At 62.2% G+C, this 57671-nt stretch carries 31 protein-coding genes and 1 rRNA gene (1 of these 32 running past the window's edge); 8 read left to right on the forward strand and 24 right to left on the reverse strand.

Translation table 11 applies throughout. The annotated features are described in order from the left end of the window. The 4 genes from AC1AX7_RS06930 to glmM form a co-directional block, all read right to left on the reverse strand. Positions 1-126, reverse strand: a 16S ribosomal RNA gene (locus AC1AX7_RS06930); the annotation flags it as partial. Between the two features lie 395 nt (positions 127-521). Beyond that, positions 522-2039: a PolC-type DNA polymerase III domain-containing protein gene (locus AC1AX7_RS06935; protein ID WP_476509358.1), complete on the reverse strand. Its 1518-nt coding sequence runs from the start codon at positions 2037-2039 to the stop codon at positions 522-524. 241 nt (positions 2040-2280) lie between these two features. After that, the gene (locus AC1AX7_RS06940; protein ID WP_476509359.1) at positions 2281-2934 is read right to left on the reverse strand and encodes a peptide deformylase; all 654 of its coding nucleotides are present in this window, start codon (positions 2932-2934) and stop codon (positions 2281-2283) included. A gap of 45 nt (positions 2935-2979) precedes the next feature. Then, positions 2980-4365 carry a phosphoglucosamine mutase gene (gene glmM / locus AC1AX7_RS06945; protein ID WP_476509360.1) on the reverse strand — a complete coding sequence of 462 codons (1386 nt, stop codon included), beginning with the start codon at positions 4363-4365 and terminating at the stop codon, positions 2980-2982. 268 nt (positions 4366-4633) lie between these two features. Here glmM and AC1AX7_RS06950 point away from each other — a divergent pair, with 268 nt between their 5' ends. The 5 genes from AC1AX7_RS06950 to AC1AX7_RS06970 are packed head-to-tail and all read left to right on the forward strand — an operon-like array spanning position 4634 to position 17218. Beyond that, positions 4634-6025: a serine/threonine-protein kinase gene (locus AC1AX7_RS06950; RefSeq protein WP_476509361.1), complete on the forward strand. Its 1392-nt coding sequence runs from the start codon at positions 4634-4636 to the stop codon at positions 6023-6025. Between the two features lie 13 nt (positions 6026-6038). Beyond that, on the forward strand, positions 6039-12125 hold the full coding sequence (locus tag AC1AX7_RS06955; protein ID WP_476509362.1) for an Ig-like domain-containing protein: 6087 nt from the start codon (positions 6039-6041) through the stop codon (positions 12123-12125). Further along, positions 12118-13389, forward strand: coding sequence for an AAA family ATPase (locus tag AC1AX7_RS06960; RefSeq protein ID WP_476509363.1), 1272 nt, complete (start codon positions 12118-12120; stop codon positions 13387-13389). Before AC1AX7_RS06955 ends, AC1AX7_RS06960 begins: the two co-directional genes overlap by 8 nt. 11 nt (positions 13390-13400) lie before the next feature. Further along, on the forward strand, positions 13401-14624 hold the full coding sequence (locus tag AC1AX7_RS06965) for a DUF58 domain-containing protein (protein ID WP_476509432.1): 1224 nt from the start codon (positions 13401-13403) through the stop codon (positions 14622-14624). Beyond that, positions 14621-17218 carry a transglutaminase TgpA family protein gene (locus tag AC1AX7_RS06970; RefSeq protein WP_476509364.1) on the forward strand — a complete coding sequence of 866 codons (2598 nt, stop codon included), beginning with the start codon at positions 14621-14623 and terminating at the stop codon, positions 17216-17218. Before AC1AX7_RS06965 ends, AC1AX7_RS06970 begins: the two co-directional genes overlap by 4 nt. Before the next feature lie 143 nt (positions 17219-17361). On the opposite strand, the gene pepN is transcribed toward AC1AX7_RS06970, so the two are convergent. From pepN to AC1AX7_RS07035, 13 genes are all read right to left on the reverse strand, one after another. After that, a complete protein-coding gene (pepN, locus tag AC1AX7_RS06975) occupies positions 17362-19971 on the reverse strand; it encodes an aminopeptidase N (RefSeq protein WP_476509365.1) in 2610 nt (869 codons plus the stop codon). Between the two features lie 131 nt (positions 19972-20102). After that, positions 20103-21950, reverse strand: a complete 1848-nt coding sequence (locus AC1AX7_RS06980) for a ribonuclease J (RefSeq protein WP_476509366.1) — start codon at positions 21948-21950, stop codon at positions 20103-20105. 115 nt (positions 21951-22065) lie between these two features. Further along, the gene (dapA, locus tag AC1AX7_RS06985; RefSeq protein ID WP_476509367.1) at positions 22066-22974 is read right to left on the reverse strand and encodes a 4-hydroxy-tetrahydrodipicolinate synthase; all 909 of its coding nucleotides are present in this window, start codon (positions 22972-22974) and stop codon (positions 22066-22068) included. A 128-nt stretch (positions 22975-23102) separates the two neighbouring features. After that, positions 23103-23855 (reverse strand): 4-hydroxy-tetrahydrodipicolinate reductase, encoded by a 753-nt coding sequence (gene dapB, locus AC1AX7_RS06990; protein ID WP_476509368.1) that lies wholly within the window; start codon positions 23853-23855, stop codon positions 23103-23105. 111 nt (positions 23856-23966) lie between these two features. Further along, the gene (locus AC1AX7_RS06995) at positions 23967-25322 is read right to left on the reverse strand and encodes an MFS transporter (RefSeq protein ID WP_476509369.1); all 1356 of its coding nucleotides are present in this window, start codon (positions 25320-25322) and stop codon (positions 23967-23969) included. Next, the gene (locus AC1AX7_RS07000; protein WP_476509370.1) at positions 25319-25999 is read right to left on the reverse strand and encodes a GNAT family N-acetyltransferase; all 681 of its coding nucleotides are present in this window, start codon (positions 25997-25999) and stop codon (positions 25319-25321) included. Before AC1AX7_RS07000 ends, AC1AX7_RS06995 begins: the two co-directional genes overlap by 4 nt. 162 nt (positions 26000-26161) lie before the next feature. Next, positions 26162-30172, reverse strand: a complete 4011-nt coding sequence (locus AC1AX7_RS07005; protein ID WP_476509371.1) for an ATP-dependent DNA helicase — start codon at positions 30170-30172, stop codon at positions 26162-26164. Beyond that, on the reverse strand, positions 30169-34638 hold the full coding sequence (locus AC1AX7_RS07010; protein WP_476509372.1) for a PD-(D/E)XK nuclease family protein: 4470 nt from the start codon (positions 34636-34638) through the stop codon (positions 30169-30171). Before AC1AX7_RS07010 ends, AC1AX7_RS07005 begins: the two co-directional genes overlap by 4 nt. A 126-nt stretch (positions 34639-34764) precedes the next feature. Further along, entirely contained in the window at positions 34765-38775 is a 4011-nt protein-coding gene (locus tag AC1AX7_RS07015) for a DNA-directed RNA polymerase subunit beta' (RefSeq protein WP_476509373.1), read from the reverse strand. A 113-nt stretch (positions 38776-38888) separates the two neighbouring features. Continuing rightward, a complete protein-coding gene (rpoB, locus tag AC1AX7_RS07020) occupies positions 38889-42446 on the reverse strand; it encodes a DNA-directed RNA polymerase subunit beta (protein WP_476509374.1) in 3558 nt (1185 codons plus the stop codon). Between the two features lie 297 nt (positions 42447-42743). After that, positions 42744-43727, reverse strand: coding sequence for a hypothetical protein (locus AC1AX7_RS07025; RefSeq protein ID WP_476509375.1), 984 nt, complete (start codon positions 43725-43727; stop codon positions 42744-42746). A 455-nt stretch (positions 43728-44182) separates the two neighbouring features. After that, positions 44183-44842, reverse strand: a complete 660-nt coding sequence (locus tag AC1AX7_RS07030) for a hypothetical protein (protein WP_476509376.1) — start codon at positions 44840-44842, stop codon at positions 44183-44185. Between the two features lie 148 nt (positions 44843-44990). Then, a complete protein-coding gene (locus AC1AX7_RS07035) occupies positions 44991-45938 on the reverse strand; it encodes an HhH-GPD family protein (protein ID WP_476509433.1) in 948 nt (315 codons plus the stop codon). 95 nt (positions 45939-46033) lie between these two features. Here AC1AX7_RS07035 and AC1AX7_RS07040 point away from each other — a divergent pair, with 95 nt between their 5' ends. Further along, a complete protein-coding gene (locus AC1AX7_RS07040) occupies positions 46034-46708 on the forward strand; it encodes a tRNA (cytidine(34)-2'-O)-methyltransferase (protein ID WP_476509377.1) in 675 nt (224 codons plus the stop codon). Positions 46709-47056: 348 nt separating this feature from the next. Further along, on the forward strand, positions 47057-48427 hold the full coding sequence (locus tag AC1AX7_RS07045) for an MFS transporter (RefSeq protein WP_476509434.1): 1371 nt from the start codon (positions 47057-47059) through the stop codon (positions 48425-48427). Between the two features lie 179 nt (positions 48428-48606). Here AC1AX7_RS07045 and AC1AX7_RS07050 read toward each other — a convergent pair whose 3' ends face one another. From AC1AX7_RS07050 to AC1AX7_RS07070, 5 genes are all read right to left on the reverse strand, one after another. Beyond that, positions 48607-49971, reverse strand: a complete 1365-nt coding sequence (locus AC1AX7_RS07050) for a DUF711 family protein (RefSeq protein ID WP_476509378.1) — start codon at positions 49969-49971, stop codon at positions 48607-48609. 175 nt (positions 49972-50146) lie between these two features. Beyond that, positions 50147-50419 carry an ACT domain-containing protein gene (locus tag AC1AX7_RS07055; protein ID WP_476509379.1) on the reverse strand — a complete coding sequence of 91 codons (273 nt, stop codon included), beginning with the start codon at positions 50417-50419 and terminating at the stop codon, positions 50147-50149. A gap of 509 nt (positions 50420-50928) precedes the next feature. Beyond that, on the reverse strand, positions 50929-52179 hold the full coding sequence (gene galK, locus AC1AX7_RS07060; RefSeq protein WP_476509380.1) for a galactokinase: 1251 nt from the start codon (positions 52177-52179) through the stop codon (positions 50929-50931). Positions 52180-52295: 116 nt separating this feature from the next. Beyond that, a complete protein-coding gene (gene galT / locus AC1AX7_RS07065) occupies positions 52296-53549 on the reverse strand; it encodes a galactose-1-phosphate uridylyltransferase (protein WP_476509435.1) in 1254 nt (417 codons plus the stop codon). An 8-nt stretch (positions 53550-53557) separates the two neighbouring features. Further along, positions 53558-54361 (reverse strand): DeoR/GlpR family DNA-binding transcription regulator, encoded by an 804-nt coding sequence (locus tag AC1AX7_RS07070; RefSeq protein WP_476509381.1) that lies wholly within the window; start codon positions 54359-54361, stop codon positions 53558-53560. Positions 54362-54915: 554 nt separating this feature from the next. On the opposite strand from AC1AX7_RS07070, the gene AC1AX7_RS07075 reads away from it, so the two are divergent. Continuing rightward, positions 54916-56064 carry a quinone-dependent dihydroorotate dehydrogenase gene (locus AC1AX7_RS07075; protein WP_476509436.1) on the forward strand — a complete coding sequence of 383 codons (1149 nt, stop codon included), beginning with the start codon at positions 54916-54918 and terminating at the stop codon, positions 56062-56064. Positions 56065-56235: 171 nt separating this feature from the next. On the opposite strand, the gene AC1AX7_RS07080 is transcribed toward AC1AX7_RS07075, so the two are convergent. After that, positions 56236-57348: an NADH:flavin oxidoreductase/NADH oxidase gene (locus AC1AX7_RS07080; protein WP_476509382.1), complete on the reverse strand. Its 1113-nt coding sequence runs from the start codon at positions 57346-57348 to the stop codon at positions 56236-56238. 261 nt (positions 57349-57609) lie between these two features. Next, positions 57610-57671: the final stretch of a transglycosylase domain-containing protein gene (locus AC1AX7_RS07085; RefSeq protein ID WP_476509383.1), read on the reverse strand. 2254 nt of this gene lie beyond the right edge of the window; 62 of the gene's 2316 nt are visible here — the last part of the coding sequence; its start codon lies off the right edge, out of view; the stop codon is at positions 57610-57612.

The following is a 57671-nucleotide window of genomic DNA, read 5'->3' on the forward strand; positions in this document are numbered from 1 at the left end:
GTCACGCATTACTCACCCGTTCGCCACTCTCACCGATCCAGCAAGCTGCATCGGATCCCGTTCGACTTGCATGTGTTAAGCACGCCGCCAGCGTTCATCCTGAGCCAGAATCGAACCCTCCACAAAAAAACTTCATGAAGAGGCACCGATGAAGTGACTCCAATCAAAAATAAGAAAAAGACGAGCACGTCCTATAAGGAAGGACGCCGCTCACAAAAACCCCGACCCCCATCAACGCCCCTCGGCGACTCCCCGAACACTCGGGAAGCGGGAATCGGACTGGCAATCATTGACTTGCATAAAGCATAAGTAGTACAGACACGCTCTTGAGTTCTCAAACCACCACCACACGCAACGAGACCGGCCGACCGGAACCATCCGGCGCCGTACCGTGCGGCAGCAAGGGATAAACTTACACGCCGCCCGACGAAAGCGCAAACCGGAAGGCGCACGGGACCACGGGACCCGTTGCAAACACACGCATCCCACGGCGTGTCGCAATACCGACAAAATTCACCGAATCAGCGACGCCCGCAACGCTTGCCGCCGACACCGGACTTGCCTTCAGCACCCCACGGGCCACGGCCTTCGTCCCTCAATGTCATCAAATGATGCTTCATCGCAAGCAACATGATGTGCGAATCCTCAAGACCCAAATGACGCTCCGACGCATCAGCCGGCAGCGCGCCTTGCCTTTTCGCATATGCTTCCAACGTATTGTCGCCATACGGATGAGCTTCATCAGGCTTCGATCCTTCATCCCAACGGCGACTCATCGGCAACGTGTCAAGAATCGTAATGCGGCCGGCGCGATAGCTTTCCGCATATCCTGCGATATTCAACATGAAAAAGCCATGCTCGAATGTCGCATTATGCGCAACATAAGGCTGCTGTTCCAAACGCTGCAACAATCCTTGCTGCGCTTCAGGCCACTCATCGAAAAGACGATATCCCGCACCGCGATCACGCACATCAATGCCCGTCAAACTGCGAATAAACGGATTGCCGAGCAACGCATTCGCCGGCGTGACGCCAAATGGCAAACGCGACTGGCCGTACGCGTCGCCATCATCATACGAATCCTGCTCGTAACGGTAGCCCGACCGTTCGCTTTCCGGGCGCGGCGACGCCATATTCATGTATTCGAAACCGACGTCAATGATGTATACGCGAGCAGGGTCGGTGCCGGTGGTTTCAATATCAATGCCCATAACCGTGTCCACATCGCGGCCAGGCAGATACACGTCACGCCAATCGGGGCGTCCATAATTCGAAGCATACTGCGATGATTGCGACGTTTTCGACGAAGACGACGAAGACATGGGCCGCGAACCGGCCTCGCCGAAATCACGATGCACGTCACCAAAAAGCGTCACACTGCCGCCAGGCGACGTCACACCGCTCAAATTCGCACGCGCCATCGCATAACGACCAGCCCGCTCCTGACGACGCGCCTCCTTACGGCGCGCAGCACGCGCATCAGCGATTTTCGCACTGCGATCCTGAACATCAGACACGTCAACGCCATCGACACCGCGCAAAACCGGCACCGTAACGCGGCCACGGCGATCTTGGAACATCGTCCACCAGCGGCGCTCAACACCAATATGCAGCAGCAACGCAATCTCATCGTTCAAACGACGATTCGCATATGCCAGCGCACGCGGCAAACGATATGACACAATCAAACGGTCAAAATCAGTCATGAATGCGGAATTGCATTGCGCAAGAATCGCTTCAATGCGATCACGCGTCGCATAATCATGACGCAAAGCAGCCTTCGCATCATCGATATTCTGCGGGACATCACCAACGGAAACGCCGTCGCAGGCATCTTCGGAAACGCCATCAGAAATGCCATCGCTCTGCAAATACGCGCCTGCAAAACCAATGCCACGCTCCAAATCAAGACCTTCAACCCATTGCCAATCAATCGAAACGCCATCGGCGTCAACAGGCATCGACGCAGCCCATTGGGCGATATCTTCCTTCGCCTGAGAAAGCCAAGCGCGGTCGACCGGAAACGATGTATTGCTCATACTCGTTCATCGTAGTCGACCGCGCCCTACCAACAACGCATTCGAGCGAATGCGCCAATATGCGGGATGCTGCGAATTGTCGCAGATTGCTTTTGATTGACGATGATCGCTGCGAGATGTTTGCGTTTGTATGAAAAACGCGGAAACGTGGAAACATTCGCGCATTACATTTTTCGTATTACAGCATTACCGCGTCGCAGCATCTCGCATCACAGCATCACAGCATCACAATGTCACAGCATCACAGCTCAAAACCAAGCTCGCGTGCGGCATCCGTCGGAACAGGATCTTCACACCAGAAATCCTCAAGATTCTCATATGTGGTCAGACTGCGGATCTCCGCCTTATCGATATACAATTCGCCGCTCAAATGATCGGTTTCATGCTGGAAAATACGCGCGGGCCAGCCATGCAGACGCTCCTCATGATGGTTTCCGTCTTCATCCTGCCAGTGGGCGACAATGTCAAGCCAACGCTTGCGCACAGCCTGATAGCCGTCGAAGCTCAAGCAACCCTCGTAAAAACTGCGGGTTTCCTCGCCGACCGGCTCATAGCTCGGATTGATGATCACGTGGAACGGCAGCTCGCCGATCTCACGAGGATCATCCTCATCATCACGAATATGATCTTCCAACACAGCCAGCGAAAGGCCAAGGCCGATCTGCGTCGCCGCCAAGCCCACACCCGGCGCTTCCAACATGGTCACACGCATTGTTTCGATCAGCTTATCCAGCGTCTTACGGCTCAACTGGCCGTCATAACGCACCGTCTGCTGGCGCAGCACCGGCTCACCGGCCTGCACGATCGGCAGCAGCTGCTCCTTGCCTGCGGACTTGATCAGCTTTTCGACGTCGCGATTCAGCGCGATATCAACTTTGGCGTTCTTCGAAAACATTGGTTTCTCCTTCGAACATCACGAATGCATCAATGCTACAACGTGCTACAGTGCCAGTTCCTCCGCAACCACCGCGGCAAGACGCTCGCACACGGCATCCGCCTGCTCCTGCGTTTCCGCCTCAGCCATCACACGCACCAGCGGCTCAGTGCCGGACGGGCGCAACAGCACACGGCCAGTATCGCCAAGCATCTTCTCTTCACGCTCAACAGCGGCCTGCACTTTCGCATTCGTGGAAGCAGCCAACTTGTCAACATTCGGCACATTCACCAACTGCTGCGGCAACTGCGGGAAGTCCGCAGCCAATTGCTTCAGACTGCGTCCCGACTTCATCACTTCATTGCACAGCGTCAACGCGGTCAACGTGCCGTCACCAGTCGTGGCGAATTCGCGATTGATCACATGACCGGACTGCTCGCCGCCCAACGAATAATCACCACGCAGCATCTCTTCCAGCACATAACGATCGCCGACAGCGGTCTGCACGGTTTTGATGCCCATCGAACGAAGCGCCAGCTTCAAGCCAAGATTGCTCATCACGGTGACGACCAGCGTGTCATGATTGAGCTTGCCTTCGTTCTTCTTGGCACGGGCCAGAATGCCCATGATCTGGTCGCCGTTGACCATGTTGCCGTCCTCGTCCACGGCAAGGCAACGGTCGGCGTCGCCGTCGAAGGCCACGCCCAGCATCGCGTCGGAGGCCTTGACCATGGCCTGCAGCTGCTCGGGATGGGTGGACCCGGCGTTCTTGTTGATGTTGTAGCCGTCCGGGGAGGCGTTGATGACGATGACGTCGGCGCCGGCGCGACGCAGCGCCTCCGGAGCGACCACCGACGTGGCGCCGTTCGCGCAGTCGGCCACGATCTTCAGGCCCTTCAGCGGGGTCGGCTGGGTCTTGTCAAGTCCCATCGGCGCGATCGTCGACACCAGATGGTCGATGTACAGATTCGTCGCCGTCACCGTGTCATGGCTGACGCGGCCGACGCCGGCGCCGGTCGGGCGATCCCAATCCTGCCCCAGCACGGCTTCGATTTCGTCTTCCTTGACGTCGGGCAGCTTATAGCCGCCGCGGGCGAAGAATTTGATGCCGTTATCGGGCATCGGATTATGCGAGGCGGAAATCACCGCGCCCATTTCGACGTTCAGGACGGATGTCAGATAGGCGACGCCGGGAGTCGGGATGATGCCGGCATCGATGACGTCGAAGCCGCCTGCGGACATGCCGGCGGACAGCGCGGACGCCAGAAAGTCGCCGGAAACGCGGGTGTCCCTGCCGATCAGCGCACGGCGACGGCCACCCGGCTGATTGTCTTTCGTACCGGAATCCCCCAAGACGCGCACCGCGGCATCGCCCAAATCCAATGCCAGCTGCGCGGTCAAATCCCTGTTGGCCAATCCACGAACACCGTCGGTTCCGAACATACGCGGCATAATTCTCGTAATCCTTGCTATTGTGATTTGCTGTTTTCCTTCGAACCATCCTAGTCATGAAGCATCGGTTACGCATCACATCATGCAAGTTATCCCCATTTCCACCGATTCTCCTTCCGTGCTTTCCCCTCGCCCGCATGCAATATATCGTCAGTGGAAAAGGCATTCCCGGCGATGACGCCGGCACGGAAAAGGGACGGGAACGATGACCGGCACAGACAGGATAACAACACGCACCGCATCGGCTGTCGGCGCAACGCGATCAGCCATGCCGAGCCCACCGACCATCGCCGAATACACCTATGTACGAACGTTGGGCGAAGGTTCCACAGCCTACCTGCACCTTTACCGCCAACATGACCCGGTTCGCCCCGTCGCCATCAAAGTCAGCAAAGCCACGCTTGACACGCAGCATGCCGCACGCTTTCTCAGCGAAGCGGATTTCATGGCGCAGCTCAGCTCGCATCCCTATATTCTGCCGATCTACGATGCAGGCGTCACGTCCAACGGATTGGGCTACATCGCCTTCGAATACGCCCCAGGCGGCTCTTATAAGGAACTGCTGTCCAGACATACCTTCAACGCCGACCAGATGCTTGATCTCGGCATCATCCTGGCGAGCGCGCTCCACACGGCGCATCGCAGGGGCATCATTCACCGTGACATCAAGCCCGCCAATATTCTCATCACGTCGCAGGGCCTGCCGGCATTGTCCGATTTCGGTATCGCAGCCAATATCTATGACAGGTCATCAACCGGATATTCCCTGCCTTGGGCGCCGCCGGAAGTGCTGAACAATGCCGACGGCGGCAGCGAGGCATCCGACATCTATTCGTTGGGCGCGACCTTGTATGCGATGCTGGTGGGGACTTCGCCTTTCCAATACGGGTATCATCCCCATACGCAAAGCGAATTGGCGTCGCTGATCGCATGCGCGCCGCTGCCCGCCATCAAACGCCCCGATGTGCCGCGGGAAGTGGAGCTGGTGCTGCGCAAGGCCCTTGATAGGGATCCGGATAACCGTTACTATTCCGCGCTGGAATTCGCCCGGGCCATGCAGCAGGTGCAGCGGTCGCTGTATGGGCATGCCACTGCGGTCGCCGTCGAAGGAGCGCCGCAGTATCCGGCGAATCCGGTCAAACGTGCCGGGATGTCGGCGCCTTCGGCTTCAAGGCCCGCGGCCTCGCATCATTGGGGTAAGGCCATCGCCGCCGTATGCGGCATCGTGGCGGCGCTGACGGCGCCGGTGCTTGTCTTCGTATTCGCCGTCATACCGAACATGGATGCCACGATTACCGACGATCCGCGGCAGGTCGCCGATCCCGGCACCGAAGACGACGGCGTTGCCGCGGCGCAGGGCGACGATGTCATGCCGGGCGGTGATGTTCCTTCCCCGACCGACCTGCAGGGCGTATATGACGGATCCACCGTCACCTTCACCTGGACCAATCCCGACCAGCAGGAAGGCGATACGTATGCGTGGTCGATCATCACCGCAGACGGCGCGCGGCAAAGCGCCGACACCTTCATCGTAAGCGACGCCACGGTCTCCATACAGGATGTCGGCGAACCGCAGACGTGCATCCAGGTGAGCATCGTACGGGCCGACCGGAGCATGTCCCGCAGCGCCGCGGTCGCATGCGCGGTGCGGGGGAACTGAAGGAGGCAACGATATGGCGAAGTCATCCCGGTCATATGAACGCACGCAACGCATCGGCGCGATGCCGCGCCGGGCGGGCTCCCCCGGCAGACGATTCTGGCTGACGCCCGTCATTACGCTGCTGGCCATCGCCGCGATCATCGCCGGCGCGATCATCATCACATCGATCACGCAACGGCATGTCCAGCTGGATGACGGCACCGTCTGGGTCACTTCGCAGAACAACCGCAAGGCGGCGCGATTCAACGTGCGCAACCAGGAGGCCGACGCCGGCGTGGCGTCCTCCGCCGCACGTTTCGACATCGTGCAGCATGATGGCGACACCGTGCTGACCGAAGGCACGCAGGCCTCCAACATCGACGCCTCCACGCTGTCGGTTTCCGAAGACACCGCCATCGGCGACGATACGGACACGCAGACCGGCGGCGGCAGCATCGCGTTCCTTGATACCGACAGCGGCAACGTGTGGGCGGGCGAATCCGATGATGTCGAGGCCGTCAGCACCGGAGGCGCCCCGCAGATGGAGCTTGGCGCCGGCGGAAGAATCGCCGTCGCCGACGACGGTTCCGTATACGGGTACCGGCCGAAGGACGGCATGGTGCTGGTGCTGGATTCCCCGCAGGATGCCAAGCCCAGAGAATACGGCAGCATCACCGACGGGCAGAGCATGGACGCCGACTCGTTCACCGTCGTCGACGGCATACCGGTGATCGCAGCCGACGCGACCTTGGTATGGGACGGCGGTCAGGCAACGGTGGATATCACCGGCACCATGGCATTGCAGGCCCCCTCAACGGACGGCAGGCAAAACGGGTGGGTCGCCGCCGCCGGAGAGAGCGGCATCGCCATCGTCGACCTGACCAAGTCCAAGCCCGCCGCGGCATCGCTGCCGACCGGCGGCAAAGGCGAGGCCGCGCAACCGGTATCCACCAATGGCTGCGTCCATGCCGCGTGGAGCCAGAAGGCGAACAACTACATCAGGATATGTTCTCCGACCGCCACCGCCGACACCGTGGGATTCCAGACTCTGGACGCCGTGGACGCCACATCCGAACTGGTGTTCCGCACCAATCATCGTCTGGTGGTGCTGAACGACGCCATCAACGGCAATGTCTGGAATCCGGACAGTTCCACCGACGTCATCAAAATCCAATGGAACACCATCGAGACCGAGCAGAGCAGGCAGGAGAACAGCACCGACGATTCCGCCAACAACCGGCAGGAATTCTCCGCGACCTGCTCGTCCCAATCAGGACGGATCAAAGCCGTGGAAGACGGGTTCGGCGCGCGTGCGGGCTCGGAGCAGATACTCGACGTGCTGCGCAACGACGAACAGACCGACTGTTCGGTGCTGCGCATCACATCCGTAGGCGCGGTTTCCGGTGAAGACGTCTCCGTCGGGTCGATCTATGACGGACGCTACCTGCAATTGGACGCCTCCAATGCGGGAACCGGCACCATCGGATTCGACTATGAGATCAGCGACGGGCGTGGGCAGAGCTCGTCGGCGCATGTCACCGTCACATTGAATTCCGACACCGGCAATCAGGCGCCCGGGCAGAGCGACGTCCCTCCGGAGATCAGCGTCGAGCAGGGCGCCACATACACGGCCAACGCGTTGGGCAGCTTCGCCGATCCCGACGGAGATCCGATGACGCTGATATCGGCCGTGCCGACCAACAGCGACGAAGCGGTGGTGTCCACAAGAGCCGACGGGCAGCTGGTGTTCAATACCGGATCCGCCGCCTCCGGGCGCATCGGCGTGGAAATCACCGTATCCGACGGGCAGGCCACCGGCACCGGTCTGATCTACTTTTCCGTAAGACCCGCCAACACGCTGCCGGCCGATATCGACCCGGCGGCCACCACCACGCAGCCGGATACGGAGGCCTCGATCGATCTGAAGGATCACGTACACGGCACTTCGTCCGAATCATTGCGGCTTTCCGCGGTGGAGCCGCCCGACGGCACGACCGTCACGATGAACGCCGCCGATCTGACGCTCACGTTCAGCGCCGCCGAACCGGGAACCTATTACGTTCCATATACGGTCACACAAGGCACGATTCCGGCGACGGGACTGGTACGGGCCGAAGTGCAGCCCGTCGCCGGAGACGCGGCGAAGCCCATCGCCGCCAACGATGTGGCATTGCTGGGCGCCGACAACACCGCCATCGTGGAACCGCTCGCCAACGACGTCGACCCCATGGGCGGCGTGCTGTCGGTCACGTCCGTCACCGCCGACCCCTCATCCGGCATCAAAACAGGGCTGGTCGGCCATAAGCGCGTCTACCTGACCGCACGGCGGATCCCCACCCGGCCGGTGTCCATCACCTATACCGTCGCCAACGCGTCCGGCACGTCGACGGGAACGATCGTGCTGCAGCCCCCGGCGCCGGGCAGCGCGAATTCCACGCCCAAAGCGGGCAATATCAATGCCCAGGTGCGCACCGGCGGCATCGTCACCATCGATATCCTCGACCATGTCACCTATTCGGACGGCACCACCGTCAGCGTGCAAGACAATCTTCAGACCGACGAAGCGACCTTTGACGGACTCGCCTTCGTATCGGGCGATACGGTACGCTATCAAGCCGGCGATCAGCCCGGCGTCTACCCGATCACCTACACGGTGAAGGACACGCTCGGCAATTCCGCTTCCGGAACCATCACCATCACCGTGCATCAGGCCGATGCCGGAAACAAGGCCGCCCCCACCCCCAAAGACGCGCAGGCCCAAGTCGCCGCCGGGCAGAAAGTGCGCATTCCCATCACCTTGAACGGCATCGACGTGGACGGCGACGACGTGCAGCTGCTGGGATTGGGCAACAAGGCGCCCGCCTTGGGGCGCATCAGTGAGGTCGGCGCCGACTATATGATCTACGAAGCCTATCCGGATTCCTCCGGAACCGACACCTTCATGTATGCAGTGGAGGATTGGACCGGACAGAGGGCCCAGGCGCAGATACGCGTCGGCGTGTTCAAAAGCGCGTCCGCCTCCGGCGTGTACGCGCGGGATGATTCGATCACGTTAAGGCCCGGCACCGCAGCCTCCGTTCCCGTATCGCAGAACGACATTTCCGGAGACAACGCCGAGCTTACCGTGGATGACGCACTGGAAGCGCAAGGCATCGACGACGCGGCCGTCGAAAACAACCAGATCGTGTTCACCACACCCGATCAGGCAGGAACCGCCTACATCATCTATACGATCGAAGACGATGCGGGCCTGTCGGACACGGCCACGCTGACGGTCGACATCGACCCCAACGCCGAAATAGAGCCGCCGAACGCCTATGATCACCGCGTTCCCTCCGCCGCGACCATCGACAAGAAATCGGTGGACGTGGATGTTTCGCAATGGATATCCAACCCTTCGGGCACGACGGACGAGCTGAAGGTCGACGTGCACGGGTCCGCCGCCGATCATGCCCACGTCAAAGGCGGAGAGGATTCCACCATCATCACCGTCGAGCTCACCGACGAGGCGAGGTCCGTCCCCTACACGGTGGCCAACACGACGTACGGCATCACCTCCACCGCGTTCATCCAGGTGCCCGCATACGGCGTCTTCCCGCCGACGCTTCGCCCGAAGGCGCCGGAGCTACGGGTCAACGCACGTGAGACGATCACCATCAACATCGCGGATTACGTGCGCGTAGGCGCAGGCAAAACCGCCTATGTGGAGAGCAGGGAATCGGTCAGCGCCACCAAGGCCGCGGACGGCGACCTGTATGTGGACGACCAGACGCTGCAGTTCACCGCCCCCAGGGACTATTCCGGCCCGGCCTCCATCACCTTCACCGCGGTCGACGGCAAAGCCGGCGGTTCGGATGCCAGGATCATCAATTCCGCCGTCATCACCCTGCCGGTGACCGTTATCGGAAGCACCGTGCCCGCACCGACGTTCTCGTCATCGACCATCGACGTCGAAGCCGGCGCATCCGCGAAAACCATCGACCTGACAGTGCTCACCCACGCCCCGTCCGGTCTGCATGACGACGAAAAAGCCTATGCGTATGCCGGCGGCGCGTCTTCGGGCGGCATCAGCGCGAATCTGACGGCCTCAGGACGGTTGACGGTAAGCGCCGCATCCTCGACGACGCCAGGAACGACGTTGACCATCCCCGTCACCATCACCTACAGCCAGGGAACCGTCAACGCAGGCATTACGGTACGCGTCGTCGCCTCCACCAGGGCGCTGGCGCGTCTGAGCGCGAAAACGCTGCGGCTCAAGGCGGGGTCAACGCAAAGCGTCGACATGCTTGCCGACGCGTATAACCCGTTCCCCGAAACACCGCTGACCATGATCCGATGCAGGGCCGATGATTCGGCAAAACTGCAGGTCTCCTGCGGCAGCGGCGGTACGGTCTCCATTACGGCGGCCTCCGATATCGGCGCTTCGTCGAATACGATCCTCGTCACCGTGCAGGACGCCACACGTACCGGTGAACGTGAGGTCACCGGTCAGATCACCGTTTCCGTGGCGGACAAACCGGAGGCGCCACTGCTCTCCCCCGTCGCCGGCCGATCCGCCGACAGCGCCGTGACGTTGAATTGGACGCCCGGTTCGGCCAACGGCAGCCCGATCACCGATTATAAGGTGACATGGACCAGTGCGGACGGCGGCGAAAAATCCTGCGGCCCGGCCACCTCATGCCGGATCACCGGGCTGACGAACGGCAAAACCTACTCGTTCTCCGTCGCCGCAAAGAACGACGTCGGATGGTCGCCGTCCTCGAACATCGTGGAAGGCACGCCCGACAAGACGCCGGACGCTCCGAAGAGCATCACCGTCGAAGGCGGCTATCTGTCCGCCGCCGTCACATGGAACGCGTCCACCGGTGATTTCAGCGCCGTCGACGATTATGAGGTGACGCTTATCGTCAACGGCGCCGCCGTGGGGACGAAAACCACGGACGGCACCGCCACATCCGCGAAATTCGACATTCCCAACGCCATGATCGTCGACGGCACGCAGGCCACCGCAACGGTGAGGGCGCACAACGAGGTCGGCTGGGGTCCCGAGGCCGGCAGCACGCAAGCCGGCACACCTTGGGGAGACCCGGATACACCGACCATGAGCATCGCACAGGACGCCAACGACAGCACGCTGATCACAGGCACGATAACGCTCGGCGACCTGCATAACGCAGGCTGTTCCGCAATCAGCCTCGACCGGGGCCCTTCGATCGAATGCGGCACAGGAACGTTCAGCTTCAACATCGATAAGGACGAGCTGAATTCGGATGTCACCGTCACCGGAACGCTGACGCCGGCGAAAGGCCGATCCAGACCGGCGACGTTCAACGCCCGCGTACATACGGCCTATGCCATCCGACCGCCCGAACTCACCGTCACCGCGAATGCCGGGAGCGGCAAATGCACCGCTCGGTGGACGGCAAAAGGCCAATATGATTCCGTGACCGTCGATTTCGGCGGTGAACACGAATACTTCCGTGACGGCGGCGAGGTCTCCGTTCCGGTGGACGCGTGGCAGTCCTGTCCGACGGCCACGGCCCGTCAGACGCTTAACGGCGTGAGCGGCCCGGAAACGAAGGCAAGCGATCCAAGCGGTTGGATCAACAGGAAGGCGCCGACGATCGGCACAGGACCCGACGGCATAACACTGACGTGGGATTCCGAAGAACGCGATCGCATCAACGTCGGCGGGCTCAACGTCATCGACAACTACGGCAGGAACGACATCACCTCCTATGAGCTCGTCGTCGGAGACCGGCCGTTCGCCATCACCAAGGAAACCGATCATATAGACGCCTCGCAGATCGCCGAGGAAACCGCCGATTGGACGATAACCGTAACGATGGAAAGCAATGCGCACTACTCGGCGACGCAGAGCGGAACGGTCGACGGAACCCGTGTTCCGGCAACCGCCGCCGAAGCCCCCACCGATCCCGTGAATCCGGATACGCAGGCGGAGCCTTCCGCGTTCGTACCGCCGACGAGCATCACCGGCATCGACGCCTCGCCGGTGGCGCAGACGCCCGTCAATGCCGTCATGACAGGCATCCATCGCGCCGGCGTCAACAGACTCGCGACAACAAGCCACTTCATCAACCGGAGGAACAATCATGGATGATCACATCAGCGAAGAAACGCAGCTATCCGATGCCACGCGACCGTCGCAGACGGCGCATGCGAAACCGGCGATGAACGCATTCACGATGCCGACCCTGCCCGAACGCCCCGGCACCGCCGCGACGCGAACGGCATCGGAGGAGACCGCGTTGTCCGATGACGCCACGCGGCTGAGCCCGTCGTCGACGCCGCAGCCGGCGGCCACGGCATCCGGCGTCGACGACACGAAGCCCGGCTCCCGTCAGATGCCGCATCCGGATCTGCCGTCCCGCCCCGACATCACCGTCGACTCCGGCATGGGCGCCCAGACGCCGCCGGATGTCATGCGTTTCCAGCAGGCGTTCCAATCGTTGGTCGACAACGTCTCCCACGTCGTCGTAGGCAAGGAGACACCGATCCGCCAATGCGTCACCGCGCTGATGGCCGGCGGCCATGTTCTGCTTGAAGACGACCCCGGCACCGGCAAGACCCAACTGGCACGCGGGTTGGCGAATTCGATCGCGGCCAGTTTCAAACGCATCCAGTTCACTCCCGACCTGCTGCCTTCCGACGTGGTCGGCGTCACCTTCTACGACCGGAAAACCGGCGACTTCACCTTCCGTGAAGGCCCGATCTTCGCATCCATCGTACTGGCAGACGAAATCAACCGGGCGTCGCCGAAAACGCAGTCGGCGTTGCTGGAGGTCATGGAGGAGCAGAAGGTCACCGTGGACGGCGTCACCCATGATGTGCCGCAGCCATTCATCGTCATCGCCACGCAGAATCCGATCGAGCAGCTTGGCACCTACAAGCTGCCGGAAGCCCAGATGGACCGGTTCCTGATCAGAACCTCCATCGGATACCCCAGCCATGCCGCATCGCTGGACATCCTCAAACAAGTCGACATCACCGATCGGGCGGCCACCATCTCACCGGTGCTGAGCAGCGAGGACATCATCGAACTGCGTCGCATCGCCGAACAGGTCCATGTGGATGACGCGTTTTTCGAATACATCACGCGACTGGTCGAAGCCACCCGCCACAACGAGAGGATCGCCGTCGGCTCTTCGATGCGCGGCGCCTTGGCGCTGGCCCGATGCGCACGTATCTGGGCGGCGGCGGACGGGCGCGCCTACGTGGTGCCGGACGACGTCAAAGACAATGCGATGGCCGTGCTCGCGCACCGCATCACGCTGACCCCGGAAGCCACCTTCGCGGGAGCGACGGCCGATGGCGTCGTCGCGCGGATCCTCGACGATGTTCCGGTCCCGACACTCGGAGCCTGACGGAAAGCGATATCATGGCGAACCGACGAACCATCAGACGGTACCGGCATCCGCTGCGCATCCTCAGGGCGATACGCCGGCGGGCCATGCATCTGTTGACGGCGTACATCTCGCCGTTGGGCTGGGCCGTGTTCTGCGTCGCCATCATCTGCCCGATCGTATTCGCGGTGTCCGGATGGCATGAATTCCTGGCATTCGGCATCGTCGCGCTGGCGATGCTGCTTGCCGCGGTCGTTCTGTCGTTGGGCAACGCCGGCTTCAATGCCTCGCTTTCGCTGTCCCGCGACCGTGTGACGGTCGGCGAGACGATCGCCGTCGCCATCGACATCGACAATCCCGGCGCCGCTCCGACCACGAGCGCGCGAGGGGACCTGCCCATCGGCGAGACGCATGAGCGTTTCCCGATTCCGATGCTCGCCGCCCACCAGTCGAAACGCACCGATGTCGAATTCACCACGGTGGCGCGCGCCGTGCTGCCGGTGGGCCCGCTGACCATCCGCAAAGGAGACCCATTCGGGCTGGTTCGCCATGAAAAACGGCTTTCCGAACGCATCGACGTGTTCATCCATCCGCGAACAGTGCGTCTTGATACGTTGAATGCGGGTGTGCCACGCGATCTGGAAGGCCAGCCCAGCGGCGAAATCGTCGACGATGATTTGGACTTCCACGGCCTTCGTGAATATGAGCCCGGAGATGACGTGCGCAACGTGCATTGGCTTACTTCCGCGAAAACAGGCTCGCTGATGATCCGTCAATATGAGGCGACCCGGCGGACCGACACTTCCGTCGCCATCGATGTGAATCCGGACGATTATCTTTCGGCCGAGGAATTCGAATTGGCCGTTTCGATGCATGCCTCCATCGGCGTGCAATGCCTGATCCAGAACCGCCCTTTGTTCGCGCATGCCGGCTCGGCGCATCTGACGCCGCATTCCACGATGGAATTCCTGGATGCCTGCAGTGCGATCATGCCCGATATCGACGATGATCCGAATCTGGCCCACGGCACGTCGGTCCATTCGCCGGATGCCTCCTTCCGGTTCTTCACCGTCGGTTCGCTGAAAAGCCTGGAACAGATCAAGCGCATGGCGATGGCTTTGCCGGAATCCTCCACGCGCCTGGTGCTTCAGACCGATATGAGAGCCGATCGTGCGATTCGCCGTTTCGCTGATTTCACGTTGGCCACGGTCGGATCCCTTGACGATCTGCCGATGATCATGGGGGTGCTTGCATGAACGGCAACGATACGCATGGCGTTTCCTGCGATTTGGGCGACAAGCCGATCGCGGACGGCGGCTTCACCGGATCGTTCACCGGTACGGGCTCACTGACCGGCGACTCACTGACCGGCACAGGGTCATGGGCCGATTCCACGCATTCGGTGATCTGGATGACGCGCGACGGCACACGTCCCGAACGGTTCGCGTTCGACCGCAAGCCGTGGGAGCGTTGGATCGGCGGCCTTATCGTCATCGCCGTCCTCACGCTGCTTGCCGCATCGAATCTGTTCGACGTCTACGGTTCGACGCCTGGCTGGTGCGTCACCGCGCTTGCGGCCACGCTTCTGGGCGTTCTCATCGCGCTGGCGGGCCGCCTGCCTTCGCTGCGCCTGTGGTGGCAGCTGGTGTTTCTGGCGTCGGCGCAGTTCATCATCGGCCCGGTGATCGCGTTGCAGGACACGACGATGCTGCATGTCGTTCCCACGCCGGATACGCTGTCGCAGGGCTGGCAGTCGACGTTCGGATCGTTCAAATATCTGATTTCCATCGTGCCTCCGATCGGCACCGATGACGGCTCCCTGATGGCTCTGTGGACGATCGGGCTGTGGACCGCGTTCCTGGCCGGCATATTCGCAGTGGCCGACGACGCCAAGCTTTCGCCGGTCAGCATCATTCCCGAATTCGCGGCGATGGCCGTCTGCGCGCTGCTGGGCACCAGTACCGGATGGCATCGGATGATCGCAGGCACGTTCGCCGCCGTCATCGCCATCGTCTGGCTGTCTTGGCGCTGGCAGCTGATCGAGCTCAGACGGTGGATCAGTTCGACGCTTATCGTCGTCCTCGCCGTTGCCCTCGCCTTCGGCGGATGTCTGTTCATCGGGCAGAGCCGCACCACGCTGCGCAACCGATACGAGCCGCCGTTAAGCCCCTACGATTACGCCAGCCCGCTCAGCGGCATGCGTTCCTATCTGAAAGACCATAAGGACGACGTCGTGCTCACCGTCACGGGACTGCCCGCAGGCACGCCGGTGCGTCTTGCCGTCATGGACCGTTTCGACGGCAATGTGTGGAATCTTTCCGATTCCGCCGACGCCGACGATTCGTCAAACTACCGTAAGGTCGGCACGACGATCGGCAATTCGGCGCAAGGCGAGGAATTCACGGCGACCTTCACCGTGGGCGAAGGATTGACGGACGCATGGCTGCCTTTGGCCGGCGCCGCCACGTCGGTGTCATTCATCGAAGGTTTGTCCGGATCGTACTATTACAACACCGACACCGATTCGGCGATCTACCCGGCCGGCGCTTCGCGAGGATTGTCATATACCGAAACCGGCATCGTGCCGGATGCGCCCACCGATAAGGAGATCGGTGAAGCGCAGGCCGCCAGCATAATCCAGCCCACGGCGCAGGATGTTCCCGATTCGGTCAGCAAGCTGGCCACGGCCATTGCCGGAGGACAATCCAACGGAGGGCAGGCCGCTTTGGCCCTGGCCGAACGGCTGAAGGATTCCGGCTGGTTCTCGCATGGCCTGACCGGCGATTATCCGTCGTTGGCGGGGCACGGCAACTATCGCATCGACAATCTGCTCGCAGGCACCGCCATGGTGGGCGACAGCGAACAGTACGCGTCGGCGATGGCGTTGATGGCGCGCGAGCTTGGTCTTCCCAGCCGCGTCGTACTCGGATTCGTTCCCAAGAACGAAGACGGTGAGATCAGCGAGGAGCGCACCGAAGGCGAAGGCGACTCCGCCCATATCGAATTCACCGGCAACGACATCGAAGCCTGGGTGGAGATCAAGCTCGACGACTACGGATGGGTGTCGTTCCATCCGACGCCGAAGGAGACGAAAACACCCGACGACAATCAGAATCTCACCCCTCCAAACCCGCAGACCCTGGTACGCCAGCCTCCGGTGCCGTTGGAGGATCCGCTGCGTGACGAAACGCAGGCCACAGGCCAATCGTCGCTTTCCGGAGCGGATGCGGATGAGACCTCAACGAATCCGTTCTGGCGGCATGCGGCGCGCATCGCCCGCCAAGTGGCGATCTACGGCAGCCCGCTATGGCTGGTGCTGCTGATCTGCGGCACGATTCCGCTGATCAAGGCGATTCAGCTGGCATATCTGCGGCGTCACGGCGACGCGCGCACCCGCATCGCCGCCGGATGGCGAGCGGTCACATTACTGGCGGGCCAAAGCGGCGTCGACGCCTGCGAGCGCGGCACTCGCCGCGACCAGGCCCGTGCGATCGCGCGACAGCTTGATCTGGATGAGGCTTCGCTGATCGAGCTGGTGCGGCAGAGCGACTATGCCGCCTTCTCCGGCCAGCCCGTTGACGCACGGCAGGCGCAGCGATATTGGAAGGCGGTGGAGCGGGTTCGCGCCGCCATGATGTCGTCGCTGACCAGAACGCGCAGATGGCGTACCAGACTGAATCTGCACGGAGTGTTCCATCGGCAAGGCAGGGGGCTGCCGTCAAAGGCTCCCCGGACCGGCTCGAGGCCCCGGCCACCATTCGCATCGGCGACCGGTTCTTCGACTTCGAAGAGATGCGATCCTCGTACCGCCATGCCGGGGCGAGGCCGCCGACGCCCCGCAAAGGCGTAAATCCCCGTGCCGTTATGCCGCGATAGCAGCCGCCAAAGGCTGTGAATGGCGAACGGTACGGGGATTTACGTCTTTGCGAGGACGGACCCGCTACGTGCGGGCCCGTCCTATCGGGTCCTGCCGGAAGGCCTGTTCGAAAGCCCTCACAGAGCGATGTTGTAGTCGCGGACCTTCAGGATGCGATGCGTGGATTCGACGTTGCCGCGGATGATGCGGATCAGCGCGTTATCGGCATCGGTGTGGCCGGACAGCCAGGCGTCGCCGTATTCCGCCAGCTTGGCCGGGTCGGCATACACCGGATACAGGCCTTCAAGCAGGGCTTCGGCCATGTGGAAGGTCTTGTTCTTCCAGATCCAGTCGGCCACGTCGAAGTATTCCTTCGCATAAGCCTCGGCCAGCGTGCTGTTCGGAGTGGAGGCGAAGCCGAGAGCCACCGCTTCGAGCTGCATGTTGGTCAGCTCGTCGTTGTGCAGCGCCTGATCCCAGGCCCAGGCCTTCGCTTCGACGGTGGCGCGCATGGCGCGGGCGCCCATGGCGAATTCGCGGTTTTCGGTGGTGTCGCGCTTGGCCAGTTCGGCGTCGATCGCGGCTTCGTCCATGACGTTGACTGCGGCCAGAGCCTTGATGACGGTCCACTTGAAGTTGTTGTCGACTTCGAGACCGGACAGCACGACGGAACCGTCCAGCAGGCCCTTCGCATTGGCCGCGAACGCCTCGTCGCCTTCCACGCCGTAATCCAGATATGCGCACACCAGCTGGAACTGTTCGTCGGAGCCGGCTTCGGCGGCCTGTGCCAGCTTCCACAGTTCGGCGGCCACATGCTCGACGATCGCGTCGCGGTTCGCCGGATCGGTGTAGTGGCGGGCGGTGGTCTTGATCTGCGACAGCGCGTAGCGGAACGTGGTGGACTCGTGTTCGGTGGACAGGGCGGCCAGCGAGGTTTCGATGAAACGTTCGGCTGGCAGTTCGCCGTCACGGGTCATGTCCCAGAAGGCGAGCCAGATCACGGAGCGGGCCAGGGCGTCGTCGAAGCGATACAGGTTTTCGGCGGCGAAGGCCAGGCTCTTGTCGTCGAAGCGCAGCTTCGTGTAGGTCAGGTCGTCGTCGTTGACCAGGATCAGGGCCGGACGCGGCTTGCCGGCGGCGGCTTCGACCACGGTGGCTTCACCGTCGACGTCGAGCTCGATCTGGTCGGTGCGCACGATCCTGCCGGTTTCCGGATCCTCGTTGTAGAAGCCGACGGCCAGACGATGGGCGCGCAGCACCGGATGCTCGGCGGAAGCGGACTGCTTCAGGACCAGCGACGCGATGGTGCCGTCTTCGTTTTCCGTGACTTCGGTGGCGATCGTGTTGATGCCGGACTGTTCCAGCCACTGGGCGCTCCAGGCCTTCAGGTCGCGGCCGGAGGTGGCTTCCAGTTCGCTCAGCAGGTCGGCCAGGGTGGCGTTGGCATAGGCGTGCTTGTTCAGATAGTTGTGGATGCCTTCGAAGAACTTGTCGCGGCCCACATAGGCGACCAGCTGCTTCAGCACGGAAGCGCCCTTCGCGTAGGTGATGCCGTCGAAGTTCACGTAGGTGTCGTTCAGATCGTTGATCGGGGCGACGATCGGATGCGTGGTGCTCAGCTGGTCCTGATTCAGCGCCCAGCTCTTCTCGCCGGAGCTGAAGGTGGCCCAGGCGTCCTTCCATTCGGTGGCTTCCGCTGTGGCGAGCGTGGAGGTGAACTCGGCGAAGGATTCGTTGAGCCACAGGTCGTTCCACCACTTCATCGTCACATAGTCGCCGAACCACATGTGGGCCAGCTCGTGCAGCACGGTGACGACGCGGCGTTCGGCCAGGGCGTCGGTGACCTTCGAGTCGAACACGTACTGGTCGCGGATGGTGACCATGCCGATGTTCTCCATGGCGCCGGCGTTGTATTCCGGCACATAGATCTGGTCGTACTTGGCGTACGGGTACGGCACGCCCCAGGTCTTGGCGTAGAAGGCGAAGCCGGCCTTGGTGATGTCGAACAGGTAGTCGACGTCCTTCGCGAAGGCTTCGGCCAGCGACTGGCGGCAGTACTGGGCCATCGTAACGGTGCGGCCGTCTTCGTTGGCGTATTCGGTATGCCATTCGGCGTACGGGCCCGCGCAGATCGCAGTCAGATAGGAGCTCATCACCGGCGTGGTTTCGAACACCCACTGCTTGGTGGTTTCGGCTGCGTGATCGCCCATCGTGCCTTCGGCGGTGACGGTGTCGCGCTCTTCAACGGAAGCGGCCGGCATGTTGGACGTGACGATCCACGACTTCGCCGCCAGCACGGAGAAATCGAAGGTGGCCTTCAGATCGGGCTGATCGAACACGGCATAGACGCGGCGGGCGTCCGGCACTTCGAACTGGGAGTACATGTAGATGTTGCCGTCGGACGGGTCGACGCTGCGATGCAGGCCTTCACCCGTGTTGGAATAACGGCACAGGGCCTTGACGGTGACTTCGTTGTGCTCCTTGAGGCCGGCCAGCTCGATGCGATTGTCGACGTACACCGCGGCGGGGTCGAGGGATTCGCCGTTCAGCGTCACTTCGGAGATTTCGTCGGCGATGATATCAAGGAAGGTCGCGGCGCCCGGCGTGGCGTTGAAGGTGATCGTCGCTTCGGAACCGAAGTTCTTCGCTCCGACGGTCAGGTCGAGCGCGACCTTGTAGCTGATCGGGCCGGAAACGACGCCTGCTCGTTCCTGCGCCTCGATGCGGGTGAGATTTGCTCCTGGCATGTCTCTCCTTTTCTTGACAATGTGAGACGGCGCGAACGGTTGTGCCGTTCTACGCCGTCTCTTTATTTACTAAATCCATTGCGATGTCAACGCTGCGCCGTCGGCGTCGCGCCGTCATCGCCGGGAGGGCCTCAGCGACCCAGTCCCATCGATTCGTCCACATCCTGGGCGATGTCGGCCACGACGGGCACGATCATCGGCTTGCGATGCAGCTGTCGGGCGACCCAGCTGCCCAGCGTGCGACGCATGATCTGCTGCAGCTTATACGTGTCGCGGGTGCCGGTCATCATCGCGTCCTGCAGCTGTTCGACGATCTGATGGCGGACCTTGTCGAATTCGCTTTCGTCCTCCGCGACCGCGTTGAGGAAGATCTTCGGGCCGGACACCACGCTGGAGGTTCGCGTATCGACCACGACGAAGCTGGATACGAAGCCTTCAGTGCCGAGAATACGGCGCTTCTCCAGCTCCTCTTCGGTCAGTTCGCCGACGGAATCGCCGTCGACATAGACGTAGCCGCACTGCACCTGGCCGACGATGGCGGCACGGCCGTGATACAGGTCGATGACGTCGCCGTCTTCGGCCAGCACGACGTTCTGCGGATCGACGCCGGTCTTCACCGCGACCAGGCCGTTGGCGACCAGATGACGGTTTTCGCCGTGGATCGGCATCGCGCACTTCGGCTTGACGATGTTGTACAGATACAGCAGTTCGCCCTCGTTGCAGTGGCCGGACACGTGGACGGCGGCGTTCTCCTTGTTGATGACGCGCGCGCCCATCTGCACAAGCTTGTTGATGACCCTGTACACGCCGTGCTCGTTGCCGGGGATCAGCGAGCTGGCCAGGATCACGGTATCGAATTCGTTGATGGTGATATCGCGATGATTGCCATCGGCGATGCGGCCGAGGGCGGCCATCGGCTCGCCCTGCGAGCCGGTGCACATGTAGACCAGCTTGTCGTCCTGCACGTCGGCGGCCTGCTTCAGGTCGATGACCGTGCCTTCCGGAATATGCAGGAAGCCCAGGTCGGCGGCGATGGACATGTTGCGCACCATCGAACGGCCGACGAACACGACCTTGCGGCCGTACTTGTGGGCGGCGTCGACGACCTGCTGCACACGGTGGACGTGGCTGGAGAAGCTGGCGACGATGATCTTGCGGGTCGCTTCGGAGAACACACGGTCGAGCACCGGGCCGATCGTCGTTTCCGGCTTGACGAAGCCGGGGACCTCGGCATTGGTGGAATCGGCCATCAGCAGGTCGACGCCCTGCTCTCCGAGCTTGCCGAATTCGACCAGATCGGTGATGCGATGGTCCAACGGCAGCTGGTCAAGCTTGATGTCGCCGGTGTCGATCAGGCTGCCGGCCGGGGTCTTGACGAATACCGCCATCGCGTCCGGAATGGAATGGGTGACGTTGACGAATTCCAGATTGAACGGGCCGACCTTGAGCTTGTCGCGGCCGTGCACTTCCACAAGCGTCGGATTGATGCGATGCTCCTTGCACTTCGCTTCGGCGAAGGCCAGCGTCAGCTTGGAACCGATCAGCGGGATGTCCGGACGGAGCTTCAGCAGATACGGCACGCCGCCGATATGGTCTTCGTGACCGTGCGTCAGCACCAAGGCTTCGACCTGGTCAAGACGATCCTTGATGTAGTGGAAGTCGGGAAGGATCAGATCGACGCCCGGCTGCTCCTCTTCGGGGAACAGCACGCCGCAGTCGATGAGCAGAATATGGCCGTTGTATTCGACCACGTTCATGTTGCGGCCGATTTCACCGAGGCCGCCCAGCGGCACGATGCGCATCGAACCCTTACGGTACTTCGGCGGCGCGATCAGGCCGTCCGTGCCCTGCTGGACGGGTTCGGCCTTGCGCGGCGTCGCTTTGCGACGGGTCGCGGAACGTGTCGCATTGGTGCGCTTGCCGTTCTGGCCGGAGCGCTTGCGGGTGTTCGTTTTCTTGGTTTCTTGTTCTGTTGCCATTTCCTAGTTGGATTTCTTGTTATCGGTATCCGCGCCTCTGCGCGGACGAGGTATATGTAAAGAGCCGGTCCGGCCGATAACGGCATCAGACCGGCCGATCAGTCGACTGCGTTCTTCAGGCGAGCAGACCGGATTCGCGCATGCCCTTGGCCGCACGGTCGAATTCCACCGGACCGGGGCCGACGTTCGGCAGACGCATCGTGGTATCCGTCAGAACTCCACGGACCTTCAGCGAGGCCTTCGCCATGACGGCCTGGAAGCCGTTGCCGTTCAACGCTTCGACCAGCGGGGCCAGCCGTACGGCAAAGCGCTGCGCCTCATGGATGTCGCCACGGTCGAACGCATCGGCCAGATCGCGCATCGGGCCTGCGGCGGCATGGGCGATCACCGAGATGATGCCGACGGCACCGACGGAGAGGAACGGAAGGAACAGGCCGTCATCGCCGGAATACCAGGTCAGTCCGGTCTCCATACGCTTGCGCACCGCGCCCGCGATGTCGCCGGTGGCGTCCTTGACGGCCTTGACGTGGCTGAGTTCGGCAAGACGACGATAGGTCTCCAATTGAATGTGAACGCCGGTTCGTCCCGGAACGTCGTAGACGATGATCGGCTTGTCCGTCGATTCGTTGACCGCACGGTAATGACGGAAAACGCCTTCCTGGGACGGGCGGGAATAATACGGGGCGACCACCAGCACCGCATCCGCGCCGGCCCCCTGGGTCTGTTCGACCATGCGCACCGTATGGGCGGTGTCGTTGGAGCCGGCACCGGAGATGACCGGGACGTCCACGACTTCGCGCACGGCCCTGACCAGATCCACCTTTTCGTCCATATGCGTGGTCGGCGATTCGCCTGTGGTGCCATTGACCACCAGACCATCGGCGCCATCGGCCACAAGCTGCCTGGCCAGCTTCTGGGCGGCATCAAAATCAATGGACCCGTCCGCCTTCATCGGGGTCACCATTGCAGGAAGAATACGCCCGAACGGAGCCGGGTCAAGAAGATGCATTGTACCGTCGCTCATAGTGCCAACGGTACTTCGCGGCCGGGACTCCCCATCGATTCGCCGCAAATGGTTTCGGTGGACCTGCATGCCGCCATGCCCGTCCACCGAAAACCACGTTGGTCGAATCATATTCGACCAACGGCCGCTCACAGATCGAGGAACTTGTCCAATCCGACCGTCAGACCGGCGTATTCGCCGGAAGCGACCTTGCGTACGGCCAGCAGCACGCCTGGCATGAAGGAGATGCGGTCGAAGCTGTCCGCGCGGATCACCAGCTGTTCGCCGTCGTTGCCCAGCAGCACCTCTTCATGGGCGTTCAGGCCGCGCAGACGCACCGCATGCACATGCACGCCGTCGACGCTCTGCCCGCGGGATCCGCCATCGGTTTCGGTGGCGTCCGGCATGACGCCCAGGCCCGCGGCCTTGCGCGCCCGGGCGATGCCTTGCGCGGTGTGGATGGCGGTGCCGGAAGGAGCGTCCACCTTGTTCGGATGATGCATTTCGATGACTTCGGCGGATTCGAAGTACGGAGCCGCGACTTTTGCGAAATGATCGGCCAACACCGCGGAAATGGCGAAATTCGGCGCGATGAACACGGCCTGGTTCTCACGCGGGGCCTTCGCCAATGCGGCACGCACCCGGTCGAGTTTTTCGTCGGTCCAGCCGGTCGTGCCGACGACGACGTCAACGCCCTGCGCGACCAACGCCAGCACGTTGTCCAAAGCGACGGAGGGAACGGTGAACTCCACCGCGACATCAGTATTATCCGGCGTGATGCCGTCCAGATCGTCGCCGGCGTCCAACGACAACGCCATTTCGGCGTCGTCGGACGCATTCACGGCGTCCACTACATGCGAGCCCATACGGCCCTTGGCTCCGACCACGGAAACCCTGATCATTGTCACTCCTTTGCCGACCGCGCACCGGTTGAACGTCGATTGCGCAGCAACCGCACCATCAACCGTGCACTCGTCCGATAACTATCCAATAACTATTCGTCCCGGCCCACGTTACACGCGATTGCCGCGATGGGAGAGCATCCATCCCAACAATGCGATCGGCAGCGAACATCCCACGAACACCCAAGGCATCATCAGACCGGTTTGGGCAGAGGCATGATCCAATACCACGCCCGTCGTCAGCGAGCCGAACGAAGCGCCCATCGTGCCGGCCGTCGAAAGCCATGACAGGCCCTCCGTCAACGATTCCTTCGGCACGCTTTCCTTCACGATCAGATTGCCGGATGCGAATACCGGGGACACCGTCAGACCGGTGAAGATTTCAGCGATGCCCATCGCGATCAGACTGCCTGTCAACAGGTGGACGACGAAGAATCCCAACGTCATCAGGGCAAGGAAGGTCACCATATGACGCCATCTGGAGCCTGGCAATTCATGCGAGCCGAAGATCAGCGCGCCGATGCAGGAGCCGAGCGCGATCATCGCCAACTGCACGCCCAGCAGCTGTTCGATCCCCAGGCCTTTCATCACCGCCGTCATCGACACATCGAACGCGGTGAAGCTCATGTTGAACACGATGAACACCAGCATCAGCGGCAGGATGCCGGCATACGACAGCACGCCGCGGCCGCCCGTCCGGCCATCGCGCCCCCGCAGACGATTCAGGCTGAACCTATCCGCCGCCGCGCTTGCAGCGGCGCCCGCAACGGCGTTCGCGGCACGCACGTCGCCGTCATCGGGCGAAGCGGCATGCACTTCAATCGCACGCATCGCAGGCGGCTGCGTATCGCGCAGGGCGAAGAACACCGTGCCGCCGATCGCGCAGGCCATCGTCGGTACGAACAGCTGAGACACCGGATGCACCGACGTCGCCAGGAACGCGGCGAGAATGGGGCCGAAGATGAACACGATCTCATCGATCGCCGATTCGAACGCATACGCCGTGTTCAGCAGGGAAGCCGTCGACTCCCCCTGCAATACATACGCCCATCTGGTCCTGACCAGCGCGCCGAACGAGAACTGCGTCAGGCCCATCGCGATCGCCAGCACGAACAGCAGCGGAATCGGTACCTTCATCAATGCGGCGAACGCGAATGCCAGCATCGCCAGCACCTGCACGGCGAGCACCAGTTTGCCTACGCGACGCTGGCCGAACCGGTCGAACAGCTTCGCGTAGAACGGTGTGACGGCCGCGGTCGCCAGCACGTATGCGGCACTCATCGTACCCGCGATCGTCCAGTTGTCGTACATATGGTTCAACGCCAGCACGATGCCCAGGCTCATCATCGACATCGGCAGACGCGCCAGCGCGCCCGAAACGCTGAAGGCTTTCGCGCCGGGAATGCGGAACAGGCGTGCGTATGGGGAACCCTCATGCGAGGTCGTCGTCTTCTTCGCCCCGCTCATGCGCGCACGACCTCCCCACGGTAGATGAACATGTGCAGGGCGAACCCGCGGTCCTCCGCAGGCACATCATCGGCGTCGACCTGCAGTCGCTGCGCGATGCGTTCCATGCCCTGATGGTCGTAGAAGCTCACATCGCAGTCCGAATCGGTGTGCAGATAGAAGCGGTCCACCCCCTGGGAGGCGAAATACCCGTGCAGTTGATTCCACAGACCACGTCCCACGCCGTGGCCGCGCACGTCGGGATTCACCACGAACAATTCCAATTCGCCCTGCGTGGTTTCGTTGGCCGCGCTCTCCCGTTCCAGTTCCAGTTCGATGCCGAACGCGCGGTTGACCGCATGCAGCCTGCGGGACGCCGCTTCGTCGCCTTCCAGCTCCTGCACGGTCCGCCGCAACGCCTCCGAAGCCTGCGGCAGGCACGCCGGACGCCCGGCGACTCTGGCGAACGTGACGCCGGCCAGCACGTCGTCCGCGGTCATCGCGACATTGGCGAACGTCGTGTTCTCCAGATAGTGCAGCACAAAATACCGTGACACCAATACGGCATAACGACCGCCGGCGATCGCGCCCTCCTGCGGCCATGTGCGGTCGAACAGCTCGGTGACTGCATCCACGTCCTCCCAGCGAAGGGGACGATACGTCAAGGCATGCATAGGGGCATGCACGGTTTCGGTCATCTACATCAGCTCCTTGATGTTTCTGGTGTATCCGGCACGTGCGCCCGCCCACACAATGCGCCAAGGGTCGCGGTTCCCTCCGTCAACGATGACCGCGGTGCGTTCCTCCCACGGTGGACGAGCATGGGCCGCGCCATTTTCCGCGCAGCCCGTACGGAATCGTCAGTCGTTGTCGGATTGTTCCGGGATACCGGAGCTCAACTCGGCAAGGATCTCCTGTTCTGTTTTGTTCTCGGCCTTCACTTCACGCAAAGCCTCATTGTCTTCACTCAGATAGTAGAGCGCGGCATCGATGCTGTCCAGCGGCACACCCTCCATCTTCGCCAATAACAGCCGATACATGTCCAGCTGCACCAGCTTGTGTGCGATGTCGTCGGCCTTGCGCGGGCGTTTTCCCGTTTTCCAGTCGATGACGGTGTATGTCTTCGCGGCGTCCGCGGGATCGAGCCCTCCCCGGAACACCGCATCCAGCTTGCCCGTGACCACATGCAGTCCCGGCAGGTAGGCGACGATCTGCCGTTCCGCCCATGCCGGATCGCGACGGGACCACGGGGAGTCCGCCAAACGACGGCACCATTGCACGATGGCCCGCTCGGATTGCGGCAGCTCCTTGCCGGGCTCCCCGTCATTCCGCCGTTCGATCGAACCGGCCGGATCGGCGTACGAGTCCAGTTCGGCCAGCAGATCGGCACGGGATTCGAAGCTCTCGCCGTACCCGACGGCGTCCTGTGCGCCGTCCAAAGCCCGCCCGCCCATAATGAAGCGGGCCGCCCATGCGTGCAATCGCGTACCGGCCTGGGCCTGCACGGAGGAGACACGCGGCACCGGACGCACCAGACTCTGCCAGTATTCGCGCTCCCGCCGTTCATCAAGATTTCCGGCACGGGCCTGCAATGCGGTGACGCTTTGCACACGACCGCTTGCGATCCGCGTGCCGACGTCTCTTAGCAATGCGATGTCCGCATGTTCGTTCAGATCCCCTACGCCCATGCGTCCGGACCTGTCGTTGAGCACGCGTATCGCATGCGCGGTCAGGCCTTCCGGATGCCGCTGCGCGAATTCGCCGTCATCCTCCGCGCCAAGGGGCGCCTCATCCATCAAGGCGACGCTTCCGGCCAACGCCCGCCGGATATTCGCCTTCATTGCGCGGGGCCACAGCAGATTGTCGCCGTCTTTCGCCTCCTGCCTTGCGGCGTCGCCGTACAACGGGCCGGGTTGAAGCGCGTTGTCGATGACCGCCTCATGATATTCGCCCGCGGCGTCGCCGATGAAACATGCGATGGGCTGCGCTTTGGCCGTGGCCTCGTCGGGAGCATCCTCCAATGTCTGCGACGGATCCTCTTCCACGTCGACGATGGCGTCAGGACGTCTGCGGAACACATCCCACACTTCAGTGAAGAACACGGATGCCTCGTCGACGATCGGCTTTGGTTTCGGCTGGTCCTTCCGCTGCCCGCAGGCCGCGAATGTGAGCAGCGCATCATGCTTCGCACGAGTCAGCGCCACGTAGGCCAGACGGCGTTCGTCGGCATGCAGGCGACGGCCGTACTCCTCCTTCTGCGTCAGGAAATCGGCGTTTCCATGATCGATGCCGGCTTTGGCGTCGAAGCCTCGGATCTCGCCGTTGCATTCGTCTTCCAGCATGGCGCAGTCCATGCCGTCGAAGGCGCGCAGCGGATCCTGCGCGAGGGACGCGTCATGCGGGAATCGCGGCAGTATGGAGGCGTCGGCGCGGACCGGCACCGGCACCGCACAGGCGTCCTCCAGCCAGGTGCGCGCTTTTTCCGCATATTCCGGCGGCGTCCACACACCATACGGGGCGTCCTGCATCGGGGCGCTCATCTCCCCGCTCCCCTGAGCCGTCACGGTGAGGTTATCGCCTTGATTGCTGGGGAACGAGCCTTTCTTCATACCGACCACGGCGACGGCGTCCCATTCCAGGCCTTTGGCCTGATGCACGGTCATCAGCACGACGTCGGCATGGTTCTGCGCGCCTGCGGCGGGCTCCGCGGGACTCTGCTTCATAGCGTCCATCCAGGCGATGAATCCGCGCAATGTGCCGATTCGTCCCGGAGGCAATTCCGACGTGTACGAATCGGACAGTTCTTCGATCGACGTCAATGCCGCGCGCACGGACCCCACGGTCCCGTTCGACGTGCCCTCAGCGGCCTGTGCGATATGATGCGCGACGACCATGTCGATATCCAAATCCAGCGCTTCTATGCAGGCATGCACCGCGTCACGCACCGGCGCGTTCGCATGCGTCCGCACACGGGACAGCATTCGCGCGCACAAGGCGATGGCCCGCCGGCCATCCGCGCTGAACCGCGTTTCCCGTTCCAGCAACGTCTCGATATCGTCATCGAACATCAGGTCCAACAGAAACACGCCGGTATTGGTCCGGTCACGATGCTCGCGCACCGCTTTCGACAATTCGTCGCCGGAAAGCCCGTCCTGGACAAGACCCGCCTGGACAAGGGCATGGTATTGCCGTTCCTCGTTCATGCGTTCCGACATCCGCGCCAGCACGCGCAGGTCATGCGGCTGCACCGCATAGCGGGGAGAGGCCAGGAGGCGCATCAACGAAGCGGAATCCGTGTGGTCGGCGATCACATGCATGACCGCGAACAGATCGACGATTTCCGGCAGGTCGAACAACGCCGAATATCCGACGATCTGGCAGGTCAGGCCCGCCTCTTCGCAGGCGTCACGGTATGCGCCCATATTCGTTTTGGAACGGAACAGCACCGCCACATGCGGCGCCGTACGGTCGACGCCGTCCGCGTCCTTCCCGCCGTACCGTTTGACCGCCTGCTGCACGAACCGTACGACGCCGTCGACCTCCTGCTCGGCCCAACGGTATCCGGCCAGCATCAGCGTGCCCCGGTCGGCGGTGTCCAATGGGCGCAGCGGTTTGACGCCGACCTCACGCTGCAGAGCGTTGCTGCGACGCTTCGGCTGGGTGCGCAGCGGAATCGTCAGATCGTTGGCCGCTTCCAGCACGATGGAGGGATTGCGTCTGGTCTGCGTCAGCGAGCGCGGATCCTCGCTGATATGGAAGGCGTTTTGGAATTGTTTGAATGCGCCGGGGCTGGCTCCGCGCCATGCGTAGATGGATTGGAAGGGGTCTCCCACCGCGTTCACCGCCGAGGATGCGCCTTGGTCGGGGTGGAACAGCGCTGCGATCAGCGAGGCCTGCGTGGTTGAGGTGTCCTGGTATTCGTCGAGGAACACGTGGGTGAAGCGGCGTCGGTATTGGGCGCCGATCGAGGGGAACCGGGTGACCAGTTGGAATGCCGCGACGGTGAAGTCGGAGAATTCGGCCATGTTGGCGTCGCGTTTCGCCTGCTGGTAGCGCTGGGCGACCTGCAGCAGCACGTTGCGCCGGTATGCGACGTCGCGAAGATGGCGGGCGTAGGCGACGCGGCGTATATCGCGGTTGCGGTTCATTTCGGCCAGCTTGTTTCCGTAAGTTTCGTCGGTGTCTTTTTTGTACCGCCGAGGTATCGAACAGGCGGTGTCGGTCGGCAGCTTGTCGGGCAACGTGATGCCGTCGGTCAGCGCGTCGATGTGGGCGATGAATGCGTCGTCCCATGCGCGCACCCGCGCCGCGGCCGTTGCGAAGTCCGGGCATTGCCCGCTGATCATGGCGGCGTTGCATGCGTCGGTGAGGGCCAGGGTGTCGTTGACCAGCGTGGGGAACTCGGCGTCCGTACCCAGTTGCGAAACAATGTCGTTCATGCAGGTGCCGATGGTGTCGGCGGCCAGTTGGCGGGCGCCCGCATCCGTCAACGGCTGCGTGGACTGGTCCATGCCGACCAGCAGGCCGTATTGGCGCACGATCGACTGGAAGAAGGCGTCATAGGTGTATACGGATGGCTTGAGGAACGCCGCGTCCGGATCCGTCGCCATGCGATGCGACGAAACCGCGGCCGTCACTTTCGCCGCAAGCTGGGCGGCGGCTTTTTTGGTGAAGGTCAGGCCGAGGATCCGCTGCGCCGGCACGCCGTGTTCGATCAGTTCAACGATGCGCCGGGTCATCGTATAGGTTTTGCCCGATCCCGCGCCCGCCACGACAAGCACGTCGTCGTCGGCGCCGGCGTTGATGACGGCCGCCTGCTCGGCGGTGTCGGTGGGGCGTGGCTGCGTGGAATGCGATGCTGTTGCGCTCATCGTGCCGCCTCCATGATGGTAATGCTGTTGTCCGGCCATGCCGGGCAGATTCGTTTGAACTGGCAGTATTCGCATGCGTTGCCGTCTCGTTTGGCGCGCTGCGATATCGACCGTCTTGCGCCGGCGGCGAATACCACGCGCGCCAGCATGGTCAGCGCCCACATGGCGGGCTCATGCTGCAGATGCAGGATGCGCCCCCATAGATCCTCTTCGATGCCGTCCGGCGCGTCCTGCGGCAGAATCGGGAAATCGCATAGGACGCTCATCTTGTCGGCATGCGATCGCGACAGATACACATTGTTCAGCTTCCCGCCGTCGAACAGCGCGGGCTGGAACGCGCCCTCGGCACCGTGGAATTCCGCCGGATACGCTTTTGCGCATACGTCGTACAGCACGGCCTGGCTGACTTGCGGCGCCGAGGAGAATCCGCGGTCGCGCTCCGCGTCGGAATGCAGCGCCTTATCGCCGAACTGCTGCGCGATCTGATAGCACACCAACTGCAGGTCGCTGAATATGCCTTTGCTTGAATGCGCTTTCCCGCCTGTTTTGTAATCCAGCAGGCGCGTCATGATCCGGCCGTCCTGCATACGGCGATGCTCCAATCTGTCGATGCGCCCGGAAAGCGCGATCGTCATCTTCGGATCCGCCCCTTGCGGCATGCCGCCGACCAACGCCGTCATCAGACCGAACAGCGTATCCGTGTCCATCGCACAGTCGGGGAAGGTGTTGTTCCACAGATATCGAATGTCATCGCAGGTGAAACGCGAGGAAAACGCCACTTCGCACTGCGCGTCGACCCATGATCCGACAGGGATCCCTTTCGATTTGGATTGCGCATAGCCGGGCAGCGTCGAATCGACGAAATACTGGGCGATGTGTCGCGCGACGGTCGTGACGCGCGCCGTAACCTGCCGTTGCAGGTAGGCCGCATCGGCATCGCGAGGCTCATGTTCGGCGCCCGCCTTCTTCTGATACAGATCCAGCATGCGGTCGGCTATCGATTCGACCCTCTGCATACGGCCTTCGGCGTCTTCCGCGAATACGCCGACGCCGTATTCGTCATGGCCCGGATCGTCCAAGCCTTCCACAGAAGCCGCTTCGGCCATCGCATGGACCCACGTACCGAAAGAGGCGCGTATGGAGCCCTTCTGCGGTCCGCCGTACCGGTTTTCCAACGTCCATCGCAACGGGCACTGCCAAATGCGGTCGATCTGCGAGGGGGAAAGGAAGACGGTCAATGATTGCCCGCCATCATCCGCGACATCGATCGCGGCGTCGTCGCAGGCATCGTTTTCGGCGATATTCTCGGTATCGTTTTCGGCATCGTTTTCGGCATCATCGGCGGCGTTGCTTTCAACATCGTTGGCGACCTTGTCGATGCCGACGGCGTCACCTGCAATATTCCGCGAAGAAGACGGCCCGCAGAACGTCCAATTCCGCGGATCGGCGGCTTCACAGCCATCCTGCCGCAACAGGCGCAGCGCGCGTACCGCGTCCTCGATATTTCGGGATTGCGCCTGGGACTGCATTTGCGACTGCGCGTCATCATCTGACGTCGCACAGGACGAGGCCAAAACGGAACGGGCCACCGACACCAGGCCGCGCCGTCCAACGTTCAATCCGTCGTATTCGCCGTCGCCGACCGGCGTGTATCGCACATCCGTCAGCTCTTCCGTACGCGGCGCCATCTCCGGAATCAGACCGTACAGCAGGTCGGACGGCGACATGTCGTCGTTGTGCACGGCGCTTAACGTCACCTGCTCGCCGGCGCGCGTCAACGCCACCAGGAAGCTTTTCTTCTCCGCATACAGCGTCCGCTTCATTCTGGCGTCGGCGTCCATGCCCGACTCGCCGCCGATCCGGCCGTACATCGCCAGATCGGCCAGATCCTCGGCGCCGAACAGCGTGTCGCGCTCCTTGAGATTCGGCCACACGCCCTCCTGCAATGAGGGCAGCCACACCAGAGGCCATGTCTGCCCCGCCACTCCGGCAGGCGTGGCCACCGTCACCGCATGCTCCACCGGCCCGACATGCGCCAACGAATCCGCTTCGACCTGCATGCCCTGCACCTGAACGACCAGCGCACCGATGCCTCCGGCAAAAGTCTGCGCGAACTGGAACAGGCGCATCAACGCATCAAGCCGGTCATTGGCGGCCTCGCCATCCGGCCCGACCGACAGCGCCGCCTGCTGCCAGTCATGTTCCAGACCGCAGGCCTGCCAGGCCTCCCACAACACGTATTGCGCCGTGTTGCGTTCATCCTGCCATGTCGACGCGGCTTGCATACGGCCGATGCCTGCGGCCGTATCGTCGATCACGCGAACGCAACGCTCCAAAGCGTCCAGATCGTTGCTTGTGCCACTGCCGACGGCGATGGCGCGCATCTCATCAAGCACGAGCCGCTGATCGGCGTCGTCGGCGAAGGCCAGCAACGCCCACACCGACAGGTCGTCGAACGTCGACCAGTCGCGTTGCGGCGCCGTAACGAGGGAATCGTCGACGACGATGCCACCGGAAGCGCCATCGGCCGTCTCTCCGCCACGGGACCGCAGCGTGTCGGACAGGCGATGCCAGGCGTCGACGATCGCCTGCAATCCGTCCGGCGGAACGGTGTCCGGTGCGGAATCCGACTGCGGATCCGTTTGTGGATCCGTTTGTGGATCCGACTGTGTGTCCGTTTGCACAGCCGGCGTCATGGCATACAGGTCCGTCAGCGAAGTCAGCGTATCGACGATCGAGTCGAGACGCTGCGTGTGGACCGGCCGAGTGGCGCCGGAACGCGTGGTCACGTCCATCAGCGGACTCGCCAGCAGTCTGCGCATCGTGGAGGCGGCCCAAAGCAACGGATCGTCCATGGCCCGCAAATCCTGCATCCCGATGCCGCTTCCTACGTCATGCCTTCTGTCGGCAAGCTGCGCCAATGCGAACAGCCCCTGTACGGCCGGCTCGTCCTTCAACGGGCGGCTCACCGATGTGAAACGCACAGGAACGTCCGCGTCGCGCAATGCGCGGCCGACGGCCTGCACCGTCGCATTGTCGTGCGCGATGACCGCCATGTCGTTGAAATCGCGTTCGTCGATCAGATGCGATTTTTTGATCTGCCATACGACATCGTTGATTTCGTCATCCGGCGACTGCATGATGCGTACATGCACCGTCGAATCGGCCAATCGCGGATCCGCCCGATCCAGCGAAAGCACGGGGAACGCGCCGGGATACTGCGGCATTTTGCCGGGACGGTCGGGAACGGCGGCCATCGAGTCCTGATTGCTGAGGATGCCCAGCGATACGCGGGCGGCCAGTGTGTCCAGCATGGCGGGAGCGTCCGTGTCGCCCGCATGCGGGGTCAGCAAGGCGGGCGGCAACATCAGGCGTTTCGCATGGAAACGGCCCAAGGACGCAGGAATCAGGGTGTCGGGCTCGTGTTCCGTATCCGCATCCGATGCTGCGGACGCGGATATGCGCACGTCCAGGAATTCGGGATACGAACCGCGGAACACCTGAACGGCCTCATCGTTGTTGCCGACCAATATCAGACGGCATCCTCGATCATGCAGCTCCTGCACCATCGCGACGGCGGCCAACGTCGTGTCCTGCCAGTCGTCGATCACCAGCATGCTCGGCACCATGCCGGCCAGAGCCCGCCCGGTTTCGGAGCATAGCGCCTCACGGGCCTCCACGAACAGGCGCGCATTGTCCAATCGGTATTCATTCGGGTATGCCTCGCCGATACGCGCGGCATATTCGCGCCATAGCGCGAAGGCGAGCCGCCATTGCGCCTCCAGACGTTCCCGCACAACCTGTTCCACGGATTGTTTCACAAGCAATTCCATGACCTGCGGCTCATCGGCGTCGGTCAGCCCCAGTTCATTCATGCGCGAGAGCATGTCACGCAGCTGGGCGATGAATGCGTCATTGATGTGATTGGCGAACGTCGTCGCACTGTCCGAAGCGCCCTCACCGGACGGGACTTCGGCAACGGCATTCATGCCCGTGAGCACATTCGCCCATAAACGCTCACGCATGAAATATCGTTGCAGCAGACGGCACGTATCGCATAGATCGCCGGCGACGGCATGCTCGACGTGAGAGGAAAGCACATCACGCAGCAGCGCATCCTGCTCCGCGCCGTTGAGCAGTTTCGCCGGTTGCGCCCCCTCATGCCCACGGATGGCCGCGATGATGCGAAACGCGACGGCGCTTAATGTGGTGACGGGACGGGCCTGCGACATCACCGACATCTCCCGGACCACCCTTCGATTCAGCCGGTCGGCGATCACGCGATTGGACACCGTCATCACAGTGGAGTTCTGGCCGAATTCGCGCATCCCCTGAAGCATCGACTGCAATGCGAATTCGGTTTTGCCGGCACGCGGGGCGCCGGCGACCGCCAGCACCCGCGTCGGGTCGCCCGTCGAGGTGCGCAAGGTCCCGTCGATCAACGCCTGTACATCATCTTCGAACATATGTTCAGTTTAATGCATGCGTTGCATCTGAACGAGGCCGTGCATGCGCCCGCATATGGTACGGCCCGGATCTGCGGCATGTCGCGCAGGTCCGGGCCGTTACGGTTCAGCGAATCAGATCACGGATTACAGTTCTTCGCCGAGGTCCATCTGACCGCCGCTGTCATCCAGGAAATCGTCCGGGTTGAAGTCGTCGCCGAGCTTCAGGTCACCGAAGTCGATGCTGGAGAAGTCCACGTCGCTCAGGTCGGCGTCGGAGAAGTCCGTGCTCACGTCGCCACCCAGACCGAAGTTCGGGTAGATCGTGTCGCGGATCGCCTTGTCCGGCTCCACAACGGCGTTGCGGTAGCGGGCCAGACCGGTACCTGCCGGGATGAGCTTACCGATGATGACGTTCTCCTTGAGGCCCTTAAGGTCGTCGACCTTCTGGCTCAGGGCGGCTTCGGTGAGCACGCGGGTGGTCTCCTGGAAGGAGGCTGCGGACAGCCAGGAGTCGGTGGCCAGCGAAGCCTTGGTGATGCCCATCAGCTCCGGACGGCCTGCGGCCGGCTTGCCGCCGTTCTTCACGGCTTCCATGTTGGCTTCCTTGAAGCGGGCCTGATCGACGAGCTCGCCCGGCAGCAGCTTGGTGTCGCCGGAGTCGATCACGGTGATACGACGCAGCATCTGGTGCACGATGACCTCGATGTGCTTGTCGTGGATGTCGACGCCCTGGGAGCGGTACACGGTGTGCACTTCCTCCACGATGTTCACCTGTGCGGCACGCGGGCCGAGGATGCGAAGGATCTTCTTCGGATCGACGGAGCCTTCGATCAGCTGGGTGCCGGCCTTGACATGATCGCCATCCTTGACCAGCATCGGAGCGCGGCGGGTCACCGGATAGGTGATCGGCTCGACGCTCTCGTCGTCCGGCTTCAGCGTGACCTGACGGCCGCGCTCGGTGTCTTCGACCTTCACCACGCCCGGGAATTCGGCGATCGGCGCCTCGCCCTTCGGGGTACGGGCTTCGAAAAGCTCGGTCACACGCGGAAGACCCTGCGTGATATCGGAAGCCGAAGCGACGCCGCCGGAGTGGAAGGAACGCAGCGTCAGCTGGGTACCCGGTTCGCCGATGGACTGTGCCGCGACGATGCCGACGGCTTCGCCGACGTCCACCAGCTTGTTGGTGGCCAGCGACCAGCCGTAGCACTTGGCGCACACGCCGCGCTTGGATTCGCAGGTCAGCACGGAACGGGCCTTGACTTCCTCGACGCCGTGGGCGACGAGGTCGTTCAGCACATCCATGCTCAGCGCATCGCCGGCCTTGTACAGCACGGTGGCGCCGTCGGCCGGGTCGATCACGTCGGAGGCGAGCAGACGGGAGTACGGGCCGCCGTCGGCTGCCTTGACCAGCACGAGGTTGCCGTTGTCGTCGCGTTCGCCGACCTTCATGGTCAGACCGCGCTTGGTGCCGCAGTCCTCTTCGCGCACGATGACGTCCTGGGAGACGTCGACCAGACGACGGGTCAGGTAACCGGATTCCGCAGTACGCAGTGCGGTATCGGCCAGACCCTTACGTGCGCCATGCTGGGAGATGAAGTATTCCAGCACGGTCAGGCCGTCACGGTAGTTGGACTTGACCGGTCGGGGGATGATCTCGCCCTTCGGGTTGGCCACGAGGCCTCGCATGCCGGCGATCTGGCGGATCTGCATCCAGTTGCCTCGCGCACCGGACTGGACCATGATGTTCACGTTGTTGTCGTCATGGAAGTTGTCACGCATGGCGTCTGCGACCTTGTCGGTGCATTCGGTCCACAGGTTGATCAGTTCCTGACGGCGCTCCTCGTCGGTCAACAGACCCATGTCGTACTGGGAGTTGACCTTCTCGGCCTGAGACTCGTAATCCTTGACGATATCGTCACGATCCTGCGGAGCGACGATGTCGGAGAACGACATCGTGACGCCGGACCACGGCGCGCGGGTGAAGCCCAGATCCTTCAGCGCGTCCAGAGTGGCCGCGACCTGCTGGGTCGAGTAACGCGTCGCGATGTCGTCGACGATCTTCGACAGCTTGCCCTTCGGAGCCTGTTCGTTGACGAACGGGTAGTCGACCGGCAGCGTGCTGTTGAACAGGATACGGCCGTAGGAGGTGGCGAACAGGACGGAGCCGTCCGCGAAACGCTCTTCCTTGACCACGTCCGGGCTGCCCGGTTCGGGGTCGACGACCTTGACTTCGCCCGGCTCCCAGTTCTTCGGCAGCACGAAGTCTTCGGGCAGACGGATCAGCACCTTGGACTGCATGTCGATCTCGTGGCGGTCGAGAGCCATTTCGGCCTCTTCCAGCGAGGAGAACACACGGCCCTGGCCCTTGGCGCCCTCCACCACGGTGGACAGCCAGTACAGGCCCAGGATCATATCCTGGCTCGGCATGGTGACGGTATGGCCGTCGGCCGGCTTCAGGATATTGTCGGACGCCATCATCAGCGTACGGGCCTCAGCCTGCGCTTCGGCACTCAGCGGCAGATGCACTGCCATCTGGTCGCCGTCGAAGTCGGCGTTGAAGGCGGCGCAGGCGAGCGGCGGCAGGTGGATGGCCTTGCCTTCGACCAGGATCGGTTCGAAGGCCTGGATGCCCAGACGGTGCAGCGTAGGCGCACGGTTGAGCAGCACCGGATGTTCGGCGATGACCTCTTCGAGCACGCCCCACACTTCGGAGTCGCCGCGGTCGACCAGACGCTTGGCGCTCTTCATGTTCTGCGCGAGGTTCAGATCGACCAGACGCTTGATGACGAACGGCTTGAACAGTTCCAAAGCCATCGGCTTCGGCAGGCCGCACTGGTGCATGCGCAGGGACGGGCCGACGACGATGACGGAACGGCCGGAGTAGTCCACGCGCTTACCCAGCAGGTTCTGACGGAAACGGCCCTGCTTGCCCTTGAGCATGTCGGAAAGCGACTTGAGCGGACGGTTGGAGGCGCCGGTGACCGGGCGTCCACGACGGCCGTTGTCGAACAGGGAGTCGACGGCTTCCTGCAGCATGCGCTTTTCGTTGTTCAGCATGATCTCCGGAGCGCCGAGCTCGATCAGTCGCTTGAGTCGGTTGTTGCGGTTGATCACGCGACGATACAGGTCGTTCAGATCGGAGGTGGCGAAACGGCCGCCGTCGAGCTGGACCATCGGGCGCAGGTCCGGCGGGATGACCGGGATCACGTCGAGCACCATGGCTTCCGGCTTATTGCCGGTGGTCAGGAATGCGTTGACGACCTTGAGTCGCTTCAGAGCACGTGCCTTGCGCTGTCCGGAACCGGTGTCGATCTCTTCGCGGAGCTGTTCGGAGGCGGCTTCCAGATCGAAGTCCTGCAGGCGCTTCTTGATCGCTTCGGCGCCCATGCAGCCTTCGAAGTAATCGCCGTAGCGGTCCTCCATTTCACGCCACAGGTCGACGTCGCCTTCCATGTCGCCCGGCTTCAGGGACTTGAAGCGGTCGAACACCGCGCTCAGTCGCTGGATCTGCTCGTCATAGCGCTGGCGGATGGCCGCCATATCGCGCTCGGCGCCGTTGCGCAGCTTGGCGCGTGCGGAGCCCTTGGCCTCGCCTTCGGCTTCGAGCTGGGCCAGGTCGGATTCGACCTTCTTGGCGCGTTCCTCGATGTCGATGTTGCGGCGCTTCTCCAGGTTCGCGATCTCGTTGTCGAATTCCTCCTGCAGGTCCGGCAGATCCTGATGGCGCTGCTCCTCATCCACCTTCGTCACCATGTAGGCGGCGAAATAGATGACCTTTTCCAGATCCTTCGGAGCGATGTCGAGCAGGTAGCCCAAGCGGCTCGGAACACCCTTGAAGAACCAGATGTGGGTGACCGGCGCGGCCAGCTCGATGTGGCCCATGCGCTCACGGCGCACGCGGCTCTTGGTGACTTCCACGCCGCATCGTTCGCACACGATGCCCTTGAAGCGGACGCGCTTGTACTTACCGCAGGCGCACTCCCAGTCGCGGGTCGGGCCGAAGATCTGTTCGCCGAACAGACCGTCCTTTTCCGGCTTGAGGGTACGGTAGTTGATTGTTTCGGGCTTCTTGACCTCGCCGTGGCTCCAGTTACGGATGTCGTCGGCGGTGGCCAGGCCAATCCTCAGTTTGTCAAATGCGTTGACGTCCAGCACTCTAATGTCCTGTCTTTATCTGTTGGTTGCTCACGTTTCGGGGACCGTACGGAGGCGGCATCCGGCGGGCTTTCCTTGCCTTGCGCCGAACGCCGCTCCGTGACGGCCGTCGGTCACTGGAACTCGGGCATCTCCATGGCCTGGTCGGCCTTGGCGGCCGAATCCGGGCGTGCTCCGATGTTGAAGCCCAGATCGTCGGAGGCTCCGGACGGATCGTCGTCCTCGTCCTTCATGTCGATGGCCACGCCTTCGGCGTTGAGCACTTCGACGTTCAGGGACAGGGACTGCATTTCCTTAAGCAGCACCTTGAACGATTCAGGGATGCCTGCCGGCGGCAGGTTGTCGCCCTTGACGATGGCGCCGTAGACGCGCACGCGGCCGTCGACGTCATCGGACTTGGTGGTCATCATTTCATGCAGCGTGTAGGCGGCGCCGTAGGCCTCGAGGGCCCACACTTCCATTTCGCCGAAGCGCTGGCCACCGAACTGGGCTTTGCCGCCCAGCGGCTGCTGGGTGATCATGGAGTACGGGCCGGTGGAGCGGGCGTGGATCTTGTCGTCGACAAGGTGATGCAGCTTCAGCATGTACATGTAGCCGACGGAGATTTTGCCGAACGGTTCGCCGGTACGGCCGTCGAACAGCAGGGCCTTGCCGTCCTCGCCGACAAGCTTGTTGCCGTCACGGTCGGCCAGCGTGGCGGACAGCAGACCCTTGAGGGTGTCCTGACGAACGCCGTCGAAGACCGGGGTGGCCACCGGCGTGCAGGGAGCACCCTTTTCGGCGCCGGCCGGCACGTACTTCTTCCAAGCGGCTTCCAGATCCGGGTCGAGGGTGATGTCCCAGCCGGCGTGGGCGATCCAGCCGAGGTGCATTTCCAGCACCTGGCCCAGGTTCATTCGGGAAGGCACGCCCAACGGGTTCAGCATGATGTCGACCGGGGTGCCGTCCTCGAGGAACGGCATGTCCTCTTCCGGCAGAATGCGGGAGATGACGCCCTTGTTGCCGTGGCGGCCTGCGAGCTTATCGCCCTGGGTGATCTTACGGTGCTGGGCGATGTAGACGCGGATCATCTGGTTGACGCCGTTCGGCAGCTCGTCGCCGTCCTCCTCGGCATCCTCGCGGGTGGTTTCCTTCACCGCGATGACGGTACCGGTCTCGCCGTGGGGCACGCGCAGCGAGGTGTCGCGCACTTCGCGGCTCTTCTCGCCGAAGATGGCGCGCAGCAGGCGCTCTTCCGGAGTCAGTTCGGTTTCGCCCTTCGGGGTGACCTTACCGACCAGGATGTCGCCGGCTTCCACTTCGGCGCCGATGCGGATGATGCCGCGCTCGTCGAGGTTGGCGACCGCGTCTTCGCCGACGTTCGGCAGATCGCGGGTGATCTCTTCGGCGCCCAGCTTGGTTTCACGGGCGTCGATCTCGTACTCTTCGATGTGGATCGAGGAAAGCGTGTCGTCCTGGACGATGCGCTGGGAGATGATGATGGCGTCTTCGTAGTTGTAGCCGTTCCACGGCATGAAGGCGACCAGCAGGTTCTTGCCCAACGCCATTTCGCCCTGATCGGTGGCCGGGCCGTCGGCCAGCACGGTGCCGGCTTCGACGCGTTCGCCGTCGCGGATCAGCGGGACCTGGTTGTAGCAGGTGGTCTGGTTGGAGCGCTGGAACTTGGACAGCTTGTAGCTGGAGGTGGTTCCGTCGTCGTTCATCACGCGGATCATGTCGGCGGACACATAGGTCACGACGCCCGGCTTCTCGGCCAGGATCACGTCGCCGGAATCGACGGCGGCACGCCATTCGGCACCGGTGCCGACGAGCGGACGCTCCGACTTGATCAGCGGAACGGCCTGACGCTGCATGTTGGTGCCCATCAATGCGCGGTGGCCTTCGTCGTGCTCCAGGAACGGGATCAGGGAGGCACCGACCGACACCATCTGGCGCGGGGAGACGTCCATGTAGTCCACGGAGCTGACCGGAACGTCGACCGCCTCTTCCTCGCCGACTCGGGCCAGCGCCTGGGCGTCGACGAAATCACCGTTCTCGTCCAGGTTCTGGTTGGCCTGGGCGATGACGTGCTCGGCGTCCTGATCCGCGGTCATGTACACGACTTCGTCGGTGACGTGGCCGTTGACGACCTTACGGTACGGCGTTTCGATGAAGCCGAACGGGTTGATGCGGCCGAAGGTCGCAAGGGAACCGATCAGACCGATGTTCGGGCCTTCAGGGGATTCGATCGGGCACATACGGCCGAAGTGGGACGGGTGCACGTCTCGCACTTCCATGGAGGCGCGGTCGCGGCTCAGACCGCCCGGGCCCAGAGCGGAGAGACGACGCTTGTTCGTCACGCCGGCGAGCGGGTTGTTCTGATCCATGAACTGGCTCAGCTGGGAGGTGCCGAAGAACTCCTTGATGGTGGCGTTCACCGGGCGGATGTTGATCAGCGACTGCGGGGTGATGGCCTCGGCGTCCTGCGTAGTCATGCGTTCGCGTACGACGCGTTCCATACGGCTCAGGCCGGTGCGCAGCTGGTTTTGGATCAGCTCGCCGACCTGACGGATACGACGGTTGCCGAAGTGGTCGATATCATCCACGTCCACGCGCAGGTCGATGTCCTGACCGTTGCGCTTGCCCGGGAAGGTGGCGTCGCCGGCATGCAGCGTGACCAGATACTTGATCGTCGCGATGATGTCTTCGCGGGTCAGGCTGCGGTCGTTGATGTCGCTTTCGAGACCAAGCTTGCGGTTGATCTTGTAGCGGCCGACGCGGGCCAGATCGTAACGCTTGGTGTTGAAGTAGAAGGAGTCGAGCAGGTTGCGGCCGGCTTCCGGGGTCGCGGTGTCGGCCGGGCGGATCTTGCGGTACAGATCGGTCAGAGCCTCTTCCTGCGTTTCGACGCTTTCCTTCGCCAGGGCGTCGAGCACCAGCGGGTAGCCCTTGAACGCCTCGGCGATCTCCTGCTTGGTCATGCCGATGGCCATCAGGAACACGATGGCGGACTGCTTGCGCTTGCGGTCGACGCGCACGCCGAGCACGTCACGCTTGTCGATTTCGAATTCCAGCCATGCGCCACGGCTCGGAATGATCTTCGCGCCGAAGACCTCCTTGTCGGAGGTGCGGTCCGGGGTGCGGTCGAAGTAGACGCCCGGAGAACGCACGAGCTGGGAGACGATGACTCGTTCGGTACCGCCGATGATGAAGGTGCCGTGCGGGGTCTGCAGCGGGAAATCGCCCATGAACACGGTCTGGGACTTGATTTCGCCGGTGTCGCCGTTTTCGAATTCGGCGTTCACGTACAGCGGCGCGGAGTAGGTGTAATCCTTCTCCTTGCATTCCTGCACGGTGTGACGCGGCTCCTCGAAATACGGATCCGAGAAGGTCAGGCTCATGGTCTGCGCGAAATTCTCGATCGGGGAGATCTCCTGGAAAACCTCATCCAGGCCGGAGGTGTGCGGCACGGTGTTGGTGCCGTTCTCCAGGTCTTCCTCAACGCGCTTCTTCCAACGCTCGTTGCCGATCAGCCAATCAAAGCTGTCGGTCTGCACACCCAACAAATAGGGCACATCGATGGGCTCGCGGATGGAGCCAAAGTTCACACGGTCCGACGCCTTGTGCAGGTCAATATCATGCTGGTCGGCGCGTGCGATGATGGTGGTGGTGTTCGTCGTAGCCTCAGCCAATGGACGTTCCTTATCGCTCGCTATATCGTTCGATTCCCATAAGAAGCGCCGTCAACGGCCACCATATGCCTGTACGCGGGCGCCTCTTCCTTGTCAGCATGCCCGCCATATGACATGCATATACGCAAAAAATAAGAATATCAAGAGCTCCGGATATACGACACTCCCGAATTCAACGGCGACGGACCATGTCCTTTGCGTCATTCCAAAGCCGGAATCCGAGGCAATATTCTGGGGCAATATTCCGAGGCAAAATTCCAAGACAGACCCCAAGGCAGGCCAAGATAATCAACCGCATCAATCCGTTCCGTTCACGAAATAATGCGCCAGCTGCACGGATTCCAATCCCGGAGCACGATGCACACGCCTCCTGTCGGCCAGGTATTCGATCGGCACGCAGGCCAACGGGCGGACAGGCACATCCAACGCTTTGGAAAAGGACTTCGCCACGTCCACAGCAAGCAGATCACGGTTCTCCGGCGTGGAAAGTCGGACGTTCGTAACCTCCAGAACATCCCAGCCCCGAGCTCGAAGCCATCCTCGCTTCTCTTTATCCCGCTCCCCCTGATCCGCATCGGTCATATGGAAACGGCCGTCATATTCTACAATGGTCATAAGCTCCGGATACGCCATGTCCACCGACCACGGAGCTTCACGCTCCGAAGCGATCGCGACATTCACCTGCGCGGACCCCAACCCGCGGCAGGCCAAAGCGATACGCTGCCGCGTCTCAAACGACGAATCCGTATTCTCTCGCATCAAAGGAACGGCTTTTGCCAAACGCTTATGGCCGGCGAATCCTTGATAGGTTTTCAGGAACGCCGTCACACGGGCCTTCGTGGTCTGCTTCTGAACGCCACGGCGCATCATGCAATCGCCAAGCACGACGAGATCGAGCAAAGGGGTCACCGCGGCCATTTGCGCAAGCGCAAGCTCGGGGGAGACAACCTCGAATGCAGCGGATGCGGCCACGGAGCATGATTCCAACATCCCGGGAGAGCATTCATGGACGACGACCCCCCTGAGCCTGTGCCGTTGACCGCTCTCCCCGACCGAAACATGGATTGTCCTCGCATCGAAACCGCCAAGATACCGTTGCGGCAATTCCACGCCAAGTATACGCAAAGCCGAGGTGTGGCTGGCGACAAGCGGCAACGAAGTCCGAACCGCCAGCGCGCAGAGACGCTCATATTCCTTCAGATATCGTTCGGAAGCCTCCCTCTCGACCAGAAACCTCGACGGTTCGCGCCCGGAACGACCGTATTCTCGTATCGCACTCATTCCTCCACGGTAGCCAGGAAGATCGTATGGCGCCAGCCTTGTCGCTTCAGCGTTGGATATGTGGATAAGCGTCGGATGCGGCACCCGGACGGAAGGTCCAGCCCCGCCGCTCGGGCCACGCATTCCAAGGGCCCACGATTCAAGCAGCTGGCCGGCAGCCGGTAGACCGTTGCCTGCATCATGCCGACGTCATGACAACGCCGTATCCATGAAAAAACGGCAAGATCACAAGCCCATCTGACGATTGCGTGCAGGTGCTTCACCAACATGCCATTGCCGTCCAAAAAAGAATGGCGGAAATCCGCCATTCTTAAATTCGCGAATCGCCTTCCATACGCGATTTCCCGAGCACAGGTACACGCAATCGTCAGATATACGCTCAAACAAGCCGTTTTCAGACTCACCCCGATCATCGGGGTGCTCTCCGAAGCGCACCCGCGCATCGCAGGTCCGGATCACTCCACCATAATCGTCACCGGATCGCTTTTCACCTTCGGCGCATCCTTAAGGCTCAACTGCGCCACATACGTGCCGCGATCGACACGGGGCAGTTCGGAATCGTCCACGCATTCGTTTCCCGTACGGTCGGCATTCCAGGTGATGGTCTGACTATCCTTGTCGCCCTTCGCCATCAGCAACGGACGCGCCGTCGCCGGGCATACATCGGAACGCCATATCACGTCCGATCCGGAGGTGATGGTCAGCACGCGATTGTCAACGGCGGCGTTCACCAGGCAGCTTCCATTGCCTTCATGCGCGATCGTCGCGGTGAAATCCAAAGATCCGCCCACGGCGACGCTTTGCGACGCAGCGGTCAGCGACAGGGTCACCGAATCGGCGCCACAATCCGCAGTGGGCTTGACTGCCAGCGGATCGGAAACGCCTTCACGTTCCAACGCAACGGATGCATGCGTCGTCAAAGCCGCAATCGCCGCAATTCCCCGACCGATGCTGTACACGCAGAAAACAGTCAGCGAAAGCACCAGCACCGCGGCGACGCCGACGACGATGCGGCGACGCCGATATATCGCCCGCTGCCTTTTGCTGCGCGTCGAAGGTCGCCTACTGCCGTTGCCCGCCATCATTCCTCCGATTTCATTGCCGTGATCGTGCACGAACTCGCCTTACATCATGATAAGGCGAAGCGGCAATCATGAATATCGAAGTACGCCGGAATCGGCGCAAATCGATTTTGTCCGCCGGCTCATCGATGGATTCCAAAATTTCCCGGACGATTATCGAAACCTGATATTCAACCGATGATCAGGCCGGCAATCGTACTGCGCCGCCGTCGAGCAGCTCGATCAGCCCGTCCTCGTCCAAAGAGGCGACGCAGGCGTCCAGTTGAATGTGGTCGGACCATAACGACCGCACCTGTTCGCGCGTCAGCGTCGTGCTTCCGTCCGGCAACGCGCGCAACGCCTGCAGGACAAGGCCTCGCACCTGCCTGTCGGTCCCTTGGAAGCGTTGGCGTGGACGAGTGCGCCTCTCCCCCAATCCGGGCCGGCCCTCGGCAAGGAACGCGCATTCGCCGGACAGTGGGCATGCCTCGCACATCGGCGACTTCGCCGTGCAGACGACGGCGCCCAATTCCATCACCGACTGATTCCAGGTCACGGAATCGTCGCCGGAAGGCAGCACGCGCCTGGCCAGATCGCGTTCGACTGCGGAGGCGGCGCCGCCCAATGACTCCTTGCCTAAAAACACACGAGACAGCACTCGTCGGATGTTGGTGTCGATGACGGCGATGCGCTGCCCGTAGGCGAAACTCAGCACAGCGCTTGCCGTGTAGTCGCCGATGCCGGGCAGTGCGATCAGCTCGTCGTACGTGCGCGGCAGCACGTTGTCGTATTCGTTCGCCACGCATGCGGCGCATTCACGCAATCGCAGCGCCCGCCGCGGGTAGCCCAGCCGTCCCCACGCGGTGATCACGTCCGCGGTGGGCGCCTTCGCCAACGACGCCGCATCCGGCCAGCGTTCGATCCAGTCCAGCCAGTAGGGCACGACACGGCTCATCTGCGTCTGCTGGCTCATCACTTCGGAGACCAGCACGCCCCACGCGTCGGTGCGGCCGAAGCGCCACGGCAGGTCGCGGGCGTTGGCATGCCACCATTCGAAAAGCGGGGCGACGGTTTGCGCGGCATTGTGGGCGGCGGTTCGCGTGGCGTTGTGCGCGACGGCTTGGGCGGCGTTCTGCATGGCGTTCTGCATGGCGTTTTGTTTGGCGTTCTGTGTGGCGTTCTGGGTGACGGTTTGCGCGCAGCAGGCGTTGTGAGTGTCGTTCATCGTTCATATTCTTAGCAGCTATGACGAACGAACAGACGAATGCGCGGGCGAACGCCGCGGCCGCGGGCGAAAATCCGGAATCCCGCGTGGAGAAGATGTTTGAATACGGCTACCGCAAATCGAATTACGGGCCGGACGAATTGGTGACGGACGCGCACGGCAATCCGATCTCCGTGGTCGACGCGATGCTTTCGGCGAAGGACGCCGCGAAGGCGGAAACGTCGACGCCGCACCTGTGCTACTACTCCCCCCGCATTCCGGGCAACACCGGCTCGGCCATCCGCCTGTGCGCGGTGACGGGCACGATCCTGCATCTGGTGGAGCCGCTGGGATTCAATCTGCGTGATACGAAACTGCGCCGCGCCGGCCTGGACTACCATGACATGGCGCATGTGGTGCTGCATCCGAATTTCGAGGATCTGGTCGAATCGATGCCGGATTCGCGCATCATCGCGTTCACCGCGCATGCGACGAAGCTGTATACCGAAATCGAATACAAACCGACCGACATTCTGCTGTTCGGCCCGGAGCCGGGCGACATTCCCGATCCGATGGACATCATAGCCGGCCCGCATGTGGCCGAACAGGTGAGGCTGCCCATGCGTCCGAGCCTGAGGAGCCTGAATCTGACGAACTGCGCGTCCATTGCCATCTATGAGGCGTGGCGTCAGCTGAATTTCGCCGGCGGCAAGTGATTGTTCGCACGGCGATATACGGGCGATACGCAAGCGACGCGCAACCGATATGCAAGCGAAGCGCAAACCATATGCGGGCGATATCGCAGAAAAGCCGAAAGGCCTGGAATAAGCGGCGACACGCGGGGCCGGCTTATGAAAAATCGAAAAACATGTTAGGTTGACCTCTGTTTTCGAAAACCGCATGACCTAGGTCGTTTTACCCAAGGTCATGCGGTTTTTTTGTTGCATGGAGGAGAGCAATACAGAGTGACGACACAATCACCCGCACAATCACATCAGATATCCGAAAATCAAATTCCGAACAATCAGATTCCGAACAATCGGTTCCGACATCCGCATAAGGTGATGCTCGGCCTGTATATCGGCGCGTTTCTCGGCATGTTGTCCGAAACTTCGATGAATATCGCGCTTCCCGCATTGATGGACGAATTTTCCGTCACGTCCGGCACCGCCCAGTGGATGGTCGTCGGCTACATGCTCGCCATCGGCGTCGTACTGCCGTGTGTGGGCTTTCTGCTCAAATGGATCGACGCCAAGCATCTCGTTCTTGCGGCGCTGGCCTGCTTCCTGGTCGGTTCCGTTGTTTCCGCCGTTGCGCCGGTCTTCCCGCTGGTGCTCGCGGGGCGCATCATTCAGGGCGTCGGCACCGGCATCGTGCTGCCGTCGATGTATGTGGCCATCATGCGCGTGTTCCCGCCTCACATGCTGGGCGCGGCCAATGGCGTTGCCGGTCTGGTCATTATGTTCGCGCCGGTGATCGGTCCGACCCTGTCCGGCATGCTGATCGGCGCGTTCTCATGGCGCGCCATTTTCGCGCTGTTCGCCGTTGTCGCGATGATTGCGACCGTCTGCACGGCCGCCTTCTTCGTCACGCCGATCGAACAAACCCGCCCTGCAGTGGACGTACCATCCGTGCTGGCATCGGTCATCGGTTTCGGCTGCCTGGTCGGCGGCGTCAGCATGATCGCCGACATGGGCTTCTCGCCGCTGGTGGTCGGCCTGCTGGCCGTCGGCATTGCGGTGATTGCGTTCTACACCTACCGTCAGCTGCATATTCCCAATCCGGTGCTGGAATTGCGTGCGCTAGGCATCGCCGCGTTCCGTACGCCCGCGATCATGGTGACCTGCTCGTTCGCCTGCACGCTGGCGATGATGTATCTGGTGCCGCAGGAACTGCAGCGCGGTCTGGGCTTCGAATCGACGCTGGCCGGCATGCTGATGCTGCCCGCAGGCATCGTGAATGCGGTGTGCTCGTTTGTCGCCGGCCGCCTGTTCGACCGTCATGGCGCGGTCGGCCTGGTGCGCATCGGCGGCGTGGTGGCCATCATCGGCTCCGTCATGTTCCTGATGATCGGCGTCGGCACGTCGCCCCTGTTCTTCATCGCCGCCCATGTGGTGTTCATGATCGGCATTCCGCTCATGCAGCAATCGGCGCAGTCCGCCGCGTTGAAAGGCCTGCCGCGTGAGATGGCCGCGGACGGCAGCACGATCCTCAACACGATGCAGCAGGTGATCGGCGCCGTCGGCACCGCCGTCGCCACCTGCCTGCTTGGTTTGGGCCAGGCGTCGGACGATGCCGCGCAGGGTTTTGTGAACGGTTCCCGCTATGGTTACGCGTTCGGATTGGTGCTGGTGGCGCTGGTGCTGATCGGCTCGTTCATGATGAAGGGATCGAAGGAACCGACGGTCTCTGCGCAAGCGCATGGCGAGCGCTGATATTCGATGATTTGCTGATTCCTCCGCCGGATAACGGCAATCATCGGATCAATGAAATATCCGCCGAGCATGAAGGGACGGCGCAAGATTTTTCCTCGCGCCGCCCCTTCATGTTCGGCAGGACTGCGGTTATTCGGCAGGATTTCGCCCGATATTCGTCGAGACGAAGTCCTGGACCGTCAGTTCTTGAAGCTGTGGATCGGCGCGGGGATGCGGCCGCCGCGCGTCACGAACGCCTCGCAGCTGGTCTGGTTGACCGGCATGATCGGCGCGTAGCCCATCAGGCCGCCGAAATTGGCCATTTCGCCCACGCCTTTGCCGGCGACCGGGATGATGCGCACGGCGGTGGTCTTCTGATTGACCATGCCGATGGCGGCTTCGTCGGCGATGATGCCGGAAATCGTCGATGCCGTCGTATCGCCCGGAATGGCGATCATGTCAAGACCGACCGAGCACACGCAGGTCATCGCCTCGAGCTTTTCGATGGTCAGGCAGCCGGAAGCGGCCGAATCGATCATGTTCTTGTCTTCGGAGACCGGGATGAACGCGCCCGAAAGGCCGCCCACATAGGACGACGCCATGATGCCGCCCTTCTTCACCTGATCGTTCAGCATCGCCAGCGCGGCCGTAGTGCCGGGGGCGCCGACCTGTTCCAGGCCGATCTTCTCCAGCACTTCGCCGACGGAATCGCCGACGGCGGGGGTCGGAGCCAGCGACAGGTCGATGATGCCGAACGGGATTCCCAGACGACGGGAGGCTTCCTGCGCGACCAGCTGGCCGACGCGCGTGATCTTGAACGCGGTGCGTTTGATCGTTTCGCACAGGAATTCGAAATCCTTGCCCTTCGCTTCGTCGAGCGCCCGGGAGACGACGCCCGGTCCGGAAACGCCGACGTTGATGACGGCATCGCCTTCGGTGACGCCGTGGAAGCCGCCGGCCATGAACGGGTTGTCGTCCGGCGCGTTGCAGAAGGCCACGAATTTCACGCAGCCGTAGGAATCATTGTCGGCGGTGCGCGCCGCGATATCCTTGATGATGTGTCCGAGCAGCTCGACCGAATTCATGTCGATGCCGGTTTTCGTCGAACCGACGTTCACCGACGAGCATACGATATCGGTCTCGCTCAACGCCTGCGGCAGCGAGCGGATCAGCAGCTCCTCGGCGGGCGTCATCGCCTTCGACACCAGCGCCGAATAGCCGCCGATCAGATCGACGCCGACCTCTTTCGCGGCCTTGTCAAGCGAATGTGCGATCTTGACGAAATCCTCGCTGGTCTTGCAGGAGCTGGCGCCGACCAGCGAAATCGGCGTCACCGTGATGCGCTTGTTGACGATCGGAATGCCGTAATCGCGTTCGATCGCCTCGCCCGTGGACACCAGATCCTTGGCATACGTGGTGATTTTCCGGTAAATGTTGTCGCAAACCGTGTCGACGTTGTCGTCTGCGCAATCCAACAACGAAATGCCCATCGTGATGGTGCGCACATCGAGCTTCTCCTGCTCGATCATTTGATTGGTCTCGTGGACCTCCATGATATTCAGCATGCGTATTCCTTGATCGTCGCGATGAATATTGCAATGAATACTGCCGTCGGCGCTGTGATGGACATTCGAACATCCTTGAATGCCTTTTCGAATGTTCTCAGCAAACCCTTCGGCAATTTTTCAGCGGATCCTCCGGCAGATGCCGTGATGAATATTGTGATGGGAATTCACGCGATCACACGCGATGCATCTTCGTGAAGATTTCCTCACGCTGGCAGCGGATGCGCACGCCGATGCCTTCGCCGAGCTTGTCAAGCTCCTCCACGAGGCGGCCGAATTCGTTGTCGGCGGCGGTGACGTCGACGATCATCATCATGTTGAAATAGCCGTCGATGATGGTCTGCGAAATGTCGAGAACGTTGACCTTGTGGTCGGCGAGATACGTGCACACGCGTGCGATGATGCCAACGGTGTCCTGTCCGACGACGGTGATGATTGCCTTGTCCATGAGCCTCCCTGTTCCTGCGAAATGCCGGTTGGATGAATGCCTTCCAGTATAGAGAATGCCGTCGCCGTCAAAACTGAGCCGTTGACAAGCCCCTTCGCGAAAGGCCGGCTTTCTCTTCTTTGACGGTTTTGACCGGGACACGCCGAGGACGGCGGTCAAAAGCGTCAGGACTTGGGACGCATACGGAAAGAGCCGCCCCTTTGATTGACGGTTTTGACCGCAACACGCCGACAGCTGCGATCAAAAGTGTCAAAGGCATGACGCCGGCAAAGCCTCCCATGAAAGGCCGGCCTCCCCACTTGACGGTTTTGACCGCAACACGCCGAGGACGGCGGCCAAAAGCGTCAGGACTTGGGACGCATACGGAAAGAGCCGCCCCTTTGATTGACGGTTTTGACCGGGACACGCCGGGGTGGGCGGTCAAAAGCGTCAGTCAGGAGGGCGGCTGCTGAGTAAGCCGGCGTTGGCCAGGGACGCTTGCGGCGTCAGACCGGGGACGCCTGGGGCGCTTAGGCTTCACGCGAGGCGGCGGCTGCGGCGTAGGCCGGCAGCGCGCGCGGGGCGTTGAAACCGCGGGCTTCGAATTCGTCGGCGATCTTCTGGGCGATGGCGTGGCCTTCGCCCTTGTCGACGAGCGCGATGATGGAGCCGCCGAAGCCGCCGCCGGTCATGCGGGCGCCGTATGCGCCGGATTCGCGGGCGACGTTCACGGCGACGTCGAGCTCATCGACGGTGACTTCATAGTCGTCGCGCAGCGAATCGTGGGATGCGTTGAACAGGCGTCCCGCTTCGGCGATGTCGCCGCTGGCGAAGGCTTCGACGAATCGGTCGACGCGGGCGATTTCGGTGACGACGTGACGCACGCGCTTCTTCATGGTCTCGTCGTCGAGCTTGGCGAGCACGTCGGCGAGCGCCGCCGCCGGATCGTCGGCTGAGGCGACCGCTTCGGCGGTGACGCGCAGGTTGTCGACTCCGAGAATATGCGCGGCCTCCTCGCAGGTGGCGCGGCGCTGGGCGTACTGGCCGTCGTTGAGCTGGTGCGGCGCCTGGGTGTCGAGCACGAGCAGTTCGAGGCCGTACTTGTCGAGGTCGAAGGCTTCCGGGGAGACGCTTTCGAGGGCGGTCAGGCCCGGACGGCAGTCGAGGCGGATGGCGTGGCCCATGGAGCAGCGCATGGAGGCGTTCTGGTCGAGACCGCCGGTGGAGGCGCCGGCCATGTCGTTTTCGGAGCGGATGGCCATGTCGATCAGGGTGACGCGGCCTGCGTCGGTCGCACCATAGCCGAGGCCATACACGTCGTCCAGGGCGAGCGCGGTGGAGCAGGTCATGGCGGCCGAGGAGCTCAGACCGGAGCCGAGCGGCACGCAGGAGGCGAAGGCGGCGTCAAAGCCTTGCACGGCGTCGAAGCCGGCTTCGCGCATGGCCCATGCGACGCCGACCGGGTATGCGGCCCAGCCGTCGACGCCGCCGGCCTGCAATCCGGCGAGATCCGCTTCGGCGACCTTGTCGGGAGCCACGTCGGAGACGACGTGCACGGTGGTGTCTTCGCGCGGGGCTAGCGCGATGAAGGTCCGATGCGGCAGCGCGATCGGCAGGCACAGGCCGGCGTTGTAGTCGGTGTGTTCGCCGATCAGGTTGACGCGGCCGGGGGCGGCCCATACGCCGGCCGGTTCCTTGCCGTAGGTGGCGCGGAACAGGTCGGCGGCGATGCGTACGCCGTCTTCGTGGGACAGCGGTTCAATGAATTCAACTGTGGTCATAGACGATCCTTTTTGAAAATGCCGAATGCCGTTTGGCGGCCAGAATCGGCGGCCAGAATCGGCAGTCGGAATTGACAGCCATAATTGACGGCCGGAATTGGCGATCAGGCTCGCATTCAGGCTTCCGCGATGTCGACGGCGCCGAGCTCGTGGAAACGCTTGGCGATGAGTTCCGGCGTGGTGTCGGAGATCCATGCGGCCATGCCCGATTCGGAGCCCGCCAGATACTTGATCTTGTTGGCGGCGCGGCGGAAGGAGAAGAACTGCAGGTTGAGGCGGTAGTTCTCGCGGCGCTTGTCGTGGATCGGGGCCTGATGCCATGCGGCGATGTACGGCAGGTCCATGCCCTTGCCGTCGCCGGTGTCGAAGAAGGCGTTGCCGCGCTTGAGCAGCGTGGAGTACATCTGCGCCAAATCCCAACGTTCGTCGTCGTCGAGTTCGTCCAGGGTCAGCACGTCGCGCACCGGCGCCACATGCACCTCCAAAGGCCAGCGGGCTGCGGCCGGCACGTAGGCCACCCAGGAGTGGTTGCGCATGACGATGCGTTCTTCGGCTTCGATTTCGGCGTTCATGATGTCCTTGAGCAGGTTGCCGCCGGTCTTCTCATGGTAGGCCTCGGTGTGCTGCAGTTCGGCTTCCATCTTCGGCGCGATGAACGGGTAGCAGTAGACCTGTCCGTGCGGATGGGCCAGGGAGACGCCGATTTCGGCGCCGTGGTTTTCGAACGGGAAGATCTGTTCGATGCCTTCCATCTTGGAGATTTCGGCGGTGCGGAACGCCCATGCCTCGACGACGGTGCGCAGACGGGAGACCGGCAGGTCGGCCGGCAGGCCGTCTTCGTCGGGGTCGAAGCAGATGACTTCGCAGCGGCCCGCGGCGAGCTTCTTTTCCCACAACGGGTTGCCGTTCACGTATTCAACGGCTTCGGAACGGCCCGGAACGCGCACCATGGAGGGGAAACGGTTTTCGAAGACGACGACGTTGTAGTCGGTGTCCGGTACTTCGCCATCCTGATACGGGTCGCCCGGCTTGCGCGCGGCCAGCGGATTGCCCTTGGCGGTGGCGCCGGGGCCTGCGGTGATCGGGCGGTTCATACGCGCGGTCGCCATCGGAATCCAGTCGCCGGTCAGCGGATCGCGACGCATTTCGGGGGCGGCGTACGGCACTTCCTCGCCGGCGGCGTTCAGCTGATTGGCGAAGCGATACGCCAGCTGGCGCGGATCGTTCAATTCGCGGGTTTTCGCGCCGGATACGTATTCCGGATCGTCGTCCAGATAGAAGAAGTCACGTCCGTCGGCCAGCGTGGTCGGCGTGATGCGGATATGCTCCTTCGCATATGCTCCCGGAGTGTAATTGGCGAATTCACTCATTGTCAGGATCACTCACTTTCCTCATTTGATTCGCTCTGGCGCGCCAGAACGAGTTCTTTGACCAGATTCCTGGTTTCCGTCGCCGATTCGGGGTCGAGCCCGTCATCGGTGATGACCGTATCCACCTGATCGAAGCGTGCGAACAGCGACAACGACGTGCAGCTCCATTTGGTGTGATCGGTCAAGATGATGGTGCGATCGGCGATGTCCATCATCGCCATATCGGTTGCGGCCTCCAGCGAATTGGGCATGAGGAAGCCGCGGGGAACGGACACGGAATGCGTACCCAGAAAGACGGTGTTGACGCGAAGGGATGCGACGACCTTGTCCGCGATGGGGCCGACCAGCGAATTGGATCGCGTGATGACGCCGCCCGTCACGATGACTTCGACGTCTTTCGATTCCAATGCCTGCACCAATTCCGCCACCGGGATGGAGTTGGTGAGGATGGTGATGCCGGAGGATTGCTGCGATTCGAGCAGATGCTGCGCGAACACATACGCCGTCGTGCCACCGCCGATGGCGATGACGTCGCCCGGCGCGACATATTTGATCGCTTCGCGCGCAATGGAATCCTTCAGTCCGATGTCCATCTGCGACTTTACAGAGAACAACGGCTCGCTCAGCAATGTGCTGGTGCTGACGGCACCGCCGTGAACACGCTTAAGCAGACCTTTATCGGCCAGATCGGCGATATCGCGTCGGATGGTCATGGCAGAGACGCCCAATTCCTTGGACAGCGCAGTGATGCGCACCGCTCCTCGCGTGCGCAGCCTGCTCAAAATCAGATGCTGACGTTGTGACGATATCATTCGAACATTATCGCACACATTTGCTCAAAATAAAAACTGATTTGAGCGTTTCCTACGGATTTCCTATTCCTACGTTACCCGAAACCACAAAACCGCAGGATTTCAGCGAAGACAAGAGGACCACGGGCGCGCAACGCGCACGAGAGGGGGAAAAAGAGGAAAAAAGAGGAGATCGTCGGATTGATGACATGCTGCAGGCCGCGGACACGCAACACGCGCAAGAGAAGAGACAAACGACATCACGTTCGGCATGGCAATCGGCACCGGACGTGCGACCCCCATGAAGGAAGCGGCAACACATGCGAAGAAGGCAGCAACATGCACGACACAGGCAGCGCCCACACGGAAAGAACAACAGAAGACAGCAACATGCACGACACAGGCAACGACCGCACAGGAAACAACAGAAGACAGCAACACACAGCAGAAGACAGCGGCATACGTGGCAGAGACAGTGACATGCACACAGTGACATGCACGGCGAAGACAGCGGGCAAGCGACGGCCGCGGCGATATGCGCGCAACCAGGGCGGCGAGGTGAGACAATGGGAGGCATGACTTATGTGAGCGAGAATTTCTGGCATGACGCCGTGAACAAGGCCACCACCGACCTGTTCACTTTCGGATACAAGCACATCATCAAACCGAATTTCGTGTTCAATCATCGCCCTGACGAGGCGCATGACCAGATGATTGAATTCTGCCGCGTCACCAAGAACATCCCGCCGCTGATGTGGCTGTGCCGCGAAATGCTCGACTACACCGATCCGATCCTGGAGACGAATGCGATGGGCATCGACTTCGCCAATCCGTTCGGCCTCTCCGCCGGCCTCGACAAGAACTGCGAGATGCCGGTGCTGCTCGACAACGCCGGCTTCGGCTTTGAAACGGTGGGCTCCACCACGGCCCGCCCCTGCCCCGGCAACGCGAAACCCTGGTTCCACCGCCTGCCCGAATACGATTCGATGATGGTGCACGTCGGCCTCGCCAACGAGGGCTCGGACAAGGTGATCGCACGCGCCGAGCAGGCGTGGACGCATGCGAGGACCATGCAGATTTCGGTCTCCATCGCCCGCACGAACGACGCTCTGACCGGCGACATCGACGAAGGCATCGAGGATTACTGCATTTCGATGCGCCGCGCCGCCGGCCGCACCGCCATGGTCGAGGTCAACATCTCCTGCCCGAACACGATGGCAGGCGAGCCGTTCAACGAGGATCCGGACGCGCTTGACCGCCTGTTCACGCAATTGGACAAGATCGAACGTCCGCAGCCGACGCTGGTGAAGATGCCGCTGAACAAGTCGTGGTCCGAATACAGGGATCTGCTGGACGTGCTGGCCGGACACAATGTGCAGGGCCTGAGCATCGCGAATCTGCAGAAGGACCGCACCGGCCTCGACATCCCGCGCGGCTGGGAGGGCGGCCTTTCGGGCGGCCCGACGTATCGCGCCAGCAACGAGATGATCCGCCGCGTATACCGCGAATACGGCGACCGCTTCACGATCGCCGGCATCGGCGGCGTTTTCACTCCGCGGCAGGCGTATGAGAAGATTCGCTGCGGATCGAGCCTGGTGATGTTCATCAGTTCGCTGATGTACCGCGGCCCGCAGCAGATCACGGTATTGAAGCGGGGACTGGCCGACCTGCTGCGCCGCGACGGTTTCGAACATGTCGCCGACGCCGTCGGAGTCGACGCCTGACGGAATAGCGATACGAGGATTACGAAAAGGCCGACCCCATGTTGGGGCCGGCCTTGTGATTGATACGGCCACTTTTCGCCATATCAGACACCGCTGCCGATTCAATGTCGGATTGGTTTGACGCCGGATTGATTCGATACCGGATTGAGCCGCTACCGGATTGAGCCGCTATCAGAATGCCCCGCGCACGTATTGCGGCAGGTACGGCGCGTCCTCGACGGCGACGCCGAGCTTGTCGGCGGCGCGCAGCGGCCAGTACGGGTCGCGCAGGGCGGCGCGGCCGATCTGCACGGCGTCCGCCTGACCATTGCGGATGATTTTCTCGGCCTGCTTGGGCTTGGTGATCAGGCCGACCGCGGTTACCGGGATTTCGGCGCGTTCGCGGATCGCCTCGGCGAACGGCACCTGATATTTCGGCTTTGCGGGAATCGTCACATCGGGCAGAATGCCGCCGGTGGAGACATCGATCAGGTCGACGCCGTGATGCTTCAGCACGCAAGCCAGATCGACGCTCTGATCGAGGTCCCAGCCGCCGGCCGCCCAATCGGTGGCCGAAATGCGCACCAGCACCGGCACGTCGGACGGAATCACGGAGCGTATCGCGTCGACGACCTCCACCAGTATGCGGATGCGGCCTTCGAAGCTGCCGCCGTATTCGTCTTCACGCTCGTTGACCAGCGGATCGAGGAATTGCGACAGCAGGTAGCCGTGCGCCGCATGGATTTCGATCGCCTCGAAGCCGACGTTCACGGCACGCCATGCGGCGTCGCGGAATTGGGAGACGATCTGCCCGATCTCATCGACGGTCAACATGCGCGGCATGGCCATATGGCCATACGGCTTAGGGCTTGGTGCAACCGTGGGCCAGCCGCCCTGGTCGACCGGCACGCTCTGACTATTGGGAACATTCATCGAGAAGCATCCGCCGGAGCCTTTGCGGCCGGCATGATTAAGCTGCACGGCCATTCTCGCGCCGGCGGTCTTCGCGTCGTTGACGATCCAACGCCACGCATCCATCTGGTCGTCGTCCCACAGGCCGAGATCGCATGGTGAAATGCGGCCTTGCGGGCTTACCGCGGTCGATTCGACGATGATCAGGCCGAATCCGCCGGCGGCGCGTGACACATAATGCTGATAGTGGAACGGCGTGGGGCGCCCGTCCCGCGCGAATGCCGAATAGGTGTCCATCGGCGGCAGCCAGATACGATTGCGCACCGTCATATTGCGCAATGTCAACGGTTCGAACAGCCGGGAAACGGCATTGGTGGTCTTGCTCTCGCCCATATGCGAATCCTCTCCGATCTCGATGCGGGACACATCATGCGGTTTTACGCGCTGCTTGTATTCTACGCAGAACGCCCGTCCATTGGACGGGCGTTCATGCATTGTTCACACAAAACAAAACCGATGCAAGGCGACCCACCGCTGCAGCCGCCATCGCAAAGGCGGGCAGTCGCAGCAGGCAGTCGCAGCAGACGGCATGCCTTACGGCTTGTGCGCCGTTTCAGGCCGTCATTGACCTGTCACAGGCCTATCACCGGCCTGTCACTGGCCTGTCGCGCCATCGGCGTTGCCTGTGCCGTTCGAATCGGGCGTTCCGGTATTCG

Source organism: Bifidobacterium sp. LH_449, from assembly GCF_056356755.1.

Excerpts from the sequence above, each read along its gene's own strand:
- dapB (WP_476509368.1), bottom strand. The coding sequence starts at position 23,855 with ATGATCAGGGTTTCCGTGGTCGGAGCCAAGGGCCGTATGGGCTCGCAT.
- AC1AX7_RS07075 (WP_476509436.1), top strand. The coding sequence starts at position 54,916 with ATGACTTATGTGAGCGAGAATTTCTGGCATGACGCCGTGAACAAGGCC.
- AC1AX7_RS06935 (WP_476509358.1), bottom strand. The coding sequence starts at position 2,039 with ATGAGCAATACATCGTTTCCGGTCGACCGCGCTTGGCTTTCTCAGGCG.
- AC1AX7_RS06960 (WP_476509363.1), top strand. The coding sequence starts at position 12,118 with ATGGATGATCACATCAGCGAAGAAACGCAGCTATCCGATGCCACGCGA.
- AC1AX7_RS07055 (WP_476509379.1), bottom strand. The coding sequence starts at position 50,419 with ATGGACAAGGCAATCATCACCGTCGTCGGACAGGACACCGTTGGCATC.
- galT (WP_476509435.1), bottom strand. The coding sequence starts at position 53,549 with ATGAGTGAATTCGCCAATTACACTCCGGGAGCATATGCGAAGGAGCAT.
- AC1AX7_RS07005 (WP_476509371.1), bottom strand. The coding sequence starts at position 30,172 with ATGAGCGCAACAGCATCGCATTCCACGCAGCCACGCCCCACCGACACC.
- AC1AX7_RS07000 (WP_476509370.1), bottom strand. The coding sequence starts at position 25,999 with ATGACCGAAACCGTGCATGCCCCTATGCATGCCTTGACGTATCGTCCC.
- AC1AX7_RS06955 (WP_476509362.1), top strand. The coding sequence starts at position 6,039 with ATGGCGAAGTCATCCCGGTCATATGAACGCACGCAACGCATCGGCGCG.
- AC1AX7_RS06940 (WP_476509359.1), bottom strand. The coding sequence starts at position 2,934 with ATGTTTTCGAAGAACGCCAAAGTTGATATCGCGCTGAATCGCGACGTC.
- AC1AX7_RS07045 (WP_476509434.1), top strand. The coding sequence starts at position 47,057 with ATGCTCGGCCTGTATATCGGCGCGTTTCTCGGCATGTTGTCCGAAACT.
- pepN (WP_476509365.1), bottom strand. The coding sequence starts at position 19,971 with ATGCCAGGAGCAAATCTCACCCGCATCGAGGCGCAGGAACGAGCAGGC.
- AC1AX7_RS07080 (WP_476509382.1), bottom strand. The coding sequence starts at position 57,348 with ATGGGCGAGAGCAAGACCACCAATGCCGTTTCCCGGCTGTTCGAACCG.
- AC1AX7_RS06970 (WP_476509364.1), top strand. The coding sequence starts at position 14,621 with ATGAACGGCAACGATACGCATGGCGTTTCCTGCGATTTGGGCGACAAG.
- AC1AX7_RS06995 (WP_476509369.1), bottom strand. The coding sequence starts at position 25,322 with ATGAGCGGGGCGAAGAAGACGACGACCTCGCATGAGGGTTCCCCATAC.
- AC1AX7_RS07035 (WP_476509433.1), bottom strand. The coding sequence starts at position 45,938 with ATGCAGAACGCCATGCAGAACGCCGCCCAAGCCGTCGCGCACAACGCC.
- AC1AX7_RS07050 (WP_476509378.1), bottom strand. The coding sequence starts at position 49,971 with ATGCTGAATATCATGGAGGTCCACGAGACCAATCAAATGATCGAGCAG.
- AC1AX7_RS07025 (WP_476509375.1), bottom strand. The coding sequence starts at position 43,727 with ATGAGTGCGATACGAGAATACGGTCGTTCCGGGCGCGAACCGTCGAGG.
- AC1AX7_RS06980 (WP_476509366.1), bottom strand. The coding sequence starts at position 21,950 with ATGGCAACAGAACAAGAAACCAAGAAAACGAACACCCGCAAGCGCTCC.
- dapA (WP_476509367.1), bottom strand. The coding sequence starts at position 22,974 with ATGAGCGACGGTACAATGCATCTTCTTGACCCGGCTCCGTTCGGGCGT.
- AC1AX7_RS07070 (WP_476509381.1), bottom strand. The coding sequence starts at position 54,361 with ATGATATCGTCACAACGTCAGCATCTGATTTTGAGCAGGCTGCGCACG.
- glmM (WP_476509360.1), bottom strand. The coding sequence starts at position 4,365 with ATGCCGCGTATGTTCGGAACCGACGGTGTTCGTGGATTGGCCAACAGG.
- AC1AX7_RS07010 (WP_476509372.1), bottom strand. The coding sequence starts at position 34,638 with ATGTTCGAAGATGATGTACAGGCGTTGATCGACGGGACCTTGCGCACC.
- AC1AX7_RS06950 (WP_476509361.1), top strand. The coding sequence starts at position 4,634 with ATGCCGAGCCCACCGACCATCGCCGAATACACCTATGTACGAACGTTG.
- galK (WP_476509380.1), bottom strand. The coding sequence starts at position 52,179 with ATGACCACAGTTGAATTCATTGAACCGCTGTCCCACGAAGACGGCGTA.
- AC1AX7_RS07040 (WP_476509377.1), top strand. The coding sequence starts at position 46,034 with ATGACGAACGAACAGACGAATGCGCGGGCGAACGCCGCGGCCGCGGGC.